Here is a 43,891-nt window from a genome sequence, read left to right as displayed (position 1 = left end):
CGCCAGGCCGCCCGCGCCGCCGAACGCGCCGCGCACGGTGCGGTGGCGCTGCCGGGGCTGCTGGTCCGGGTTCTGTCGCTGCGCCGCCTGCTGGGCGCCGCCGCTGTCGCGGCCGTGGCGGTCGCCGCGGCCGCGATCGGCCGTCGGGTGGTCCGGCGGCGCTGATCGGCGGGTGTTGACCATGTGACAACCGACGCTCTATGTCCTGTTTAGCCCGGTAAGTGCGGGTAGGGGGGCTGTGACTACAGCAGCATTCCCCCCATCCCACGAGGAGTGGATGACATGACTGGGCCGATCGCCCAGCAGACTTCGGGCACCAACTACGTCCAGCGCGGCGGCTCCAGCGGACTGGCCGACGTCGTCGACCTGATCCTGGACAAGGGACTGGTCATCGACGTGTACGCGCGCGTGTCGCTGGTCGGCATCGAGATCCTCACGGTCGACGTGCGGATCGTCGTCGCCAGCGTCGACACCTACCTGCGGTTCGCCGAGGCGGTCAACCGCCTGGACATCGCCCACGACGGCACCGCCAAGGGCATCCCGCAGCTGGTCGGCGACATGCAGCGGTCCGGCGCCGAGAGCAAGACCAAGGGCGCCCTGCAGGGCGCGCAGGAACGGCTCCGCGAAAGCCTCGGCACCGCCGACCGCGAAGGCGAACCCGCCGCCCGGCCCTCCGGGAGGGAGGAGGAATGACCCGCCCGGACGTCGCCCCTGACACCCGTCCCGCCGGCCAGGACACGCCCCTGTACGTCTACGGCGTCATCCGCGGTGACGCCGACGTGCCGCCCGGGCTGACCGGCCTGGGCGGCCAGCCGGTGACCGTGGTCGCCCGCGGCGGCTGCGGCGCGGCCGTCAGCGCCCTGCCGGCGGGCCGTCCGCTCGGTGAGCGCGCCGACCTGCTGGCGCATCAGCGGGTGCTGGCCGCCCTGGTGGACGCCGGCCTGGCGGTGCTGCCGTTCCGGTTCGGCGCCGCGATGACCGGCCGCGACGCCGTGGCCGAGGAGCTGCTGGCCGCCAACGCCGACCGCCTCACCGGCGACCTCGACCGGGTCGACGGGCGCCTGGAGCTGCGGTTGAAGGGCACCTACGTGCAGGACGCCGTGCTGCGCGAGGTCATGGCCGGTGACCCGCAGGTCGCCGAGCTGTCGCGGCGGCTGCGGCAGGCGCCCGCCGACGCCGCCGACGCGCTGTACTACGACCGCGTCCGCCTCGGCGAGCTGATCGCCCAGGCGTTGCAGCGGCGCCGCGAGCACGACGCCCGCGTCCTGCTGGAGCGGCTGGCACCGGCGGCCCGCGAGGTCGCGCCCAAGACCCCGGCCCGCGACGAGGACGTCGTCGACGCCGCGTTCCTGATCGACCGCGACCGCCGCGGCGACTTCGAGCAGGCCGTGGACGCCCTCGGCGCCGAGCACGCCGACCGCATCCGCCTGCGGCTGATCGGACCGCTGCCGCCCTACGACTTCGTCCCGGGCGGCTGACACAGGGGAGGGGCGACATGGGATTGATCACGGGACTGGCGACGCTGCCGTTGGCGCCGGTGCGCGGCGTGATCTGGGTCGCCGAGGTGCTGACCGAGCACGCCGAGGCGCAGCTGTACGACCCGGCGCGGATCGCGGCGGAGATGCAGGAGATCGCCGATCTGCTGGCGGCGGGGGAGATCGATGAGGACGAGGCCGCGGCGCGGGAGGAGGAGCTGCTGGCGCGGCTGCCCCGTTCCGGTCCCGCCGCCGGTCCCGCCGCCGGTCCCGCGGCCGGAGACACGGCCGGAGACACGGCCGGAGACACGGCCGGAGACACGGCCGGGGCGCCTGGCGGCCCGACGGCGCCGGGGGAGCCGGGGGAGCCGGGGGAGTGGGACGACCCCGGTCGGCCCGGACACCTCGACGCCCAGGAAGAACAGCGCGGGGGTGCGGCCGGCGTGCCGCGCGAGGAACCGCCCGGGGGGTGAGCGATGCCGCGTCAGCCGCCCGGAGCGTCTGCGGACGCGTCCCAGGCGGCGCGCCGCGCGGTCGGTCACGTCACCGGCATGACCGGCCGCGCCGCCGAAGGGGTCGTCGGTGTCGAACGCCGCGAGGACGGCGGGTGGCGGGTGACCGTGGAGGTGGTGGAGACCCATCGCATTCCCGATTCGTCCGACATCCTCGCCGTTTACGAGGCCGACCTGGACGCCGACGGGGAGCTGGCGGCGTTCCACCGCGTCCGCCGCTACACCCGCGGCCGCGTCGACCACCCCTGACCCGCTGCGCCGCAGACCACTGCACCGCCGTTCGCACACACCCAGACGGCACACCCAGACAGCACACGGAGGATGACCCGCTTTGAGTGAGATCCCCTACACCGGCGCCCGCGGCGGCGTCGTCCGCCCGGCGGGCGAGCAGCGGACCGGTACGAGCCTGGCCGACCTGCTGGAACGCATCCTGGACAAGGGCATCGTGATCGTCGGGGACATCCGGGTCAACCTGCTGGACATCGAGCTGCTCACCGTGAAGCTGCGGCTGCTGGTCGCCTCCGTCGACCGCGCCAAGGAGATGGGCATCGACTGGTGGGAGCACGACCCGTCGCTGTCGTCGCGCGCCCGCGCCGAGGTGGAGGCGGCCGAACAGCGCGACCGGTTGGAGCACGACCGGCTGGCCGAGGAGAACCGCCTGCTGCGCGAACGCCTGGCCGCCCTGGAAGCCGCCGCGCCCGCGGCCCGCCCGCTGGGCGGCCGTCCCACCGAAAGGCCAGGTGAGACGGGCGAAGGCGGACAGGAGGGGTAAGGAGGGGTGATGAACCACCACACAGGCCGGCACGAACCCGGCACCCGACGGCAGGGCACCGCCGTGTACCTGTACGGTGTCGCGCGCGGCCTGGACCCGGGGGCGCTGGGCGGCGTCACCGGCGTGTCGTCGGCCGCCGTGCGCGCGGTCCCCGCCGATGACCTGATCGCCCTGGTCAGCACCGTGGAACTGGCCGATTTCGGCGAGGACGCCCTGCGCGACCATCTGGAGGACCTGGACTGGTTGGAGGCCACCGCCCGCGCCCACCACGAGGTCGTCGACCGCGCCGCGCAGGCCGCCCCCACCGCACCGGTCCGCATCGCCACCCTCTACCGCGACGACGACCGCGTCCGGCAGGTGCTGCACGAGCAGCACCCCCAGTTCACCCGCGTCCTGGACCTGATCAGCGGCCGCGCCGAATGGGGCGTGAAGATCTACGCCCACGCCGAGGCGTTGGAGACCTGCGACCCCGAGCCGCAGCCGCAGACCGCCGGCGGCAGGACGGGGACGGCGTATCTGCGGCGGCGTCAGGCGCAGCGCCGCAGCCGCCAGGACGCCTCCCGGCGCGTCGGCGACTACGCCCAGTCGGTCCACGAACGCCTCATCCAGTACGCGCGCGCCTCGCGCCGCCATCCTCCGCAGGACCAGCGGCTGTCGGGGCGGGCGGGGGTGCCGGTGCTGAACATGGCCTATCTGCTCGACGACGAGCACACCAAGGGGTTCTTGGACACCGCCCGCCGCGCCGACGCCGAGTTGACCGGTGTCGACGTCGAGGTCACCGGGCCGTGGCCGCCGTACTCCTTCATCGACACCAGCGACATCGACACCACCGACACCGCCGCCGCAGGTGCGAACCGGCGCGGGCGGTCCGGGCGGGGGGAGGCGCCATGACGGCCGTCGTCGACACCGGGCCGTACGGGCCGCCGCTGGAGCGCGTGGCGCTGGTCGATCTGCTGGACCGGCTGCTGGCCGGGGGCGTCGTCCTCACCGGCGACCTGGTGATCTCCGTTGCCGAGGTCGATCTGGTCGAGGTGTCCCTGCGCGCCCTGATCACCACCGTCCGCGGCGAGCTGACCGCGTCCGAGCCCGCCGCCGTAGAGGAGCAGCCGTGATGCGCCGTGAGCCGGTCAGCGGGGACGTCCACGTCCACGACCCCGTCCCCGGCGACCTGTTCCCCGACACCAGCCCCGACACCAGCCCCGGCCCCGGCCGCGACGCCACCCGCACACCGCCCGACACACCGCCCGACACACCGGCCGACACACCGGCCGCCAGGCAGACGGCGCCGGTGCGGGCCCGGCCGATACGGTCCACACCGGCGTCGGCACGCGTGCGGCAACGCCTGGAGACCGACGCCGACCAGGTCGAACGCGACCTGGTCAAACTCGTGCTCACCCTGGTCGAGCTGATCCGCCAGCTCATGGAACGCCAGGCGCTGCGCCGCGTCGACTCCGGCACCCTGGACGACGACCAGATCGAACGGCTCGGCCTGGCGCTCATGCGCCTGGAAGAGGCCATGGACAAGCTCAAAGACCACTTCGACCTCCACGACGGCGACCTCAACCTCGACCTGGGCCCCCTCGGCCCCCTCCTGCCCGAAGACTGACCCCCCGGGGGGCAGGCCGGGTCAGGCGGAAAGCCGCTCGGCCTCCCACAGATCCCGGTAGGGGCCCGGCCGCGCCACCAAGTCGTCGTGGCGGCCCCGCTGCACCACCCGGCCCCGGTCCAACACCAGCACCTCATCGGCGTCGCCCAGCGCCGCCAGCCGGTGCGTCACCAGCAGCAGCGTGCCGCCACCCGGCCACGTCAGCAGCTCCCGGGTGATCTCATCGGCCGTGGCGGTGTCCAAAGCCTCGGTCGGCTCGTCCAGCACCAGCACCGGCGGATCGGCCAGCAGCGCCCGCGCCAGCAGCAGCCGCTGCCGCTGCCCGCCCGACAACCCGCGGCCGCCCTCACCGACCACCGTGTCCCACCCGTCCGGCAGCTCCCGCACCACCTCCAGGAACCGGGCACGCCGCGCCGCCGCCTCCACCTGAGCCTGCGAGGCGTCCGGACGCGCCAGCAGCAGGTTCGCGCGCACCGTACCGGCGAACACATGCGCGTCCTGCGTCAACCCCCGCACCGCCGCCCGCACGTCGTCCTCGGCGTAGGCGGCCAGGTCGCGGCCCGCCAGCTGCACCGACCCGGCCAGCGGCGTCACCGCACCGGCCACCGCCGCCAGCAGCGTGCTCTTGCCCGCGCCGCTGGCGCCCACGATCGCCACCCGCCGGCCCCGCTCCACCCGCACGTCCACCCTGTCCAACGCCACCCCGCCCCACGCCGCACGGCCGTGGGCACAAAAGGTCCGGGCAGGGGACGCGGCGGTGTCGAAGGCGACCGTCACCCCGAGCAGCTCCACACTCAACGGCCCCGCAGGCAGCGAAGCTCCGCCGCGGGACGCCACCGGCGGGGGAGAGGCCAAAAGCGCCGCCACCCGCCGCGCCGACGCCAGCACGTCCCGCATCCGCTGCGCCGCGCCCGCCAGCGGCAGCACCGCCTCGACCGCCACCAGCGCCGTGAGCGCCACGACCGCCACCTGCACCTGGTCGGCGCCCGACCGCAGCGCCTGCCAGGCCACCACCGCCGCCGTCACCCCGGCCACCACCAGCCCCGCCGCGCCCAGCACGCTCGCGGTGCGCGACGCGGCCCGCTCGGCCTGCTCCAGCCGCCGCGCCGCCCGCGCCGCCCGCGCGCTGAACCGGGAGGCGGCGCCGAACACCGCCAGATCCTCGGCGCCGTCCAGCACGTCCAGCGCACACACCGCCAGCCGCTGCCGCTGCCCCGCCACCGGCGCCGCGGCGAGCGCCCCCGCCGTCCACGCCGCCCACGGCAGCACCACACCCCCCACCAGCAGGCCCGCCGCCAGCGGCACGGCCGCCGACGGCACCGCCATCGCGCACACGGCCACACCCGCCGCCCCGCACACCACCGCCGTCACCGCGGGCAGGACGCACCGCAGCAGCAGATCCTGCACCGCCTCCACATCCGACACCAGCCCGCTGAGCACCTGCGCATCGCCCAGATCGCGTGACACGCGGCCACCCGCCGCGGCCGGACCGCGCGCGGCCAGCGCGTCGAACACCTGGCCGCGCAGCCGCGCCAGCGCCCGCAACGCCACATCGTGACCGGCCAGCCGCTCCAGGTACCGCAGCGCGCCCTTGCCCAGCGCGAACCCCCGCACCGCCACGATCGCCAGCGACAACGCCGCCATCGTCGGCTGCTGCGCCGCCCGCGCGATCAGCCATGCCGCGGCCGCCACCAGGCCCAGCCCGCACAGTTCGGCCGCCACCCCGGCCGCCATCGCCCACACCAGCCGCCCCGCATACGGCCGCACCACGCCGGCCAGGCCGCGCAGCGCCCGCACGCCACCGCCCGAACCGGTCACGTCGGCCGTCTGCGTCACGCTCGTCGTTCCGGTCACGCCGCCGCCGTCCTGTCCGTCACACCTCTGACCGGACCGCCGGCCGTGCGGCGGCGGGGGAGGCATCGGACACCAGACGGCCGTCCACCAGCCGCACCACCCGGTCCGCCGCCCCCAAAAGCGCCGGACGATGCACCACCATCACCGCCGACCGGCCCTCCAGCAGCCGCCGCGCCGCCTGCACCAGCACCCCCTCACTGCGCACATCCAGCCGCGCCGTCGGCTCGTCCCAAAGCATCACCGGCGCCTGCGTCAGCCACGCCCGCGCGACCGCCAGCCGCTGCCGCTGCCCCGCCGACAACCCCGCACCGCCCTCACCGAGCACCGTCGCCAACCCCTCCGGCAGGGCATCGATGAACTCCTCGGCGCCCGCCGCGCGCGCCGCCGCCCGCACCCGGGCGTCGTCGGCGTCCGGCACCCCGAGGCGGATGTTGTCGGCCACCGACGCGGCGAACAGATGCGGCCGCTGCGGCACCCAGCCCAGCCGCGACCGCCACTGCGCCACATCCAGCTCCTCCAGCGGCACACCGTCCACCAGCACCCGCCCCGACTCCGGCGTCACCAGCCCGGCCACCACCGCCAGCAGCGTCGACTTGCCCGCACCCGACGGTCCCGTCACCGCCACCCGCTCACCCGGCGCCACCCGCAGCGACACCCCCGCCAGCGCAGGACGCTCCGCCCCCGGATACCGCACCGTCACCTCCTCCAGCACGACCTCCGGCACCCCGCCGGCAGCCCGCCGCGTCACAGCCCGGCTACCACCGGCCGCGGCCCGGCAGGGCGCGTCCAGCACCCCGAACACCTCACCGGCCACCGCCACACCCTCCGCACTGGCATGGAACCGCGACCCCAACGCCCGCAACGGCGCATACACCTCCGGCGCCAGCAACAGCACCAGCAGCCCCGTCGCCAACTCCAAACGCCCCTCCAGCAGCCGCAACCCCACCGGAACCGCCACCAACGCCACCGACAACGAGCACACCAGCTCCACCACCAGCGACGACAGGAACGCCACCCGCAACGCCCCCATCGTCGCCCGCCGATGCTCCTCAGCCAGACGCCGCACCACCACCGACTGATGACCCGCGCGGCCGAACGCCCGCAGCGTCGACAACCCCGCCACCACGTCCCGCAAATGCCCGCCCAACCGCCGCAGCAGCCCCCACTGCCGGCCCGTCCACTGCGCCGTGCTCACCCCCACCAGCGCCCCGAACACCGGCACCAACGGCACCGTCACCGCCACCACCACCGCCGACACCCAATCGGCCGCCCCCAACCGCACCAGCACCACCGGCGGCACCACGCACGCCGCCACCAGCTGCGGCACATACCCGGCAAAGAACGGATCGACCGCATCCAACCCCCGCGTCAGCAGCGTCACCCGCGCCCCGTTCGGCCCCGCACCGGGACGCGCCAACAGCTCCCCGCGCAGCCGCGCCTTCACCCCCGCCGCCGCCCGCCCCGCCACATCCGACGCCACCCACGCCAGCACCGCCCGCCCCCCGACCGCCGCACCCACCACGACCAGCAACCGGGCATCCAACCCCGCCACCGCACGCGCCAACGCATCGGCCTGCACCACCACCAGCACCGCCTGCGCCACCGCCACCGCGGCCAGCACCACCGGCACCCGCCGCGGCAGCCACCCCAGCAGACGACGCTCCACCGCCTTCACCGCACACCCCCCTTCCTTTTCACAGGTAGCCGGGGGACTCGGCCCGGCCCCGGAACGTCCACCACACCAGCGCCTGCGCCCCCAAAAGCAACGGCAACATCACCGCGCACAGCACCGCCGTCACCCCCAGCGCCTGCGGCCCCGCCACCACCTGCGACCACGGCAACCGCGACCCCGCCGCCACCATCACCCCCACCAGGCCCAGCGCCGACACCCAGTACCGGCCCGGCACCCGCCGCGCCCGCTCCACCAGACCACCGGCCAGCCGCAACCGCGCGAACCCCGCCCCATGCACCGCGAACACCAACGCCAACGGCAACCCCAGCACCGTCCCGGCGTTCACCCCCTCCTCCACACGGCCCCCGCCGACCAGCACCGTGCCCAGCACCGCACCCCACACCAGCGCCAGCACCCAGCTGCCCGCCACCACCGCACCGTCACACACCGCACGCCACCGCGCCGCATCCACCCGACCCCGCAACCACAGCCCCATGTCACGCACGATCCACCCCACCAGCAACGCCACGAACAACGGGTACAACCCGCTCAGCAGCGCATGCTCCAACCCCGGGAACGCACCCGCCACCACCCCCGCCGCCGCCACCAGCCACACCTCGTTCGCCAAGAACAACGGCGCGAACGACGCGATCACCAGCCGCCGCTGCCGCGCGTCACGGCCCAGCACCGGCAAAAGCATCCCCACCCCGATGTCAGCCCCCTCCAGCACCAGGTAACCCGCGGTGAACACCGCCAGCACCAACAGCGCAACCGTCTCCAGTTTCGACTCCTCACCCCGGGCCGGCCCGCAACCGGGCACGACACCGTCCGACACGAAACCTCGCCCCGCCCGCACACAGCGGGCTCACAGCGACGGCGTCAACACCGGCCGGTCCGGCTCCGGCGCCCCCGGCGCACCCAACCGCACCGCCTCCGGCCCCCGCCGCGCATACCGCGCCAGCAGCCACACGTTCACCGCCACCAGCACGGCGAACACCACCGTGAACACCACGAACGACGCCGTCACCGCACCCGCCGGCACATCCGACAACGCATCCTCGGTCGTCAGCACCCCGTACACCATCCACGGCTGCCGACCCACCTCACGGAACACCCACCCCGAGATCATCGCCACATACGGCAGCGGCAACGCCGCCATCACCAGCACGTGGAACACCCGGCCCCGCTCCAGCCACCGCCCGAACGGCAGCTTCACCAACGCCACCATCGCCACCAGCGACATCAGCGTCCACGCCGACACCATCGCGATCTCACCCGCCGACGCCAGCCCCGGCGGCGTGTAATCACCCGGCCCGAACCGCGCCTGGAACTGCGCCACCTGCGCCGCCGCCTCCTGCGTCCCCGGATGCTTGGTCGGCTGCACGTACCTGAACTGCATCCCCCCGAACACCACCACCGGGAACACCGACAGCACCACCGCCACCAGCCCCGTCCGCATCGACCGGCGGAACAGATCCGCCTCCGGCGTCCTGCGGAACAGGTGGTAGCCGCTCACCGCCGCCATGAAGAACCCCGCCGTCAGCAGCCCCCCGAACACCACATGCCCGAACGCCAACAGCGCCGTCGGATTGGTCAGCAGCGCCCCCACGTCCGTCAGGTGCGCCACCCCGCCCTCCATCCGGTAGCCCACCGGCCGCTGCAGGAACCCGTTGGCCACCAGGATGAAGTACGCCGAGAAGTACGCCGTGGCCGCCACCACCCAGATCAACGCCAGGTGCACCCACCGGTTCAGCCGATCCCACCCGAAGATCCACAACCCCAGGAAGGTCGACTCCACGAAGAACGCCACCACCGTCTCCATCGCCAGCGGCGCCCCGAACACCTCACCCACGACCCGCGACATCCCCGACCAGTTCAACCCGAACTGGAACTCCATCACCAGGCCCGTGACGATCCCGACCGCATAGTTGATCACATACAGCTGGCCCCAGAACCGCGTCATCCGCCCGGCCACCGCACTGCCCGACAGCGTCGCGAGCGTCTGCGTCAACGCCACCAGCGTCGCCAGACCCAACGTCAACGCCACGAACAGAAAGTGCGAACCCGCCGTCAACGCGAACTGCACCCGCGCCAGCAGCACCGGATCGTCCACCCGTGCCCCTCCCACCGCTCGCCCGATCGATACGCCCCGATCATCGGGCCCGCCGCCCACCCGGCGAATCCGGCCACAGCCGACAACCTGCCTGCACCTTTCGCGCAGCCCCCCACCGTCGCGTACATCTGAAGATGTAGGAAGCCCGCCCCGCCCTCCCCACCACGCACGAGCCCGTCCCCGACCCCGCATCAGGGCCGCCGCCTCGAGCCGCCCCGCGCACCGTCACGGCCCGGCCGGTGTTGCAACAAGACGCGTTGTGGTCGGGCCATCCCGGTTCCGCGGTTCCGCGGGGGGCGGCCGAGGGCAGTGGGGGTGTGCGAGGCGGTGCGTCCAACACCGGGGCACCGGAAGGCTGCAGCCGGGGCGCGCTCGAGGAGCAACCGGCGGGGGAGGAGGTCTGCTGTGACAGCCTCCGCGACGGGCGGACTCGGGGGCTGCCGCAGGCGCCGAACAGCTCGGGGCGCGGCCGCGGGCGCGGCGGGATCCCAGCGTCACCACGGGACTCCGACGGGGCCATCCGGCGTCAACGCGCCGCGGGAACGGCATGCGGCGGCAGGGGAGTGGGCGGCAGTGTCGGCGAACCTCCGCACCCCGCACCGCCACCCGCCGGACCCGAAACACCGACGCGAGCAAATCGGTCAAACCGGGCGGCCTTGTCAACAGGTGAAGACATCTTCGGTCGTGCCCGGCACGGCCACGGGGGAGGGGCGCAAGGCAGCGGGAAGCCCACCTCCCGCCGCCGCGCACACCACCAGCCAGGACCGCCGCCGGTGCGCCGTCCAGGATCGATGTAAAGCGCCTCTCCGGCAGCCGCGGACGGCCGCCACGCGCTGGAGGAGGCGCGCCGGTGCCGACCGCCGACGCGCCGAAGGTCGCCGCCCCACCTTGGGCGGGGCCTTGCGGTCGGGGCGCCGGGACGAACCGGGAAAGCGCGTGACGCCGACCCAGAACCGAACACCGCCTAGAACCGGATCCGCAGGACGCACCCACAAGCGCCGCCGGCCCGGTTGGAAGCGACGGCGCGTCGGTAGGGGCGCAGCTCGAGAAGGCGACTGAAGACACAGCATGGCCCGTCAGAGAGCCTGCGGCCGGCGGTGGCCTCAGGCGGCGCGGCGCATCGGCGCGCAGATGTCCATCCCGTGAAAGCGCGACGGGTGATGCGACCGGGGGGAGGAGGACGGTGGGCGCGCGGGGGCGTCCCAACCAGGTCTACTTAACATAATGTGCATTATCGACCATGCGTCGGGCCTGGTCGGAAGGGGCGGAAGGGGCTGTTCGTGCAGCCGTCCGTGTTCGGCGATGACTCGGCGGCGGCGTGGTCGCTGGTGTTGCAGCCGCCCGGCGCGTTCCCGTCCGGTGGGCGGCAGTCGGCGGCACCGGCGCCGCAGTCCGGCGCCGGTGTGCGGACCCGGGATCAGGCGCCCGCAATGTGGGCGCCGCCGGGTGTGCGCGGTCGCTCCTGCCGCCCGGCGGCCGCCCTGGGCGACGGCGCGGTCGGGTGCGGCGCGGGCGGCGGGCGGGTCTCAGGGCGCGGCGCGGTGCGGCTGCAGGGCGCTGATGTAGTCGACCAGCCGGACGCCGATGTCGAACGGCGCGTCGGGCCCGTCCAGGTCGGGGTCCAGCCAGGTCTCGGAGATCCGCCGCCACGTCGTCCGGCCCAGGAACACCCCGGCGACCGCGTCGTCGCCCAGGGCGGCGCGCCACCGCGGCTCGTGGGCGCGCAGGCCGTCCAGCAGCGCCTGGTTGTCGGCCTCGCGGGGATGCTCGGCGTGCCAGCCGATCTCCAGGGCGCGCACGCGGGCGTCGGTGACGATGTCGGCGGCCACCAGCTGCGCCTCGAAGTGCTCCCTGGGCGGTGCGGCGTCGCCGTACCAGACCTTGACTCCGTTGGAGCGCACCTGCACGCGCAGCGGCCCGGCGGCCCTGGGTGCCGATCCCCTGACGACCTCGCCGACCTGGTCGAACAGTGCCTGGTCCGCCATGTGCTGCGCCTTCCCGTCCCCCGCCGACACAGGCGGCGCGGCTGGGCCGGTGGTGCCGCGGCGCCCTGTCCATGATCTCATCCCGGCCGGGTGATCAAACCGTACAGAATCCATCTTCTGAGTGGTTTGTTATGTTCTGTCGGGTTTGTGGGGGTGGTGGGGTCTGTCGGCGGCGGACGGTAACGTGCCGCGATGTGCGTCCCCGTGATGTCGAACGTGTCACCGTCGCCCAGGCCGTGGACCGGTACGCCGAGATGGTCCGCGCCAAGTCCCTCACCGGCGCGCTGGCGCCCGGCAGCGCCGAGGTGTACGTGCGCGACGTGCACACCTTCGCCGAGCTGGCCGGGCCCGACCGGGTGCTGGACGATCTGACCGGCGAGGACATCGACCAGGTGCTGCTGGCGTTCGCCCGCAAACCCGACGGGCGGCGCCGCGGCCCCTCCCCCTCCCCCGGCGGTGACGGGCGGGCCGCGGGCGAGGGCGCCGCGGTCGCCACGCAGAGCGCGGCGTCGCAGGCGCGGTTCCGCCGGTCGGTGTCGGCGCTGTTCCGGCACGCCATGATCGCCGGGTGGGTGCATCTGGACCCGAAGGCGGGGGCGGCGGCGCGGCCGCGGCCGCGGCGCGGGCTGCGCGCCGAGCGGCGGGCGCTGACCGCCGAGCAGGCCGAGGGGCTGCTGGGCGCGGCGCGCCGGCTGGCCGAGGCGGCGGCCGAGCCGGGGCGGCGCCGCAACCAGCGCGTGGAGCTGCGGGTCGGCCTGATCGTGCTGCTGCTGGCGGAGCTGGGGCCGCGGGTGTCGGAGCTGACCCGCGCCGATGTGGAGCATTTCTTCGTCAACGACGGGGTGCGGTACTGGCGGGTGTTCGGCAAGGGCGGCCGCACCCGGGACGTGCCGCTGCCGCGTCCGGTGGCGGAGGTGCTGGACGCGTATCTGGCCGAGGGGCGTCCCCTGTTGGACCGCGGCCGCGAACCCCGGGCGCTGCTGCTGTCGTGGCGGGGCCGCCGGCTGGCGCGCGGTGACGTGCAGGCGGTGATCGACCGGGTGCAGGCGCGGGTGGAGCCGGAGCGGCGCCGCGCCGTCACGCCGCACGGGTTGCGGCACACCACCGCGACGCATCTGCTGGCGGCCGCGACCGACATGGACGCGGTGCGGCGGGTGCTGGGGCATGCCGACCTGTCGACGCTGGGCCGCTACCGTGACGAGCTGCCCGGGGAGCTGGAGGCGGCGATGCGGGTGCATCCGCTGCTGGGGCGCGTGGATTCGCGGCCCTCCGGCCAGGAGCGCTGACGGGCGCGGTCGGGGGCGCGTGGGCGCAGGTCAGATTCGGGGGGCGGGTCCAGGGGTCAGATCCAGCCGAGCTGGGAGGGCTGGGGGAAGCCGCCCTGCCGCAGGCCGTAGGCGGCCAGCAGGAGCAGCGCGCAGGCGAACGCGGTCGCCCAGGCGCCGCCGAGGCGGCCGCGCGCGCTCCAGCCCCAGGCGGTGAACGCGGCCGCCACGGCGATGCCCATGTCGGCGGTGCCGCCTTCCAGGCTGTTGGTGGTGAACGTCACTCCGGTCAGCAGCGCGGCGGTGTGCGTCAGGACGCGTCCGGCGGCGGTGCGGGGTGCCGGGTGGTGTGCCAGGGCCGCGGCCAGGGACGCCGCGACCAGGGCCGCTCCCCCGTACCAGATGTAGTGGCCGACGACCTCGTCCCACAGGTGCGCGGCCGCGTTGGGGGTGTGGTTGCCGACGGAGTTGGCGGCCAGGTGGATGCCGTGCCCTTCGACGTAGGTGAGGGCGCCGGTGAGGTAGAGCGCCCAGGCGCGGCGGTCCGCTCCCCCGGTGTGCAGGGCGGCGGCTGCCGGGAGGAGGACGGCGTAGGGGGTGAGCAGGTCGATCCAGTCGGCCCAGCGGGTGGGGCCGATGGTGCCGAGCCAGGCCATGGCGACGCCGACGTGGTGGGTGAGCGCGTAGGTGACGGCGGTGGCGGTCAGCCAGAACGCGGGGTGCGCGTAGGCGGGCCCGGTGGTGGGTGCGGTGTCGGCGGTGGGCGGTGTGGGCGGCGGTGTGGGCATGGGCGGGGCTCCGGCTGGTTCGGCGCCGTGGGCGTGGGTGTCCATCATGGCGTCGCCGTGGCGGCGGCAGAACGTGCCGTGCGTCTCCCATGGGTGCGGCCTGGGCGTCAGCGGTGCAGGAGGGTGCGGGCGAGGGTGTAGGCCTCGGTGAGGTTGCTGCCGCGGTAGTCGATGCTGGCCAGGTCGGACAGGTGGTGGTCGGCGTTGACGGCGACGGTGTGGGTGAGGTGGCGGAACAGCGGCGCGTCGGACATCGAGTCGCCGTAGGCGACGCAGCGGGTGCGGGGCAGGCCGTGGCGGCGGCGCAGGTCCTCGGTGAGGCGGACTTTGTCGTCGGGGGTGAGGATGGCGTCGGGGTCGAGGGGGGCGGTGAAGGGCGGTGGGGGGAAGCGGGAGGCGAGGACGTCGTCGAAGCCGAGGTCGAGCAGGTGGCGGGCGAAGAAGTCGGGTGACATGGTGATGACGGCGCTGTGTTCGCCGCGGGCGCGGATGTCGGCGCAGACGTCGGCGATGCCGTCGATCCAGGGGGCTGCGGCGTAGGCGGCGGCGACGGCGTCGGGGGTCAGGTCGCGCCACAGGCGGTGGAGGGCGGCGGCGAAGCCGCGGGTGTCGAGGGTTCCGGCGGCGAAGCGGGCTTCCAGTTCTTTCAGCTGCGGCAGGGTGCCGAGTCGGCGGGCCAGTTCGAGGCCGGCGGTGGAGCCGGCGAGCAGGGTGCCGTCCATGTCGAAGATGTGCAGGATGCTCACAGATGAGGGAGTGTGGGCGGTGGGGGTGGTGGGGCGCCACCCTATTTCGCCGCGGTGTCGGGGCCGTGGGGTTCGTCGGGGTCGTCGTCGCGGGGTTTGTCGGGCCAGACGGCGTAGGAGATGAGGACGGCGGCCCAGATGCCGAGGGGGACGGCGGGCCAGTAGGACTTCCACTCCCCCGCATGCAGGCTGGTGGCGGCCCAGATGACGGTCATGATGACCGCGCCGCCGGCCCAGTAGCTCCATTCGTCGAACCAGGCGCGTTTGTCGGCGCGGGCGCGTGCGGCGCGGCGGGCGGCGGCGGCCCTGGCCTGGGCGGCGCGGGAGACGGGCAGGTCGGCGGTGAGCGGGGCGAGTTGGGCGGTGGTGACGGCGGCGGCGGCCGCGTCGAGGCGGCGCTGGTATTCGGCGGTGTCGAGGGCGCCTTCGGCGAGGGCGTCGCCGAGGCGTTCGATGACGGCGGTGCGGTCGGCGTCGGAGGCGCGTATCGGCGGGGCGCCCGCGATGCCGTTCGAGGCGCTGTCGGGTGCGCCGTCGGGGGTGTTGTGCGGGAGGTGGTGGGGGGTGGGCATGGGTGGTTCTCCTGGGTGCCGGGGGTTGTGGTGGCGGGGTGGTTCAAGGATGTGGCGGGCGGGCGCGGCGGATCGTCCTCCGGGGTGAGGATCCTTGTGTACATCGTTCGCAGGACGCGGTGTGGGCCCTGACGAAAGTGGGGGTGGGTGGGGGTCGTTCGTTCGATGCCGCCGGGGGTGGTCGTTTTCTAGCGTCGGGCGGTATGGACGCAGTGACGGATCTGGTGGGGCAGGTGCTGCACGCCGCGGTGGCCTCTCCGTGGTTCTACGTGGCGCTGTTCGCGGTGGCGGTGATCGACGGGTTCTTCCCGGCGGTGCCGAGCGAGAGCTTGGTGATCACGGGGGGTGTGTACGCGGCGTCGGGTGAGCCGGACGTGGTGGCGGTGGTGGTGCTGGCGGCGCTGGGGGCGTTCACCGGTGACCACGTGTCGTATCTGGTGGGGCGGTTGTGGGGTGGGCGGTTGGTGGCGCGGGCGCCGGCGGGGTCGCGGCGTGGGCGGGCGTTGGGTTGGGCGCGTGGGGTGTTGGACGAGCGTGGCGGGTTGTTTTTGGTGGTGGCGCGTTATGTGCCGGGTGGGCGGACGGCGGTGACGGTGGCGATGGGGTCGGTGGGGTATCCGGTGCGTTCGTTCGCGTTGTTCGCGGGGCTGGCGGCGGTGGGTTGGGCGGTGTACGGGGCGGTGCTGGGTTATGTGGGCGGGGTGGCGTTTGGGGAGGACCCGGTCCGGGGTGTGGCGATGGGGTTGGGGCTGGCGGTGGCGGTGACCCTGGTGGTGGAGGCGGTGCGGTTTGTGCGGCGCCGCCGGGGCGGTCGTGTGGCGTTCGCGGAGCCGTCGGCGCCGGTGGAGGTGCGGGCGGGGGTGGGGGCCGTTGATCTGGAGGGGGCGGCGGGGTGCCGAACCGCCGGTAACAAAGACCCTGTTACGTGACTTTCTCGACATAATCGTGAACGTCGGGTGAACTCCAGCAGTCTGGTGCAGGATCACTTTTCGATGTGTAACTCACATCGATCGCTTCGAGCGTGAGGGAGAGCATGCGCGCGCCTGAGTTCAGCGCTGACTTGTATCGCGAGATCACCGAGTTCGCCCATGGCACGCCGTCGTGGGTGCATTCGTTCGCCGAGGTCGGCACGGATGCGGGGCTGCTGGTGTTCGCCGTGTTGTTCGTGGTGGGCTGGTGGCGGGCCCGCGGCGGTGACGCGCGGGCGATGGGGCTGGCGCTGCTGGCGCCGGTGGCGGTGGTGGCCGCGTACCTGGTCAGCGAGGTGTCCAAGAGCGTGCTGCAGGAGGAGCGGCCGTGCCGTGCGGTGGCGGGTGCGATGAACATCGTCGCGTGTCCGGCGCCGGGCGACTGGTCGTTCCCCAGCAACCACGCCACGATCGCGGCGGCGTCGGCCGCGGTGATCGTGGTGGCGTGGCGGGCGATGGCGTGGCTGGTGCTGCCGCTGGCGGCGGTGATGGCGTTCTCCCGCGTGTTCGTGGGGGTGCACTACCCGCACGACGTGGCCGCCGGGTTCGTGCTGGGCGTGGTGGTGGCGCCGCTGGTGGCGGTGCTGCTGGTGCGTGCGGTCGCGCCGCTGGTGGTGGCGGTGCGGCGGGTGGCCGCGGGTGCGGTGCTGCTGGGCGCCGGGGTGCCGGTCGAGGCGGTCCCTTCCCCGGCCGCGGCGGGCCCGGCGGGCCGGATGCTGGCCGGTGACGCGGGGACCGCGGTCACCAGGCCGGACCTGGCGGCCATCCCCGGCCGCGACCTGGAGCCGCCGCATCGCTGACCGCCCGCCCGCCGCGCCGGTGTGCGCGGCGGGTACGGCGCGCGGGCGCGTTGCGGACACTCACCGCGTTGCGGACACTCACGGCGAGGGGCCGTTCCTAGCAGGTGGCCGACCTGCGGGGGCGGCCCCTCGCCGCTCGTGGACGGACAAGGCGGCGGTGGCCGGGGCTCAGGGGGCGGGGGTGCCGTCGATCAGGCCCGCCTCGTAGGCGACGATCGCGGCCTGCACCCGGTTGCGGACCTCCAGCCGCATCAGGATCGTGCTCACATACGCCTTGACGGTGCCTTCCACCACGTGCAGCCGGGAGGCGATCTCGGCGTTGGACAGCCCGGCGCCCACCAGCGCCAGCACCTGCCGTTCCCGCGGGGTGAGCGCCGCGATGCGGCGGCGGGCGTGCGCGCCGTGCGCCAGGCGGCCGCCGCGCAGCTCGGTGATGACGCGGTGGGCGACCTTGGGCGACAGGTAGGCGGCGCCGCCGGCGACGGCCCGCACCCCGGCGATCAGCTCGTGCGGGTCGCCGGACTTGAGCAGGAACCCGCTGGCGCCGCCGGACAGGGCGCGGGCGATGTACTCGTCCTCCCCGAACGTGGTCAAGATGGCCACGGCGGTGCCGGGGGCGGCGCGGGCCAGCTCGGCGGCCCCCTCCCCCGCCGTGCCCCCAGGCGTGTCCCCCGCCCTGTCCCCCGATGTGTCCCCCGATGTGTCCCCTGGCGTGTCTTCCGGCGGGTCCGCGGGCGGCGGGGGCTGTTGGACGAGCGTGACGGGAATGCCCGAGGCGCGGGCACGGTCGACCAGCTCCGCCACGGCGCGGCCGACCGGCACGTCCGGCACGGGCGGATCGCCCGCCGACACCGCACCGGCCCCGGCGCCGGACGCGGCGTCGGGTGCGGCGTCGGGTGCGGTGTCCTCGCGCAGCACGCCGATGATCTGCCGCAGCCGCTCGGTGGCCTCGGCCGCCCAGGCGCGCAGCTCGGCGTCGGCGGCGCGGTGGCGGTCGGCCAGGCCGGGCGCGACCTGCAGGGCGCCGGCGCGCACCGCCAGCAGCGCCAGCTCGTGGCCGAGGGAGTCGTGCATGTCCTGGGCGATGCGGGCGCGTTCGCGCAGCCGTTCGCGTTCGGCGACGATGCGCTGCTCGCGTTCCAGCTGCTCGGCGCGCTCCCACCCGGCGTGCAGCAGCTGCCGGTACTGGCGCCAGTACCGGCCGGCCAGCCAGGGCAGCACGCCCAGCAGCACCAGCCAGATCGTCAGCGGGAACCAGACGGTGACCTCGACGCCGCGGACCAGGTTCCACACGGTGCCGGCCACGAAGATGCCGGTGAACCCCCACAGGACCGGGCGGGCGCGGGTGCGGCGCAGCCCGGTCTGGTAGGCCAGGACCGGCAGGGCGAACACGAAGTTGCCGTGTACGGCGGTGAGCGCCGTCCCGGTCACCAGCGCCGTCAGCGGCCAGGCCCGGCCGACCGCGATGGCCGCGCCCAGCACCAGCACCGCGGCGGCCTCCAGCCACCAGCGGGCCTGCCCCGCACGCGGGGGCAGTACGGTGACCACCATCGGGAACGACAGCACCGCCCACAGCAGCAGGTCCAGCAGCGCCGCGCGCCGCGCCGGCACCCGCCGCCGACCCCGCCGACCCCGCCAGGCCCGCCGGTTCCGGTGCGGGGGGCTGTGGCGGAAAGGGCCCGGGGACGCTGCGGGGGTTCGGGAGGGGGCGGGACCGGGCCGCGGCACAGCCGTGCAGGTCGGGTCGTCCACCCGGCCCACGGTACAAGCCGCCCAACTGCTGCGATACTGCCGAAAGTCAAGGGTCTCCCCCGACGCGGGCGTCCCGGTCCCGCCCAGGTTCGGGCCCGGCCGCCCCCCCGGGGGGTGGGGCCGTTCGCAGGTTGATGACTGGTGGGGGTGCCGCTCGACTACGGTGGTGCCCGTGACAGTGACCCGATGAGCGCGGCGCCGTCGGACGCTGTCGGGATGGGCCGGTATGCGCGGGCGCGTTCGCGCGGCCACACCCGCCGCTTCCTCACCTGCCTTCTCCTGCTGTACGCCCCCCGCAATCGACGACCAGACCGAAGACCGGTGACATGAAGGAGAACAGTTGATCCCGGTGCTGCTGGCCGACGACCAGACACTGGTCCGGGCCGGATTCCGGTCCATCCTCCAGGGCGAGGACGACATCGAGGTCGTCGCCGAGGCCGGAGACGGGCGGACCGCCGTCGACCTGGCCGCCCGGCTGCGCCCCCGCGTGGTGCTGATGGACATCCGCATGCCCGTCCTGGACGGCCTGGAGGCCACCCGGCGCATCGTGTCCGACCCGCGCCTGACCGACGTCAAAGTGGTGATCTTGACGACGTTCGACCTGGACGACTACGTCTACGGCGCGATCAAGGCCGGGGCCAGCGGCTTTCTGGTCAAGGACACCGAACCGCCCGAACTGATCCACGGCGTGCGGGTGGTGGCGCGCGGGGACGCGCTGCTGGCGCCCACGGTGACGCGCCGCCTGATCGCCGAGTTCGCCGCCCGCATCAACCAGCCCCCGCCCGCGGTCGAGCTCAACGCGCTCACCGACCGCGAACGCGAGGTGCTGGAGCTGGTCGCCGCGGGCCTGTCCAACGAGGAGATCGCCGAACGGCTCGTCCTCAGCCCCGCCACCGCCAAGACCCACGTCAGCCGCATCCTGGCCAAACTCGGCGCGCGCGACCGCGCCCAGCTGGTGGTGCTGGCCTATGAGAGCGGCATGATCCGCCCCGGCTGGCTCAGCTGACCTCCGGCCGGGCCCGCCCCCTCGATGCCCTCCGCATGCGGGGCGGGCCGTCCGGGGACGTGCTCAGGCGTCCTTGCCGTCGGCCGGACGGCGGCGGATCTTGCGCCAGGCGGCGCGGACGTAGCCGTTGATGCGTTCGCTGACGCGGCGCGCCGCGGGGAACTCGGTGCCCAGCAGCCCCAGCCCGGCCAGGATCGCCACGACCCCGGGCCCCGGCAGCACCAGCATCGCCACGCCCGCCACGATCAGCGCCACCCCGGCGACCGCGACCGCCGCCTTGCGCAGCACACGCCACCCCAGCGCGCGGCCCGTCCGCGCCGCCGCGACCTGCCCGCCCGGTTCGGCGTCCCCCGCCCCGGGGGCGGTGGCGGCGGTGGTGGGGTGCTGGCGGGTGCCGGTGGCGGTCACAGGGCCTCCTCACAGGCAAGGGCGGGCAACACGACTTGCTCCTACAGACGCTCGAAGCAGCCCCCGCGGCCGCTGCCGAGCCCCGTCTGTGATCATCCCCACACCGCCCCCCTGCGGCCCGGCCCGGTCGCCGGGCACCCGGCGGCGCAGCAGGAACCACCGGCCCAGGCCAGGCCGGACCGGATCGGCTCGGGTGGGGGCTCGGATGGGGGCTCGGGGGTCAGACGGGGACCTCGACGTAGCCTTCGGCGCCGCACCGCACCTCGGCGCGTCCGCCCGTCACCTGCGCCACCCACGCCCGGAAATCGTCCACCTCGTCCACCGCGACCGGCACGTCGGCCTCCACCAGCCGCCCGTAACGCACCTGCGACGGCTCGCGGCCCCGCCCGTGCAGGTCGCCCAGCAGCCGCCCCGCCAGCGCGTGATCGGCGCTCACCGTCACCGTCACCACCGGGCGCAGCTCCACCACGCCCACCGCGTCGATCGCCTCGGACACCGCCTGCGCGTAGGCGCGCACCAGCCCGCCCGCGCCCAGCTTCACCCCGCCGAAATACCGGGTGACCACCGCCACGACCCCCGTCAGGCCGCGCCGCACCAGCACCTCCAGCATCGGCACGCCCGCCGTGCCGGACGGCTCCCCGTCGTCGCTGCTCTTGGTGATCTCACCGTGCTCGCCGACCACGTAGGCGGTGCAGTTGTGCGTGGCGTCGCGGTGCGCCCGGCGGTGCTCGGCGATGAACGCCACCGCCTCGGCCTCGGTCTGCACCCGGGCCAGCGTGCAGATGAACCGGGACTTGCGGATCTCCAGCTCGTGCCGGCCCGCCTGCCTGATCATGCGCATGGTGTGCCCCCGGGAGCCGCCGTCAGGACGCCGGACCGCCGTCGATCATCTCGATCACGTCGGCGATCGACGGCACCACGTGCGAGGGGCGGAACGGGAACCGCTCCACCTCCTCCTTGCGCGTCACCCCGGTCAGCACCAGGATCGTCTCCAACCCGGCCTCCACCCCGGCCACGATGTCGGTGTCCATCCGGTCGCCGATCATCGCGGTGCTCTCGCTGTGCCCGCCGACCACGTTCAGCGCCGTGCGCATCATCAGCGGATTGGGCTTGCCGACGAAGTACGGCTGCACCCCCGTCGCCTTGGTGATCATCGCGGCGACCGCGCCGCACGCCGGCAGCGACCCCTCCGCCGACGGGCCGATCGGGTCGGGGTTGGTCGCGATGAACCGCGCGCCCCGCTCGATCAGCCGGATCGCCTTGGTGATCTGGGAGAAGCTGTAGGTGCGGGTCTCCCCCAGCACCACATAGTCCGGATCCAGGTCGGTCAGCACGTAGCCGACCTCGTGCAGCGCCGTGGTCAGCCCCGCCTCGCCGATCACGTACGCCGAGCCTTCCGGACGCTGGTCCTGCAGGAACCGCGCCGTCGCCACCGCCGAGGTCCAGATCGACTCGGCCGGCACGTTCAGCCCCACCGCCGCCAGCCGCGCCGCCAGGTCCCGGCGGGTGTAGATGGAGTTGTTGGTCAGGATGAGGAAGCGTTTGCCGGAGGCCTCCAGCCGCCGGATGAACTCCGCGGCGCCCGGAACGGGCTGCCCCTCATGTACCAGGACGCCGTCCATGTCCGACAGCCACGACTCGATCGGCTTACGCGCACTCATGCCGTCATTCTCGCAGGTCGGGATCTTCGCCCGCACCCCTTGAGCGCCGCGCCGCACCCCTTGAGCGCCGCGCCGCAGCCGATGTGCGCCACCGCACCCCGCCGCCGCACCCCGGCGCCGTGCCCTGCCCGCCCGCGGCGCGGCAGCGCCGCCGAAGAGCCGAGAGGAAGGCCCAGGGGGCGGAGGGGGCGGAAAGCCGGTGGCCATGAGGGTGCGGCGGCTTCTACAGTGACCCCTCGTTGATCATGGGCGGTTGCGGGCGCCCGCAGACCGGTCCCGCACCGCGACCGCCCGCGTCGGAAGGGAAGAAAGCCTGTGAACCAGCCGTCCGGTGGAGCCGTCCCCGGCGTCCGTGCGATCAACCCGTCGGAGCTGGCGGCCGGCCCCGGCTACAGCCATGTCATCAGCGTCGACACCCCGGGCCGCCTCGTGGTGATCAGCGGGCAGATCGCCCTGGACGCCGACGGGGCCCTCGTCGGCCCCGGCGACCTGCGCGCCCAGACCCGGCAGGTGTTCACCAACCTGCACACCGCGCTGACCGCCGCCGGCGCCGACTGGCGGAATGTGATCAAACTCGGGTACTTCGTGCGGGACGCGTCCCAGGTGACCGTCGTCCGCGAGGTCCGCGACCAGATGCTGCCGCCGGGGATCGCGCCCGCCAGCACCCTGGTGGAGGTGTCCCGCCTGTTCCGCGACGACCTGCTCATCGAGGTCGAGGCGCTGGCCGTCGTGCCGAGCTGACCCTTTCTCCCGTGCGGTGCGCCGCCGCAACGGGACACTGCAAAGGAAAGGGGGTGCGCGGCGTGGCCGCCGCGCACCCCCGCGCGCTCTATCCCCTCTCGCGGGGGTTGCGCGGGTGCGGGATCAGACGTTCACCCCGTAGTCGGCGGCGATGCCCGCCAGCCCCGAGGCGTAGCCCTGCCCGACCGCGCGGAACTTCCACTCGCTGCCGTGGCGGTAGAGCTCGCCGAACACCATCGCGGTCTCGGTGGAGGCGTCCTCCGTCAGGTCGTAGCGGGCGATCTCGCTGTTGTCGGCCTGGTTCACCACCCGGATGAACGCGTTGCGGACCTGGCCGAAGTTCTGCTGGCGGCTGTCGGCGTCGTAGATGGACACCGGGAACACGATCTTGTCGACCTCGGCGGGCACCGCGGCCAGGTTGACCCTGATCTGCTCGTCGTCGCCCTCGCCCTCGCCGGTGAGGTTGTCGCCGGTGTGCTCGACCGACCCGTCGGGGCTCTTGAGGTTGTTGAAGAACACGAAGTGCTTGTCCGACAGCACCTTGCCGTTCTGCGAGCACAGCAGGGCGCTGGCGTCGAGGTCGAAGTCCGTACCGGTAGTGGTCCGCACATCCCAGCCCAGACCCACCACGACCGCGGTCAGTCCAGGAGCCTCCTTGGTCAGCGAGACGTTGCCGCCCTTGCTCAGACTGACTCCCACTGTGTCTCCCTCCATATCGGCGTCCGCCCGGGCCACCTTGCCCGCGCGGTCTGTTGGGTCAAACGGTAGTCACCCGGCTGCGGTTCCCCAGGGCACTTGCCACATCTCCGCGCGCCGGACGCCGCCCCCGCCCGGCACCGGCGACGGCGCTCCCGGACGTCAGGCGCCCGGCGGCGCACCCGCCGTCCAGGACGGACGGGACCGGTGCGGCCATCCCCGCGGGGTCGGCCGAAGGCGTTGGCGTCCTTGGTTGACGTCCTTGGCCGCTATCGGCCTCGACCTTTGTCGCGCACCCACCGCCGCCCGACTCCCGGATTCCCCGCTGCTTGCCCGCCGCAGTCACTGTCGGGTGACGCGATGGGGAGAGCGCCACCGGCTGCTTCGCCTCCCCCTTGTGAGCACGCCGCATCCAGCACGCCTCCAGGGGCCCGGGCGGCCCGGTGACCACCGCAGCGAAGGCCGTCAGCGCGGAGCTTTTCCTGCACCGCGTCCAGCGGGTCGGCGGCGACCCGGCGGTGCGCGGCGCACCGGTCGCCTCCCCGTCCGGGACCGGCCGCGCTCACCCGCCATCCGCCGGCACGTCCAGCGGCACACCAGGCCGTGTCCGGTCGATCTCGGCGTCCCCTTGCGGTCGGTCTTGGGTGCGGCAGGCGGCAGCCGGGGCTCGTCCGAGCCAGGTGATCGAGCGCCGCATCCCCCGCTAGGCGACGGCGCGGCACCGGCACCCGCCACGCCGAGCCCGCCCACGCCTGCAAGGCCGCGGTCACTGATCACGGCACTGCTGCGGACCCGCCATGGTCCACCGGTCACGTCCGAGGGCGTGTCCCGAAGTGAGGTGAGCGGCCGTCATGTCGCGGCCGTCATGGCGTCGCCGCCGCGATCCCGGTCCCGGGCGACCAGGGCCGGCACCGGCAGCCGCGGGGGGCGGCCGCAGCCCGTCCACCCGCCTTCCACCCGACCGGCCGCAAGGCCCGCCATGCCGTGGAGCGCGGTATCGACCGCCTCGAGCGCCACCAGGCCGTCCCCGCGGGACCGCCGCCACCGAACCAATGGCTCCACCGACCCCAATGGCTCCACCGGCTGTGGAACACGGCCTCAGCGACCCATCGAGCGGTTTCACGGCGGCCGTGGCCCGCCGGTCAGGGGAAGCAAGCGCGGGGACGGCGCGGCGATCTCCTCGCTCCCGGTGCCCCGTCACCTTCGCCGCGACAGCCAGTGCCCATGTGTGAAGACGGGCTGCGCCCGCCGATCTGCCGGCGCAGGCGGCACCCCGGCGGCCCGTGGTGTGCGGGTCAGGACTGCTCGGGAGGGGTGGTGTAGAAGGCGAGGACCCGGTCGGCGGCCTCGCGGGCCGCCTGCGGGTCCGTGCCCGCCCGCACGCTGGCCTCCCGCCACCGCTCGCTGCTCTCCCGGTAGAACCGGAGGCCCTCCGGGGAGGTCATCCAGGCGGCCGCCTCCTGCTGGTCGACGGTCCGGCCGGTGGTCAGGTGCAGCGCCAGGCCCATCAGCGCCCCGTCCCACCCGATGCCGACGGCGCCGGGGCCGTACTGCGCCCACAGCTCGTCGTTGACGTGCGCGACGTGCTCCAGCTCCAGCCGCGTGCCGCCGTCGGGGGCGGGGGTGAGCCGCACCTCGATCCAGCTGACCTCCCCGCCGAACTCCCAGGTGGCGGCGAAGCTCTTGGGCGGGTCGCAGCGCTCGATCGTCCCGCCGGCGTTGCCTTCCAGCTGGAAGCGGCCGCCGGGCCGCAGGTCGCCGGTGACCGGCAGGAACCAGCGCGGGATGCGCTCGATGTTGGTGCAGGCGTCCCACACGTCCTCCACCGGGGACGGGTAGGTCTGCGCGATCGTCAGCACCCGCGCCTGTCCCGCCTCCAGCGTCCGGGTGCCGATGGTGCGCGTCACCGCGTTGATCTGCTCGCTGACTTCGATCATGAGGGCTCTCCTTGCCGACGTCGAAGGTGCCGCGGCCGGTGTCACCGCGACCCCTGGTCACCGGGTTCATTGCCACCCGGGTCGCCGGAAACCCGGGTCGTTGCGCCGTGTCACTCGTGCCCGGCGTCGTCACCGCGGCCGTCGCCGTCACCGCCGTCGGATCCGCCGCGGTCCGCTGACCGGCGCAGGCGGCGTTCCCGCCGCCCCCGCGCCAGCTCGGTGCCCAGCGCGTCCAGGTGCGGGGTCCAGAACCGGCGGAACCGGTCCAGCCAGGCGTCCACCTCCCGCAGCGGCGCCGAGTCCACCGCGTACAGGCGGCGGGTGCCCTGCGCGCGCACCGTCGCGAACCCCGATTCGCGCAGCACTTTCAGGTGCTGCGACACCGCGGGCTGGGAGATGCCGAACTCGGCCCGGATGCGCTCGGACACCGCGCCGGAGGTCATCTCCCCCTCGGCCAGCAGTTCCAGGATCCGGCGGCGCACCGGGTCGCCGAGGACGTCGAACGCGTGCACGGGCCGAAGCTATCCACCCCGGCTTATTAAAGTCAAGGCTTATATAAGGGGTGGCTTTACCCGATGGTGACGCGGCCCGCCAGCAGCTCCAGCGCGCGGTCCACGTCGGCCTCGGTGGTGTAGAGGTGGAACGAGCAGCGCAACCGCCCGGCCCGCACCGACGCCACCACGCCGTGCTCGCCCAGCAGCTCGGCCGTCCCCTCGGCCACCGGCACCGACACGATCGCCGAATCCCCCGGCTCCAGCCCCAGGCCCGCGCGGAACCGGTCGGCCAGGGCCAGGTTGTGCCGGTGGACGGCGTCCACGCCGACCCGCTCCAGCAGCTCCAGCGCCGGGGCGTGCCCCGCCCAGCACGGCCACGCCGGAGACAGGTCCAGCCGGCGCGCGTCATCGGCCAGCCGCAGCGGCAGCCCGTACAGCGACTCCCACACCTGCGCCCCGGCGTACCAGCCCGCCGCCACCGCCGGCAGCTGCGCCAGCACCTGCGGGTCGCCGGTCAGAAAACACGTGCCGCGCGGGCCCAGCAGCCACTTGTACCCGCCGGCGACCAGCAGGTCGACGCGGTCGGCGGGCAGGGGCAGCCACCCGGCGGCCTGCGTGGCGTCCAGCAGCACCCGCGCCCCGTGCGCGCGGGCGGCGCCGATCAGGTCCTCCACCGGGGCCAGGCGGCCGTCGGCCGACTGCACCGCCGACACCGCCACCAGGTCGACCGTGCCGTCCACCGCCTCGGCGATCGACTCCAGCGGCACCGGCCGCACCCGCAGCCCGGGCCGGGCGGCGAAGGGGAACAGCAGCGAGGTGAAGTCCTCCTCGGCGACCAGCACGGTCGCGCCGTCGGGCAGCCAGGAGGCCACCAGCCCCACGAAGTACGACACCTGCGGCCCGATCGCCACCTGTTCGGCGGGCACGCCCATCAGCCGGGCGAACGCGCCGCGCGCCCGCGCCACCACCTGGTCCATCCGGCCGGTGGTCAGCAGGCCGTCCGCGCGGTCGCGTTCGGCCGCCAGCATCGCCTCGTGCGCCGCCCGCGGCGGCAGCCCGTAGGCGGCGGTGTTGAGATAGGTGACCTTGGGGGCGAACTCGCGCCGCGCCCGCTGGATGCCGATCGGAGCAGCCATGTCCCCGATCATCGGCCGTTGTGCCGCCGCGGCGCAAAACGCCGTCGTCGGGGCCGGCTGCGGCATCGCCGCCGCGCCGGTATACCCGGCCGGCATGCTCGACCGGTGCGCGCGGCCCGGACCGCGCCCGTTCCGACGTGCGGGCGCCCGGGGCCGAGGTCACAGGCGGCGCCAGGGGCCGGTGATGGCGAACGTGGTGCCCGGCTCGTAGACGTTGACGAACATCGTCCTCCCGTCCGGAGAGAACGTCACCCCGGCGAACTCCCCCCACTCCGGCTCGTCCGCGGTGCCGATGTTCTGCCGGTTGCGCGCCATCGGATACACCCGGCGGCCGCGCGTCACCCCGAACACGTGCTGGGCGCCGTCGCCGTCCTCGCACACCATCAGCCCGCCCTGCGGCGCCAGGCAGATGTTGTCGGGCGACTCGCCCGGCGTCTGCACATCGGTGCCGGGGCCGAACACCACCACCAGCGTCAGCCGCCGCCGCGCCGGCTCATACGACCAGACCTGCCCGAAGTGGTCGCCGGTCGATCCTTCTTGGCTGCGGGCGTAGCTGGAGACGAAGTACACCCGGTCGCCGCCCCAGTAGCAGCCCTCCAGCTTCTGGGCGTGCGTGATGCCGCGGGGGCCGAAGTCCTGGAGCCGGATCGGCGTGCTGCGCGCCAGCGGGTCGGGCACCTTCACCCACTCGATCCGCTCGAACACCGTGCCCGGCTCGGACACCACCGACAGGTCCGGCACGTCCGGCACCCGCATCGCCTCCAGCCGCCCGCCCGCGCGCAGGCTGCCGAACCCGCCCCGCGGACGGTTCGGCAGGAACCGGTAGAACAGCCCGAACGGCCGCTGGAAGGCGTCCTCGGTCTCGTACACCACGCCGTCGCGCGGATCGACCGCCACCGCCTCGTGCTGGAAGCGGCCCAGCGCCGTCAGCGGCACCGGCTCGGTGCGGCGGCCGCGCGGGTCCACCTCGAACACGAACCCGTGGTCCTTGGTGTAGCCGTTGGTGCCCGCGGTCTCCTCGGTCTCCTCGCACGTCAGCCACGTGCCCCACGGGGTGGGGCCGCCGGCGCAGTTGACCGCGGTCCCGGCGATCGCCACGCGTTCGGCGCGGACCCGTCCGGCGGCGTCCACCTCCAGTGCGGTGCAGCCGCCCTTGCCCTCGGGGTCGTAGGTCAGCCCGTCGACGGCGGGCACGCGGTGCGCGGCGTTGGGGCGGTTCTCGTGGTTGCGCACCAGCAGCACCTCGCCGGGGCGGCGCCCCGCGAAGGCCGCCATGCCGTCGTGGTGGCTGGGCACCGGGCCCTGCCCCGACCGCAGCGGCTCGCCCTCCCGCGACAGGACCGTGTAGCGGAACCCGCGCGGCAGGTCCAGCACGCCCTCGGGGTCGGGCAGCAGCGGCCCGTATCCGGCCGTGCCGCCGACCTCGGCGGCCTGCGCGCAGCCGGAGAACAGCGCCTCCACGGCGCCGGTGAACGCGATGCCGGCGCCGAGCGTGCCGGAACCTGCCAGAAGCCGCCGTCGGGTGACGGGCACTGCCATGGGTCACTCCGTGTGTGCGTGGCCGACGCGAACCGTTCACCGGGCGGACCCCGGCGGTTCACGATCCGTCGCGGTGTTTGTAACACGGGTGTGCGGCGCGGGCACGGGCGAACATTGCCAAGATCGGTCAAGGTCCGCGCCGGGCGGCGCCGCGGCCCCGGTGGAACGGCCGTTTCGCGTTCGGGCCGTGGTGCCGGCGGCGTCATGGCGTGTCGGACGGGATTGTCAGGAAGGCGGGTTTCGGGCGGTCCGCCTCGCGGACTTTCCTCGACGTGGACGGCACGCGCCTGGGCGGGGCGGGCGGCGGTGTCCGATCGGCGGTGTCCGATAAGGTTCGCAAACAGCCGTTCACTAACACGTTCACCAACGACTGTGCCCCGGGGGGACGCACACCGTGGCGCGACCGCGCACCACCAGCGACGAGGCCATCTTGCAGGCCACCGGCCGCGCGCTGCTGCGGCACGGACCCGGCAGGCTCACCCTGGGCGGCGTCGCCGCCGAGGCCGGCCTGTCGCCCGCCACCCTCGTGCAGCGCTTCGGCTCCAAACGCGGCCTGCTGCTGGCGTTCGCCCGCCGCGCCGCCGAGCACGCCCGCGAGCCCTTCGACCGCGCCCGCCGCGAGCACCCCTCGCCCCTGGCCGCCCTGCGCGCCGCCCTGGCCGCCCTGGCCGCCAGTGTCCGCAGCCCCGAGGAGATGGCCAACAGCCTGGGGTTGTTGCAGCTGGACCTGACCGACTCCGGACTGCGCGAACACGCCGCCGAGCACGCCCGCGCCGTCCGCGAGCAGATCACCGGCCTGCTCGCCCAGGCCGCCCGCGCCGGTGAACTGGCCCCCGGCGTCGACACCGCCGCCCTGGCACGCGCCGTCCAGGTCACCTACAACGGCACCCTCATCCTGTGGGCGCTGGACCCCGCCGCCGCTCCGCTCGCCGATGCCGTCCACGCCGACCTGGACGCGCTGCTGGCCCCCTACCGGGCACGCTGAAGTCCTGCCGCGCTACTTTCGGCCGGCGGCGCGCAGCAGCCTGCGGCCCAGCTCGCCCAGCCGGTCGGCCAGCTCCGGCGGCTCCAGCACCTCAAAGTCCAGGTCCAGGAACGCCACCCGCAGCGCCGTCCACTCCAGCGACTCCGCCCGGGTGCGCAGCAGGCAGGTGCGCTCGTCCACCGGCTCCAGCTCCTGGCCGGTGACGCGGAACCGGTCGGCCAGCACGTGCGCCGGGGCGTGCACCCGCAGCACCGCCCGCACCGCGGGACGCGCCGCCGCCAGCGACCGCCGCACGAACTGCGCCGCGTCCCCGCCCGGCACCTCGCGCGGCGCGAACCGCACCCCCACCGCGCGGGGCGTGCGCATCCGGTCCACCCGGAACGTGCGCCAGTCGGCGCGGTCGACGTCCCAGGCCAGCAGGTACCAGCGGCGGCCCGCCGACACCAGGGCGTGCGGCTCCACCAGCCGCCCGCCGCCCGCCCCGGCCGGGCCGCCGGCGCCTGCGTGCCGCTCGGCGCCGCCTGCGGCGGCGCCCGCGGTGTCGTCTGCCGCGTCCTCTGCGCCGGAGTCCGGGGCGCGGTAGGCAAAGCGCAGCCGCTCACGGTCGCGGCACGCCGCCGCCAGCACCGCCAGCGTCTCCGGCGCCACCACCGGACCCGCCGGCGGCCCGTCGATCGGCACGGTCGCCGCGTGCAGCGCCGACACCCGGCGCCGCAACCGCTGTGGCAGCACCTGCTCCAGCTTGGCCAGCGCCCGCACCGCCGCGTCCTCGATGCCCTCCACCGCGCCGCCGGCCGCCGCCCCCAGCCCCAGCGCGATCGCCACCGCCTCCTCGTCGTCCAGCAGCAGCGGCGGCATCGCCGCGCCCGCCTCCAACCGGTAGCCCCCCACCGGCCCCAGCGTCGCGCGCACCGGATACCCCAGCGCGCGCAGCCGCTCGATGTCGCGGCGCACCGTCCGCCCGGTGACGCCCAGCCGCTCCGCCAGCTGCGGGCCCGTCCACTCCCGCCGCGTCTGCAGCAGCGACAGCAGACGCAGCAGCCGGGCGGAGGTGTCGGTCACCGGCCCAGTATGCCCGCCTGATGAGGACCGGATCCGACCTCATTGCCGCCTAGCGTGGCCACCCGGCCGCCCGCCGGCCGCACCCAGGCATCCGCCCAAGGCGACGACCACGGCGACGACCACGGCGACGACCACGGCGACGACGCCACCGCCCGAGAAGGAGGGGACACCGCCATGCGGGCCGCGCACCGCGACCACATCCTGATCAAAGGCGCCCGGCAGAACAACCTGAAGGACATCACCCTGCGCATCCCCCGACAGCAGATCGTGGTGTTCACCGGGGTGTCGGGGTCCGGCAAGTCCTCGGTGGTGTTCGACACCGTCGCCGCCGAGTCGCGGCGCCAGCTCGGCGAGACCTTCAGCTGGTACGTCCGCAACCGCATGCCCCGCCACGAACGCCCCGACGCCGACGTCATCGACGGCCTCGCCCCCGCCGTCGTCGTCGACCAGCGGCCCGTCGGCGTCAACAGCCGCTCCACCGTCGGCACCGCGACCGACATCCACGCCGTGCTGCGCGTGCTGTTCTCCCGCTGCGCCCGCCCCAGCGCCGGCGAGGCCGCGGCCTACTCCTTCAACGACCCCGAAGGCATGTGCCCCGAATGCGACGGCCTCGCCCGCCTCGCCCGCCTGGACGTGGCCAAGATGCTCGACACGAGCAAGAGCCTCAACGGCGGCGCCATCCGCTTCGCGCCGTTCGGCGTCGGCACCTTCCCCTGGCAGCTGTACGCCGAGTCGGGCCTGTTCGACCCCGACAAACCCCTGCGCGAGTTCACCGCCGAGGAGATGGACCTGCTGCTGCACGGCAAGAGCTTTCGCGTGCCGCGTCTCAACCGCACCGGGGAGATGGGCCACAACGCCTACGAGGGCATCGCCGAACGCTTCCACCGCCTCTACCTCAAACGCGGCCTGGACACCCTGCCCGACCGGCAACGCCGCGAAGCATTGGAAATGGTCACCGACGGTGTCTGCCCGGCCTGCGACGGCGACCGCCTCAACGCCGCCGCCCGCGCCTCACGGATCGGCGGGCACAGCATCGCCGACTACTGCCGCATGGAGATCGGCGAGCTGATCGGCGTGCTGGAGGGCATCGACGACCCCGTCGGCGCCCCCATCGCCCAGGCCGCGATCACCCGGCTGCGGCGGCTGGACGCCGTCGGCCTGGGCTACCTCACCCTCGACCGGCCCACCGGCACCGTCTCCGGCGGCGAGGGCCAGCGCCTGAAGGTCGTGCGGCACCTGGGCTCCAGCCTCACCGGCATGACCTACATCTTCGACGAACCCAGCGCCGGCATGCACCCCGCCGACGTCGGCCGCCTGGGCCGGCTGCTGGTCCAGCTGCGCGACAAGGGCAACACCGTCCTGGTCGTCGAACACGACCCCGGCATCATCGCCATCGCCGACCACGTCATCGACATGGGCCCCGGCGCCGGCGACGCCGGCGGGCACGTGGTGTTCCAGGGCACCGTGGCCGAGCTGCGCCGCGCCGACACCCTCACCGGACGCCACCTGCGCCGCCGCACCCCGCCCAGACGGCACGTGCGGCGCCCCACCGGCCGCCTCACCGTCACCGGCGCCGCCACCCACAACCTGCGCGGCGTCACCGTGGACGTCCCCACCGGCGTGCTCACCGCCGTCACCGGCGTCGCCGGATCCGGCAAGAGCACCCTCATCCACCGCGAACTGGTGCCCCGCCACCCCGAGGCGATCGTGGTCGACCAGTCCCCCATCGCCGCCTCACGCCGCGCCAGCCCCGCCACCTACCTGGGCGTCATGGACCACCTGCGCCGCCTGTTCGCCCACGCCACCGGCGCCGACCCCGGACTGTTCAGCCACAACGCCAAAGGCGCCTGCCCCACCTGCGACGGCAACGGCGTCATCGTCACCGACCTGGCGTTCATGGACCCCGTCACCACCACCTGCCGCGCCTGCGGCGGCACCCGCTACCGCCCCGAGGCGCTGCAACACACTGTGCGCGGCCGCACCATCGCCGACGTGCTCGACCTCACCGCCCGCCAGGCCCTGCAGGTGTTCCCCGAACGGCCCGTCGCGACCCGCCTGCGCGCCCTCACCGACGTCGGCCTGGACTACCTGCGCCTCGGCCAGCCGCTGACCACCCTGTCCGGCGGCGAACGCCAACGCCTCAAACTCGCCACCCGCCTGCACCGCACCGGCGCGGTGTACGTGCTGGACGAACCCACCACCGGCCTGCACATGGCCGACGTGGACGCCCTGCTGGACCTGCTGGACCGCCTGGTCGACACCGGCAACACCGTGATCGTCATCGAGCACGACCTGAAGGTGGTCGCGCACGCCGACTGGGTCATCGACCTCGGGCCGGGCGGCGGCAGGCACGGCGGCCGCGTGCTGTTCACCGGCACCCCCGCCCAACTGCTCACCGCCACCGGCTCCGCCACCGCCGACCACCTGCGCGAAAGCCTCCGCGAACCCGCAGACGAACGCCCATCCGGAGGCGAACACCGAACGGACGCGGCCGTTTCCGCCTGATCCCCCGCGGCGGTCCGGCCACCGTGGCCGCGCCACCGGGCCCCGGTCTGCTCGCCACCAGGGCAACGGGGGCGTCCCTGGGCGAAGAACCCGGCGGTCGGGCCGTCGGCGCCGAGCGCGGCCGACCGCACCACCACGTCGGCGAGGATCCCGCCCTCGCGCAGATCACCGTCGGCGGCGCCGCTGCTTTTGGCGGGCGCCGGACGCCTCACCCGCCCGCGGGATCCGGCCGCAGCGCGACGGGCGGGCCGTGGTGCGCAAACGGTCCCGGTACGCGGCGGGCGGGACGCCGCCCCGGCATGGCGTCCATCGACTTTGGTCGACGGGGGTCGGATCCATCGGCCGATGCCGCCCTCCCCCTGCGTCCGGCACGCTGGACCCAGCCGATACGGGAGGATCAGTGTCCACGACCAAGGGGAGCGTCACGACCGGCGCGGCCGCCGCCGGCCGCTGGCACCTCGACCACGACGGGCATCACCTGCAGGTCGAGACCGCACGCGTCGGCTGGATGCGCGTCGTGCGCCTGTACGTGGACGGCGTCCAGCAGGCCGAGGCCCAGGCCCTGCACCAGGCCAAGTTCCCCTACGGCGACATGTGCGTGCAGGTCGCCTTCGACCCCCTCGGCCTGCTCGACGGCCAGGCCGCCCGCTGCGTCCTGGCTCCGCCCCGCCCCGGTGACGACTCCACCGGCGCCAAAGGCGACACCAGACCCGACACGAAAGAAGACGGCGGAGACGGCGCAGAGAAGGCCGGGCGGCAGGTCCACCCGTTCACGGCACCGGAGGGCACCCGCGCCGCACGCCGCGAACGCCTGGCCCGCGAGCACCCCGCCCTGTACGCCTCGCGGCACGTCGTGGCGGCCACCGCCAAGGTGGTGCTCGGCATCCTGGGCGTCAGCGCCCTGATCAGCGCGGTGGTGCGGCTGCTGCTGTCGTACCTGCCGCGCCCCGACCTCGACCTGCCCGACATCGACCCGCCGGACCCGCCCCTGCCCGACATCCCCTGGCCCGACCTCGACCTGCCTGATGTCACCCCGCCCGGCTGGCTCCAGGCGATCCTCGCCACGGCCGAATACTGGCTGCCGATCCTGATCGCCGTCGGCGTCGCCGTCCACGAGGTCGACCGGCGCAGGAAGCAGGACCGCGCACCCGGCGACCCCGCCGCCCCCGACACCACACGAAAGAAGCACGAAAAGGGCGAGGCGGACGCCGAGGAGCCGGGCGGGCGAAGGTCGTGACGCCGGCGCGCCCGCAAGGTCACGGCCACAGGCCGGTCACCTCCAGGGCCTCGGCGGCCGTCGCCGCCCGCCGCACCGCCTCCAGCGGGCGGCCCTGCTCGTCCAGCACCTGCCAGCCGCCCAGCTGCACCACCGGCACCCCGCCCCGCCGCACCGCCAGCGCCACCTCCGACAGCGTCCCCCACGACCCGCCCACCACGATCACCGCGTCCGCCGCGTTGACGATCACGTTGTTGCGGGCCTCGCCGAGCCCCGTCGGCAGCACCACCGTCAGATCCGCGCAGGCCCCCGCCCGGTCGTCGGCCGACAGCACCCCCACCACCACGCCGCCCGCCCGGGACGCGCCGGCGGCCACGGCCGCCATCACGCCGCCGTAACCGCCGCACACCACCACCGCGCCCCGCTCGGCCAGCAACCGCCCCACCTCGCGGGCCAGCTCCCACTCGGTGCGCGAGCACTCACGCGGCCCGCACACCGCCACCTGCACCGCCACCGCGGCTACCGGGCGCCGTGCCGGGCCGCGGCCTGGTCGATCCGCGCCGCCAGCGCGAAGTCCCGCTCGGTCAACCCGCCCGCGCTGTGCGTGGTCAGCGTGAACGTCACCGTCCGCCAGCGGATGTCGATGTCGGGATGGTGGTCGGCCTCCTCGGCCGCCCGCGCCACCTCGCCCACCAGGTCGATCCCCGCCATGAACGACGGCGCGGTGAAACTCCGGTGGATCCGGTCGCCGTCGCGCGCCCAGCCCGGCAGGTCCTGCAGACGGGCGGCCACGGCGGAATCGTCGAGCCTGTCGGACATCGCTTGCCTCCCCCTCTGCCGCATGACGCGGCCGGACACGCCGGTGGGGACGGTCCCGGTGCCCCCGGGGACCGTCCCCACCGACGTTAACCGCCGTCCGCTCCCGCGTCCCAGAAGGCGCGCATCACCGGGACGTCAGGTCGTAGACGGTGACGCCGCCGACCGTGCGGGCGGTGAAGGCGGCCTGCACCCACTCGGCGATCTTCTGGGCGGCGTCGCTGCCGCCGGCCGCGCCGCCCATGCCGCCGCGTCCCATGGCCGTCCCGCCGCCGATGAAGTAGTGGATCCTCTTCTGGGCGACGTAGTCCTGGAACTGCTTCAGCGTCGGGGCGGGGTCGGTGCCGTTGAACCCGCCGACCGCCATCACCGGCGTGCGGGTGGCCAGCTGGTACCCGGCGGCGTTGTTGGACCCGACGGTCGCGGCCGTCCACCGGTAGGAGCCGGCGTTGGCCTTCAGCAGCGCCACCAGCTCAGCGCTCGGCGTCGGCGAGTTCAAAAGGCCGCCCGGGCCGCCGCCGCGGCCCTGCCCCGCCCCGAAACCGCCGCCGTCGCCGCGGGCGCGACCCGACCGGCCCCCGCCGGGCGCCCCGGCCTGACCGCCTTGCTGCCCGCTTTGCGAGCCGCCTTGCGCAAAGCCCTGCGAACCGCTTTGCCGGCCGCTTTGCGGGAAGCCCGGCGGACCGCCCTGAGGCATGCGCCGCGCACCACCCGCCATACCCCCGGGCATGCCCCCGCCCGGGCCGCCGCCCGGCCGCCCACCGCGGCCGAAACGCCCCGGCCCGGCCCCGGCCGACGGCCCGGCCGTCACGATCGCCCCCGTGTGCGCGGTGGTGACGGTGTCGCGGGCGTAGGCGGCCGGACCCGCCAGCGACGCCACCACGGCCACCGCCGCCGCCACAGCGACGACACGCCCCGGCACATACGCCGCCCCCAGCAGCACCCCGGCGGCCACCAGACCGCCCACCAGCACCGCCGGCGCCAGCCACGGAAGCCAATCGGGCGTGCGGTGCAGCAGCGTGTACGCCCACACCGCCGTCACCGCCACCACTCCCGCCAGCGTCGCCGCGGCCGCCGCGTGCCGGCGACGCGACCACAGCAGCCCCGCCCCCAGACCGGTCAGCGCGGCCACCGCCGGAGCCAGCGCCACGGTGTAGTACTCGTGGAAGATGCCCTGCATCAGGCTGAACACCAGGCCGGTGACCAGCAGCCACCCGCCCCACAGCCCCAGCGACGCCCGCACCCGGTCGGTGCGCGGCGCCCGCCGCACCACCCACAGGCCCGCGACCAGCAGGATCAGCGCGGCGGGCAGCAGCCAGGAGATCTGGCCGCCGTTGGCGTAGCCGAACATGCGGCCCCACCCGGCGTCCTGGTTGGTGTTGCCCAGCCCGCCGACCTCGTTGCCGTTGAGCCGCCCCAGCCCGTTGTAGCCCAAGGCCAGCTCCAGCACGCTGTTGTGCTGCGACCCCCCGATGTAGGGGCGCGACTGTTCGGGCACCAGGGCGACGATCGCCACCCACCATCCCGCGGATGCCACCATCGCGGCCGCCGCCAGCGCCAGCTGCCAGACCCGGCGGCGCAGCGGCGTCGGCGCGGCCAGCAGGTACACCAGGCCGGACGCGGGCAGGACCAAGAACGCCTGCATCATCTTGGCCAAGAACCCCAGGCCGACGCAGACCCCGCACACCACAAGCCAGCGGGTGCTCGCCTGCTCCTGCGCCCGCACCAGCGCGTACGCCGCCACCGTCAACAGCAGCACCAGCAGCGCGTCGGGGTTGTTGAACCGGAACATCAGCGCGGCCACCGGGGTCAGCGCCAGCACCGCACCCGCCAGCAGCCCCGCGGCGGCCTCGACACGCGCGGGGACGGCACCGGCGAGCGCACGCCGCACCGCCGCGTACACCGTGGCGACGGTCGCCACGCCCATCAGCGCCTGCGGCACCAGGATGCTCCAGGAGTTCACCCCGAACACCCGCGCCGCCAACGCCATCGGCCACAGCGCCAGGGGCGTCTTGTCCACGGTGATGGCGTTGGCCGCGTCCGAGGAGCCGAAGAAGAACGCCTTCCAGCTGGACGCCCCGGCCTGCACGGCGGCCGAGTAGAAGGAGTTCGCCCACCCCGAGGCGCCCAGGTCCCACAGGTACAGCACGGCCGTGGCCGCCAGCAGGACCAGCAGCGCCGGACGCGCCCATGCCGGGTCGCCTCCCCAGGACCGTTCACGCGTCCGAGGGACGGTCACGGCCTCCAGCACACTCGCCATGGGATGCTCCTCAGCCCAACCGGTACAGCTGGCTGCTGTCGGTGGACGTCGTCGTGCTCCCCGAGCTCGAGCCGCTGCGCGAGTTGGAGCCGCTGCGCGACGTCGAACCGCTGCCTGAGGTCGAACCGCTGCCTGAGGTCGAACCGCTGCCTGAGGTCGAACCGCTGCTCGAGGTCGAACCGCCGTACTCGCTCGCACCGACCTTCGTGCCGTGCTGCTGCACCCAGGCCGTGATGTCGTCGGTGCCGTCGCCGCCGCGGGGGCCGCCGCCGAAGCCGCGCCCGCCGAGCAGGATGTAGCGGAGCTTGCCCTCCTTGACGTACCTCTGCAGCTTCTCCACGGTCATCGCCGGGTCGCTGCCGCTGAAGCCGCCCATGGCGATCACGGGACGGCCGGTCTGCAGGATGATCGAGGACGCCTCCTGCGCGCTCGACACCGCCAGCAGCCACTGCGCCGACCCCTGGTTCTTCACCAGGTAGGAGATCATCTGCTGGTCGACCATGCCGCCGGGCCCGCCGCCGCGTCCACCGCCGGGACCGCCGGGCATCCCACCGCCGCCGGGCGCGCCGCCGGGCACGCCGGGCGGGCCGTAGCCGGCAGCGGGCGCACCGCCCGAGGACGTGCGGCCCGAGGACATGCCACCGCCGCCCGCGCCCTGCCCCGGCACGGGCATCTGCCGCATGCCGCCGCGAGCATCACCGAAAGCCCCGCCCGGCAGACCCTGCCGGGCGCCGTCAGCCCGGTACCGGAACCCCTGACCGCCCGGCAAGCCCCGGCCGCCGCCGGGACCGCCGAACCCGCCGCGGCCCATCTGCGAGCTGGGACCCGCCAGCGGATTGGTGCCGTTCACCGGCGACGCCGCCGCCGACGCCGCGTACGCGCCCGGCCCCGCCAGGACCGCCACCAGCCCCAGCGCCGGCCCCGCGACCGTCACCGGACGTCCCGCCCGCCGGCCGAACCGCGCGACCAGCAACGCGCCCACGGCCGGCACCGTCACCGCCGCCACCAGCCACCGCAGCCACGGATTCCACTGCGGGGTGCGGTTGAGCAGCACGAACGCCCACGCGCCGGTGACCGCCACACCCGCGGGCAGCACGAACGCCCACGCCGCCGAACGCCGGTACGCCTCGTACAGCAGCACCGCGCCCGCGCCGGTCAACGCGCCGATCGCCGGGGCCATCGCCGTGACGTAGTACGGGTGGAAGATGCCCTGGGCGAAGCTGAACACCACATAGTGCACCGCCAGCCAGCCGCCCCACAGCAGCAGCGCCGCGCGCTGCAGGTCGGTGCGCGGCCGCTTGCGCAGCAGCACCAGCCCCGCCACCAGCGCGATCGCCGACAGCGGCAGCAGCCAGGAGATCTGCCCCCCGACGATCTGGTTGAACATGCGGTCCGCGCCCGCGGCGCCGCCGAAACCACCGCCGCCGCCACCGGGACCGCCGCCGGGGCCGTTGCCCTCGCCGAACACCCGGCCCAGGCCGTTGTAGCCGATCACCAGGTCCCACACGCTGTTGTTCTCGCTGCCGCCGATGTAGGGGCGGTCGTCGGCGGGGACGGAGTCCACGACCGCCATCCACCACCCGGCGGCCACCGCCAGCACGCCGCCGGCCGCCAGCAGGTGCCACACCCGCCGCAGCAGCCCGGGCCGGCCCGCCACCAGGTACACCAGCGCCAGCGCGGGCAGCACCACGAACGCCTGCAGCATCTTGGTGTTGAACCCGCAGCCGACGAACACCGCCGCCAGCGCCGGCCACCGCAGCCGCCCCGACTCGACGGCGCGCTGGCACGCCCAGGCGGCCAGCACCAGGAACAGCACCAGCAGCGTGTCGGGGTTGTTGTCGCGGTTGATCGCCACGGTGATCGGCGTGAGCGTCAGCACCCCGGCCGCCACCAGCGCCGCCACGTGCCCGAACGCGCGGCGCACCGTGGCGTGCAGGACCGCCACCGCCGCCACGCCCAGCACCGCCTGCGGCAGCAGGATGCTCCAGGAGTTGAATCCGAACACCCGCGCCGACAGCGCCATCGCCCACAGCGCCATCGGCGGCTTGTCCACGGTGATGAACGACCCGGCGTCCAGCGACCCATAGAAGAACGCCTTCCAGCTCTGCGTCGCGCTCTTGACCGCCGCCGCGTAGTAGGTGTTGGCGTAGCCGTTCTTCGACAGCCCCCACGCGTACAGCGCGAAGGCCGCCAGCAGGACGCCCCACAGCGCCGGCCGCGACCAGCGCGGGTCGTCCGGGCCGCTCAGGACCAGCCGCCTCAGGCGGCCGGAGCCGCGCGGCCTGCCCGCGCCGCCGTCGGCCGCGTGCCTTGGATGCGGCGCCGCGGGGAAGGTCTGTGTCGAGTGTGCGGGGAAGGTCATCGGGTCTCTTCCGTATCGGGACGGGTCTGGGACGGATCATGCGCGAACACGGCCGGGGCCGCGGCATGCCCGGAGACGGGCTGCGGCGCCGGTCCGGCGGCGGGTCCTGCGGCGGGGGCGGTGGGGTGTCCCAGGCGCCGCGGGTGGAAGATCCAGGCGCGCATCAGCAGGAACCGCACCAGTGTCGCCACGCCGTTGGCGCACACCAGCGCCACCACCTCCACCAGCCGCGACGCGCCGGGCGCCAGCGCGTGCAGCAGCGCCAGCCCGCCGGTGCTCAGCGCCAAGCCCAGCAGGAACGCCAGCCCGCCCTCCAGCTGGTGGCGCAGCGCCCGCCGGGGCCCGGTCACCCCGAAGGTGAAGCGGCGGTTGGCGGCGGTGTTGCCGATCGTGGTGATCACCAGGGACAGCGCGTTCGCCCGCAGCGGCCCCATCACCGTGCGCAGCAGCACGAACAGCACCAGCTGCGCGAGCGTGCTGAACACCCCGATGATCGCAAAGGAGGGGAGCTGGCGGGCCATCCCGGCCGGCAGCCGCGGGGCGGGCCGGCCGCCCACCGGCGCGCGGAACGCGCCCGTCAGCATGCGGCGCCCCACGCGCGCCATGCCCTTGAGGTCGTCCAGCGCGGTGCGCAGCACGTCCACGCGGCTGTCGGGGTCGTCCACCCAGTCCACCGGCACCTCGTGGATGCGCAGCCCGTTGCGTTCGGCCAGCAGCAGCAGCTCGGTGTCGAAGAACCACTGCTCGTCCTCCACCGACGGCAGCAGCGCCTGCACGATCTGCGTGCGGGCGGCCTTGAAACCGCACTGGGCGTCGGTGAACCGGGCCGCCAGCGTCGTGCGCAGCAGCAGGTTGTAGCACCGGGAGATCACTTCCCGTTTGGGGCCACGCACCACCGCCGACCCCCGGGTCAGCCGCGACCCGATCGCCAGGTCGCTGTGCCCGGAGATCAGCGGCGCCACCAGCGGGAGGAAGGCGTCCAGGTCGGTGGACAGGTCCACGTCCATGTAGGCGACGACGTCGGCGTCGCTGGTGCCCCACACGTGCCGCAGCGCGCGGCCGCGGCCTTTCTGCTCCAGCCGCACCGCGCGCACCGCGGGCAGTTCGGCCTCCAGGTCCCGCGCGACGCGCCAGGTGCCGTCGGTGCTGGCGTTGTCGGCGATGGTGATGCGGAACCGGTAGGGGAAGGTCTGTTCCAGATAGGTGTGCAGCCGCCGCACGCTGTGCGCCAGCACATGCTCTTCGTTGTAGACGGGAACGGCGATCTCCACCAGGCGTCCCCGCCCGCCCGGTCCGGGCGGGGACGACGACGGCCCGGCGGGTTCGGCCCGATCGGTGACCATGTGACTCATGGGACTTACGCTGACCGGCCGGTGTGGGAAGGCCCTGAGTCCTTCCTTAACCCCGGATGAGAAAGCCCCGCGCGCCCGGAAACGCCGGGCGCGCGGGGCTTTTCGGGTGGGGCTTTTCGGGTGGGGTCAGTCGGGGCGGGACGGGGAGCCGGGCAGGCGGACGCGTGCCAGCGTGCCTCCCCCGTCGGCCGGTTCCAGGGCGACCTGGCCGCCGCTTTCGTGCACCACCCGCGCCACGATCGACAGGCCCAGCCCCGACCCCGGCAGGCTGCGCGCCGACGGCGAACGCCAGAACCGGTCGAACACGTGCGGCAGGTCCTCGGCGGCGATGCCCGGCCCCTGGTCGCGCACGGTGAGCTCGCCGGCGCTCAGCCGCACGTCCACCGTGCCGCCCGGCGGGCTGAACTTCACCGCGTTGTCCAGCAGGTTCACCACGGCCCGCTCCAGCGACCCGGGGTCGCCGCGCACGAACCACGGTTCGACGTCGGTGACGATGCGCAGCCCCGGGCCGCGCAGCCGGGCGCGTTCCACCGCGCGCGCCACCACGTCGTGCAGCGCCACGATCTCCTGCGACGGCTCCTGCTCGGCGGGGCGGGCCAGCTCCAGCAGGTCCCCGACCAGGCTGGACAGCTCCTGCATCTGCGCCTTTACGTTGACCAGCATGCGCCGCCGGGTGTCCGGCGGCAGCTCCCGCCCGGTCTCGTGCGAGCGCAGCAGCAGGTCGATGTTGGTGCGCAGGCTGGTCAGCGGCGTGCGCAGCTCGTGCCCGGCGTCGGCGATCAGCTGCTGCTGCCGTTCCCGGGAGGCGGCCAGCGCCGCGGTCATGGTGTTGAACGACCGGCTCAGCCGCGCGATCTCGTCGCGGCCCTCGTCGGGGATGCGGGTGGCCAGGTCCTCGGTGCGGGCGATGTGCTCGACCACCTGGGTCAGCTCGTCCACCGGACGCAGCGACGCCCGCGCGATCACCAGCCCCGCACCGGCCGACGCCAGCACCCCCAGCGCCGTCACCGCCACCAGGAACAGCGCCAGCGTGTTCAGCGGCGCGGTGACCTCGTCCAGCGGGATCGCGAACGACACCGCCGCGCGGGTGCCGTCCTCGGTCAGGAACGGGCGGGTGAAGACCCGCACGTCGCGGCGGTTGCCGTCGCCGTCCACGCCGGTGCCGTCGTAGAGCGCCTGCGCCCGCGTGCCCTGCGCGACCTGCACGTCCGCCGACGTCACCGGCAGCGTCCCGGCGCCCGGCAGCGTGCAGGGGGCGCCCTCCTGGGTCACGACCTGCATGATGGTGTACGGGCCGGGCGGCGGCCGCATCTGGCCCTCGCCGGTGACCGCCGAGGCGCACGCGTCCAGTACGAACTCCAGGTCCCGCCGCATGCGGAACGCGGTGCCCGCGCCCGGCCCGTCGGGGACGGGTTCGCGGTCGCCCGCATACGGCCCGCCGATGCCGACCAGCCGCTGGTCGAGCTTGGCGTACAGCTGGTCGCGCACCAGGAACCAGCTCGCCGACGCGCATACCGCCACCGCCACGGCCACCGCCAGTGCGATCAGCAGCGCCAGCCGCCCGCGCAGCGGCAGCCGGCGCATCATGACGCCGATCTCAGCACGTACCCCACGCCGCGCACGGTGTGGATGAGCCGCGGCAGGCCGCCGTTCTCGGTCTTGCGGCGCAGGTACATCACGTACACCTCCAGGGAGTTGGAGGCGGGCTCGAAGTCGAAGCCCCACACCGTCTCCAGGATCTGCTCGCGGGTGAGGACCTGCCGGGGGTGCCGCAGGAACATCTCCAGCAGCATGTACTCGGTGCGGGTCAGCTCCAGCGGGTTGCCGGCGCGCGACACCTCGCGGGTCAGCGTGTTCATCCGCAGGTCGTCGAAGACCAGCAGGTCCTGGTCGCCGTCCGCGCCGGCGGCGGCCGCGGCGGCAGCGGCGGCCATGGCGCTGCGGCGCAGCAGGGCGCGCACGCGGGCCAGCAGCTCGTCCAGCTCGAACGGTTTGACCAGGTAGTCGTCGGCGCCGGCGTCCAGCCCGGTGACCCGGTCGCCGACCATGTCGCGGGCGGTCAGCATCAGCACCGGCATCATGGCGCCCTTGGCCCGCAGCCGGCGGCAGGCGGTCAGTCCGTCCATGCGCGGCATCAGCACGTCCAGCACCACCAGGTCGGGCGGGGTGCGTTCGACCTCCTCCAGGGCGGCGACGCCGTCGGCGGCGCCGGCGACCCGGTAGCCCTCGAACTCCAGACTGGTGGTCAGCGACTCGCGCACCGCGGGTTCGTCATCCACGACCAGGATGCGCGCACCCGCCGCCTGCTGCGTACCCGGCTCCATGCACACACCGTAAACAGCGCACGGCGGTGCCTGCGCACGTCAGCGGCCATTCTCATGGATCTTTCAGGAAGCCTCGGCGGCGCCGTCAGGCGGGGGCGTGCGGCGGCGGGAAAGCGAACGCGGCGGGGCGGTGCGGCGAGGCGGGGCGGTGCGGCGAAAGGGGGCGGCGCCGCAGTCCCGCGCTGTAGCGCGAGGGGTTCCGCAGCGCCCCGACCTTAAGGATCTTCACCGGGGCGGGCGGTGCGGCGGGCGCCGGGGCTTCGATGGCCGCACGGGGCGTCTGGCGGGGCGCTTCGCCGGCCGGTTCGCCGGACGTTGCGCCGGAGGTTTCGTCGACCGGCTGGAAGGGCGCGGGTCCGGCGAGGGAGGCGGTGGCGCGGGCGGCGCGCGACAGCAGGTCGGCGCCCGCGACTCGGCCGTCGCGGCGTGCCGCGGGGCCGGGCGCCGGCCGGGTCGCCGCCGCGTCGCCGCCGCGCACGGCGTCGACGACCACCTCGCGCGCCACTTCGCG

General features: G+C 74.5%; 41 protein-coding genes and 3 pseudogenes. 16 read left to right on the top strand and 28 right to left on the bottom strand.

Annotation, left to right across the window (positions count from 1 at the left end):
• The first annotated feature begins 282 nt into the window (after positions 1-282).
• The 8 genes from gvpJ (at position 283) to ABD879_RS17160 (ending at position 4,365) form a co-directional block, all read left to right on the top strand.
• Positions 283-693, top strand: a complete 411-nt coding sequence (gene gvpJ, locus ABD879_RS17195) for a gas vesicle protein GvpJ (RefSeq protein ID WP_345022441.1) — start codon at positions 283-285, stop codon at positions 691-693.
• Positions 690-1,478 carry a GvpL/GvpF family gas vesicle protein gene (locus ABD879_RS17190; RefSeq protein WP_345022439.1) on the top strand — a complete coding sequence of 263 codons (789 nt, stop codon included), beginning with the start codon at positions 690-692 and terminating at the stop codon, positions 1,476-1,478. Before gvpJ ends, ABD879_RS17190 begins: the two co-directional genes overlap by 4 nt.
• A gap of 17 nt (positions 1,479-1,495) precedes the next feature.
• Entirely contained in the window at positions 1,496-1,948 is a 453-nt protein-coding gene (locus ABD879_RS17185) for a gas vesicle protein GvpG (protein WP_345022438.1), read from the top strand.
• Positions 1,949-1,951: 3 nt separating this feature from the next.
• Positions 1,952-2,236: a gas vesicle protein GvpO gene (locus ABD879_RS17180; protein ID WP_345022437.1), complete on the top strand. Its 285-nt coding sequence runs from the start codon at positions 1,952-1,954 to the stop codon at positions 2,234-2,236.
• 91 nt (positions 2,237-2,327) lie between these two features.
• Entirely contained in the window at positions 2,328-2,759 is a 432-nt protein-coding gene (locus tag ABD879_RS17175; protein WP_378272569.1) for a gas vesicle protein, read from the top strand.
• Positions 2,760-2,768: 9 nt separating this feature from the next.
• Positions 2,769-3,650, top strand: coding sequence for a GvpL/GvpF family gas vesicle protein (locus ABD879_RS17170; protein WP_345022435.1), 882 nt, complete (start codon positions 2,769-2,771; stop codon positions 3,648-3,650).
• Positions 3,647-3,871, top strand: a complete 225-nt coding sequence (locus ABD879_RS17165) for a gas vesicle protein (protein WP_345022434.1) — start codon at positions 3,647-3,649, stop codon at positions 3,869-3,871. The genes ABD879_RS17170 and ABD879_RS17165 overlap by 4 nt, the downstream gene beginning before the upstream one ends.
• Positions 3,871-4,365, top strand: a complete 495-nt coding sequence (locus ABD879_RS17160; protein WP_345022433.1) for a gas vesicle protein K — start codon at positions 3,871-3,873, stop codon at positions 4,363-4,365. Before ABD879_RS17165 ends, ABD879_RS17160 begins: the two co-directional genes overlap by 1 nt.
• Positions 4,366-4,386: 21 nt before the next feature.
• Here the strand turns inward: ABD879_RS17160 and cydC are convergent, their stop codons facing one another.
• The 5 genes from cydC to ABD879_RS17135 form a co-directional block, all read right to left on the bottom strand.
• Complete coding sequence (gene cydC / locus ABD879_RS17155) at positions 4,387-6,219, bottom strand: thiol reductant ABC exporter subunit CydC (protein ID WP_345022432.1); 1,833 nt, start codon at positions 6,217-6,219, stop codon at positions 4,387-4,389.
• 19 nt (positions 6,220-6,238) lie between these two features.
• Positions 6,239-7,885, bottom strand: a complete 1,647-nt coding sequence (gene cydD / locus ABD879_RS17150; protein WP_345022431.1) for a thiol reductant ABC exporter subunit CydD — start codon at positions 7,883-7,885, stop codon at positions 6,239-6,241.
• Positions 7,886-7,913: 28 nt separating this feature from the next.
• Positions 7,914-8,711 (bottom strand): cytochrome d ubiquinol oxidase subunit II, encoded by a 798-nt coding sequence (locus ABD879_RS17145; protein WP_345022442.1) that lies wholly within the window; start codon positions 8,709-8,711, stop codon positions 7,914-7,916.
• Positions 8,712-8,756: 45 nt separating this feature from the next.
• On the bottom strand, positions 8,757-10,004 hold the full coding sequence (locus ABD879_RS17140; protein ID WP_345022430.1) for a cytochrome ubiquinol oxidase subunit I: 1,248 nt from the start codon (positions 10,002-10,004) through the stop codon (positions 8,757-8,759).
• Positions 10,005-11,530: 1,526 nt separating this feature from the next.
• Positions 11,531-11,989 (bottom strand): hypothetical protein, encoded by a 459-nt coding sequence (locus tag ABD879_RS17135; protein ID WP_345022429.1) that lies wholly within the window; start codon positions 11,987-11,989, stop codon positions 11,531-11,533.
• A gap of 194 nt (positions 11,990-12,183) precedes the next feature.
• Between ABD879_RS17135 and ABD879_RS17130 the strand changes: the two genes are divergently transcribed.
• Positions 12,184-13,275, top strand: coding sequence for a tyrosine-type recombinase/integrase (locus tag ABD879_RS17130; RefSeq protein WP_345022428.1), 1,092 nt, complete (start codon positions 12,184-12,186; stop codon positions 13,273-13,275).
• A 56-nt stretch (positions 13,276-13,331) separates the two neighbouring features.
• Here ABD879_RS17130 and ABD879_RS17125 read toward each other — a convergent pair whose 3' ends face one another.
• Genes ABD879_RS17125 through ABD879_RS17115 form a run of 3 tightly spaced genes read right to left on the bottom strand, consistent with a single transcriptional unit; the run spans position 13,332 to position 15,360 of the window.
• Positions 13,332-14,090 carry a hypothetical protein gene (locus tag ABD879_RS17125; protein WP_345022427.1) on the bottom strand — a complete coding sequence of 253 codons (759 nt, stop codon included), beginning with the start codon at positions 14,088-14,090 and terminating at the stop codon, positions 13,332-13,334.
• 59 nt (positions 14,091-14,149) lie between these two features.
• Positions 14,150-14,788, bottom strand: coding sequence for an HAD family hydrolase (locus tag ABD879_RS17120; RefSeq protein ID WP_345022426.1), 639 nt, complete (start codon positions 14,786-14,788; stop codon positions 14,150-14,152).
• Between the two features lie 41 nt (positions 14,789-14,829).
• Positions 14,830-15,360 (bottom strand): DUF1707 SHOCT-like domain-containing protein, encoded by a 531-nt coding sequence (locus ABD879_RS17115; protein WP_345022425.1) that lies wholly within the window; start codon positions 15,358-15,360, stop codon positions 14,830-14,832.
• 203 nt (positions 15,361-15,563) lie between these two features.
• On the opposite strand from ABD879_RS17115, the gene ABD879_RS17110 reads away from it, so the two are divergent.
• Together ABD879_RS17110 and ABD879_RS17105 are read left to right on the top strand one after the other, a co-directional pair.
• A complete protein-coding gene (locus tag ABD879_RS17110) occupies positions 15,564-16,289 on the top strand; it encodes a DedA family protein (protein WP_345022424.1) in 726 nt (241 codons plus the stop codon).
• 104 nt (positions 16,290-16,393) lie between these two features.
• Complete coding sequence (locus tag ABD879_RS17105) at positions 16,394-17,128, top strand: phosphatase PAP2 family protein (protein ID WP_345022423.1); 735 nt, start codon at positions 16,394-16,396, stop codon at positions 17,126-17,128.
• A 168-nt stretch (positions 17,129-17,296) separates the two neighbouring features.
• Here ABD879_RS17105 and ABD879_RS17100 read toward each other — a convergent pair.
• Positions 17,297-17,764: pseudogene (locus ABD879_RS17100) on the bottom strand (LuxR C-terminal-related transcriptional regulator); the annotation flags it as partial.
• Between the two features lie 279 nt (positions 17,765-18,043).
• Positions 18,044-18,679 (bottom strand): annotated as a pseudogene (locus tag ABD879_RS17095) (histidine kinase); the annotation flags it as partial.
• Positions 18,680-19,220: 541 nt separating this feature from the next.
• Between ABD879_RS17095 and ABD879_RS17090 the strand changes: the two are divergent.
• A complete protein-coding gene (locus ABD879_RS17090) occupies positions 19,221-19,886 on the top strand; it encodes a response regulator (protein WP_345022421.1) in 666 nt (221 codons plus the stop codon).
• Positions 19,887-19,949: 63 nt separating this feature from the next.
• Here ABD879_RS17090 and ABD879_RS17085 read toward each other — a convergent pair whose 3' ends face one another.
• From ABD879_RS17085 to ABD879_RS17075, 3 genes are all read right to left on the bottom strand, one after another.
• Positions 19,950-20,294 (bottom strand): PGPGW domain-containing protein, encoded by a 345-nt coding sequence (locus ABD879_RS17085; RefSeq protein WP_345022419.1) that lies wholly within the window; start codon positions 20,292-20,294, stop codon positions 19,950-19,952.
• Positions 20,295-20,514: 220 nt separating this feature from the next.
• Positions 20,515-21,135, bottom strand: a complete 621-nt coding sequence (locus ABD879_RS17080; RefSeq protein WP_345022418.1) for a YigZ family protein — start codon at positions 21,133-21,135, stop codon at positions 20,515-20,517.
• 22 nt (positions 21,136-21,157) lie between these two features.
• Positions 21,158-21,955 (bottom strand): HAD-IIA family hydrolase, encoded by a 798-nt coding sequence (locus tag ABD879_RS17075; protein ID WP_345022417.1) that lies wholly within the window; start codon positions 21,953-21,955, stop codon positions 21,158-21,160.
• Between the two features lie 315 nt (positions 21,956-22,270).
• Between ABD879_RS17075 and ABD879_RS17070 the strand changes: the two genes are divergently transcribed.
• Positions 22,271-22,696 (top strand): RidA family protein, encoded by a 426-nt coding sequence (locus ABD879_RS17070; RefSeq protein WP_345022416.1) that lies wholly within the window; start codon positions 22,271-22,273, stop codon positions 22,694-22,696.
• 123 nt (positions 22,697-22,819) lie between these two features.
• On the opposite strand, the gene ABD879_RS17065 is transcribed toward ABD879_RS17070, so the two are convergent.
• From ABD879_RS17065 to ABD879_RS17040, 6 genes are all read right to left on the bottom strand, one after another.
• Entirely contained in the window at positions 22,820-23,395 is a 576-nt protein-coding gene (locus ABD879_RS17065) for a TerD family protein (protein WP_345022415.1), read from the bottom strand.
• A gap of 846 nt (positions 23,396-24,241) precedes the next feature.
• Positions 24,242-24,409, bottom strand: a complete 168-nt coding sequence (locus ABD879_RS17060; RefSeq protein WP_345022414.1) for a hypothetical protein — start codon at positions 24,407-24,409, stop codon at positions 24,242-24,244.
• A 278-nt stretch (positions 24,410-24,687) separates the two neighbouring features.
• Entirely contained in the window at positions 24,688-25,329 is a 642-nt protein-coding gene (locus ABD879_RS17055; protein WP_345022413.1) for an SRPBCC family protein, read from the bottom strand.
• Between the two features lie 110 nt (positions 25,330-25,439).
• Positions 25,440-25,841 carry an ArsR/SmtB family transcription factor gene (locus ABD879_RS17050; protein ID WP_345022412.1) on the bottom strand — a complete coding sequence of 134 codons (402 nt, stop codon included), beginning with the start codon at positions 25,839-25,841 and terminating at the stop codon, positions 25,440-25,442.
• Between the two features lie 56 nt (positions 25,842-25,897).
• Complete coding sequence (locus ABD879_RS17045) at positions 25,898-26,959, bottom strand: aminotransferase class V-fold PLP-dependent enzyme (RefSeq protein WP_345022411.1); 1,062 nt, start codon at positions 26,957-26,959, stop codon at positions 25,898-25,900.
• 159 nt (positions 26,960-27,118) lie between these two features.
• Positions 27,119-28,498, bottom strand: a complete 1,380-nt coding sequence (locus ABD879_RS17040) for an alkaline phosphatase PhoX (protein WP_345022410.1) — start codon at positions 28,496-28,498, stop codon at positions 27,119-27,121.
• A 394-nt stretch (positions 28,499-28,892) separates the two neighbouring features.
• Between ABD879_RS17040 and ABD879_RS17035 the strand changes: the two genes are divergently transcribed.
• Positions 28,893-29,483, top strand: a complete 591-nt coding sequence (locus ABD879_RS17035; RefSeq protein ID WP_345022409.1) for a TetR/AcrR family transcriptional regulator — start codon at positions 28,893-28,895, stop codon at positions 29,481-29,483.
• A gap of 12 nt (positions 29,484-29,495) precedes the next feature.
• Here ABD879_RS17035 and ABD879_RS17030 read toward each other — a convergent pair whose 3' ends face one another.
• Positions 29,496-30,545, bottom strand: a complete 1,050-nt coding sequence (locus tag ABD879_RS17030) for a helix-turn-helix transcriptional regulator (RefSeq protein ID WP_345022408.1) — start codon at positions 30,543-30,545, stop codon at positions 29,496-29,498.
• Between the two features lie 174 nt (positions 30,546-30,719).
• Between ABD879_RS17030 and ABD879_RS17025 the strand changes: the two genes are divergently transcribed.
• Both ABD879_RS17025 and ABD879_RS17020 read left to right on the top strand, forming a co-directional pair.
• Positions 30,720-33,050 carry an ATP-binding cassette domain-containing protein gene (locus tag ABD879_RS17025; RefSeq protein ID WP_378272567.1) on the top strand — a complete coding sequence of 777 codons (2,331 nt, stop codon included), beginning with the start codon at positions 30,720-30,722 and terminating at the stop codon, positions 33,048-33,050.
• A 400-nt stretch (positions 33,051-33,450) separates the two neighbouring features.
• A complete protein-coding gene (locus ABD879_RS17020) occupies positions 33,451-34,287 on the top strand; it encodes a hypothetical protein (RefSeq protein ID WP_345022406.1) in 837 nt (278 codons plus the stop codon).
• A gap of 19 nt (positions 34,288-34,306) precedes the next feature.
• On the opposite strand, the gene ABD879_RS17015 is transcribed toward ABD879_RS17020, so the two are convergent.
• The 8 genes and pseudogenes from ABD879_RS17015 to ABD879_RS16980 form a co-directional block, all read right to left on the bottom strand.
• On the bottom strand, positions 34,307-34,780 hold the full coding sequence (locus ABD879_RS17015) for a TIGR00725 family protein (protein ID WP_345022405.1): 474 nt from the start codon (positions 34,778-34,780) through the stop codon (positions 34,307-34,309).
• A 5-nt stretch (positions 34,781-34,785) separates the two neighbouring features.
• Positions 34,786-35,085 carry a 4a-hydroxytetrahydrobiopterin dehydratase gene (locus ABD879_RS17010; protein ID WP_345022404.1) on the bottom strand — a complete coding sequence of 100 codons (300 nt, stop codon included), beginning with the start codon at positions 35,083-35,085 and terminating at the stop codon, positions 34,786-34,788.
• Between the two features lie 124 nt (positions 35,086-35,209).
• Complete coding sequence (locus ABD879_RS17005; RefSeq protein WP_345022403.1) at positions 35,210-37,342, bottom strand: mannosyltransferase YkcB-related protein; 2,133 nt, start codon at positions 37,340-37,342, stop codon at positions 35,210-35,212.
• A gap of 10 nt (positions 37,343-37,352) precedes the next feature.
• Entirely contained in the window at positions 37,353-39,704 is a 2,352-nt protein-coding gene (locus ABD879_RS17000) for an ArnT family glycosyltransferase (protein WP_345022402.1), read from the bottom strand.
• Entirely contained in the window at positions 39,701-41,047 is a 1,347-nt protein-coding gene (locus ABD879_RS16995; RefSeq protein ID WP_345022401.1) for a bifunctional glycosyltransferase family 2/GtrA family protein, read from the bottom strand. Before ABD879_RS16995 ends, ABD879_RS17000 begins: the two co-directional genes overlap by 4 nt.
• Before the next feature lie 135 nt (positions 41,048-41,182).
• Positions 41,183-42,643, bottom strand: coding sequence for a sensor histidine kinase (locus ABD879_RS16990; RefSeq protein ID WP_345022400.1), 1,461 nt, complete (start codon positions 42,641-42,643; stop codon positions 41,183-41,185).
• A complete protein-coding gene (locus ABD879_RS16985; protein WP_345022399.1) occupies positions 42,640-43,380 on the bottom strand; it encodes a response regulator transcription factor in 741 nt (246 codons plus the stop codon). The genes ABD879_RS16990 and ABD879_RS16985 overlap by 4 nt, the downstream gene beginning before the upstream one ends.
• A gap of 85 nt (positions 43,381-43,465) precedes the next feature.
• Positions 43,466-43,891: pseudogene (locus ABD879_RS16980) on the bottom strand (hypothetical protein); the annotation flags it as partial.

The organism is Actinomadura keratinilytica, assembly GCF_039539665.1.
In the GTDB taxonomy this organism is placed as follows: Bacteria; Actinomycetota; Actinomycetes; order Streptosporangiales; family Streptosporangiaceae; genus Spirillospora; species Spirillospora keratinilytica.
Note: the sequence above shows the minus strand (reverse complement) of the source record. Positions and strands in the feature narration are given on the sequence as shown.

Bases quoted from the DNA above. Each gene is read 5' to 3' on its own strand.
- gvpJ (WP_345022441.1), top strand. From the start codon at position 283: ATGACTGGGCCGATCGCCCAGCAGACTTCGGGCACCAACTACGTCCAG.
- ABD879_RS17190 (WP_345022439.1), top strand. From the start codon at position 690: ATGACCCGCCCGGACGTCGCCCCTGACACCCGTCCCGCCGGCCAGGAC.
- ABD879_RS17185 (WP_345022438.1), top strand. From the start codon at position 1,496: ATGGGATTGATCACGGGACTGGCGACGCTGCCGTTGGCGCCGGTGCGC.
- ABD879_RS17180 (WP_345022437.1), top strand. From the start codon at position 1,952: ATGCCGCGTCAGCCGCCCGGAGCGTCTGCGGACGCGTCCCAGGCGGCG.
- ABD879_RS17170 (WP_345022435.1), top strand. From the start codon at position 2,769: ATGAACCACCACACAGGCCGGCACGAACCCGGCACCCGACGGCAGGGC.
- ABD879_RS17165 (WP_345022434.1), top strand. From the start codon at position 3,647: ATGACGGCCGTCGTCGACACCGGGCCGTACGGGCCGCCGCTGGAGCGC.
- ABD879_RS17160 (WP_345022433.1), top strand. From the start codon at position 3,871: ATGCGCCGTGAGCCGGTCAGCGGGGACGTCCACGTCCACGACCCCGTC.
- ABD879_RS17135 (WP_345022429.1), bottom strand. From the start codon at position 11,989: ATGGCGGACCAGGCACTGTTCGACCAGGTCGGCGAGGTCGTCAGGGGA.
- ABD879_RS17125 (WP_345022427.1), bottom strand. From the start codon at position 14,090: ATGATGGACACCCACGCCCACGGCGCCGAACCAGCCGGAGCCCCGCCC.
- ABD879_RS17115 (WP_345022425.1), bottom strand. From the start codon at position 15,360: ATGCCCACCCCCCACCACCTCCCGCACAACACCCCCGACGGCGCACCC.
- ABD879_RS17110 (WP_345022424.1), top strand. From the start codon at position 15,564: ATGGACGCAGTGACGGATCTGGTGGGGCAGGTGCTGCACGCCGCGGTG.
- ABD879_RS17105 (WP_345022423.1), top strand. From the start codon at position 16,394: ATGCGCGCGCCTGAGTTCAGCGCTGACTTGTATCGCGAGATCACCGAG.
- ABD879_RS17080 (WP_345022418.1), bottom strand. From the start codon at position 21,135: ATGCGCATGATCAGGCAGGCGGGCCGGCACGAGCTGGAGATCCGCAAG.
- ABD879_RS17075 (WP_345022417.1), bottom strand. From the start codon at position 21,955: ATGAGTGCGCGTAAGCCGATCGAGTCGTGGCTGTCGGACATGGACGGC.
- ABD879_RS17055 (WP_345022413.1), bottom strand. From the start codon at position 25,329: ATGATCGAAGTCAGCGAGCAGATCAACGCGGTGACGCGCACCATCGGC.
- ABD879_RS17045 (WP_345022411.1), bottom strand. From the start codon at position 26,959: ATGGCTGCTCCGATCGGCATCCAGCGGGCGCGGCGCGAGTTCGCCCCC.
- ABD879_RS17040 (WP_345022410.1), bottom strand. From the start codon at position 28,498: ATGGCAGTGCCCGTCACCCGACGGCGGCTTCTGGCAGGTTCCGGCACG.
- ABD879_RS17025 (WP_378272567.1), top strand. From the start codon at position 30,720: ATGCGGGCCGCGCACCGCGACCACATCCTGATCAAAGGCGCCCGGCAG.
- ABD879_RS17010 (WP_345022404.1), bottom strand. From the start codon at position 35,085: ATGTCCGACAGGCTCGACGATTCCGCCGTGGCCGCCCGTCTGCAGGAC.
- ABD879_RS17005 (WP_345022403.1), bottom strand. From the start codon at position 37,342: ATGGCGAGTGTGCTGGAGGCCGTGACCGTCCCTCGGACGCGTGAACGG.
- ABD879_RS17000 (WP_345022402.1), bottom strand. From the start codon at position 39,704: ATGACCTTCCCCGCACACTCGACACAGACCTTCCCCGCGGCGCCGCAT.
- ABD879_RS16995 (WP_345022401.1), bottom strand. From the start codon at position 41,047: ATGGTCACCGATCGGGCCGAACCCGCCGGGCCGTCGTCGTCCCCGCCC.
- ABD879_RS16990 (WP_345022400.1), bottom strand. From the start codon at position 42,643: ATGATGCGCCGGCTGCCGCTGCGCGGGCGGCTGGCGCTGCTGATCGCA.
- ABD879_RS16985 (WP_345022399.1), bottom strand. From the start codon at position 43,380: ATGGAGCCGGGTACGCAGCAGGCGGCGGGTGCGCGCATCCTGGTCGTG.